The following is a 57,671-nucleotide window of genomic DNA, read 5'->3' as shown; positions in this document are numbered from 1 at the left end:
TGGTACCTCCTAGAACCGTGCCATCCCCTTGAGTAAAGGTACGCATTTGCCTCAGCTTATCACTATAAGCAGCTTGCCACTGCGATAAGAAGCTCAAAGCTTGGGACTGGGCGGCCGCTACATTTTGTATGGTCCCGAGCATGCTGATAAGAGCTAGTAAAACTTCATTTAAGATAAAGGTGCTATTGGAATCCCTAGTTAACGCATTGGGGCTAAATTGAGGATTGTAGTAAAGGTTTTGGGTATAAGTGTACCAATCCCCCAAGTCTTGGCTTGCTTCGAAAGAGCCAGAAGGTTGGCTGCTAGTAGCGGTTTTAGCTAGCTCGCTGGTATAAAAAGCAGAAAGGCGTTGCACAAAAACTCTCTGCGCGACAGTCCAGTTAGCAGAGTTTTGGGATAAAGTTCCTACCGGACCATTAAAAGATTCATAGATAGCTTGATAGGATTGTACATAAGTAACGCCGGTGCTATTTTGGCTATTCAATAAATTTAACACACTAGATTTGTTAGAGGTTTGAATAACTGTCGTGGTGCTTAAATAGTTGAGGAAAGCTTTAGTAAAATTTCCATAATTATTGCTAAGGGTAGCTGTATAGGTAGTGCCGTTAAGAGTGAGAGTTTCAGCGCTACTGCTACTAGATAAGATAGAGAAATTAAAATTTTTAATGAAATCAGAGAAGGCTGCTTTAAATTGTCCAGGCAGATTGGAAACATTGATAATGCTACTAAGATCTGTATTTCCTATATCCGGATTGGCACCCACTGAGGCGGTATAAATATTATATAATCCATTCAAAGGGCTAGCTGCATTGGAAGGATCATAAGCTGCAGAAGGGATAGAGCTGGTGCTAGGATAGCCTAAGACTTTAGTATAAAATTGGTTGATAAAACTTGTAATGTCGGTCGTATCTATGGAATTAAAATTAGTGGGAGTTAAATGGCTATTAATGGTCGCTGCACTCGTGGTAGAAGTATTATATAATTTTTGAGTCGGCATCACAGCTATTTGGCCACTCACATAGGAAAGATTTGTATCTAGCACATATGAGCCAGCAATACTGCTAAGATCTTCTAAGAAATTTTGTGAATTAGTACTTGAGGTCATAGGGCTCCTCCTGAAAATGCCGAAGTTATTTATTAAGACCTTAAAGTCATATGTAGAAATAAAAGAGGTTATCTTTAAGATCCACTAAAGGCTTCGTGTTTATATTGTAAATTTTTTTATTTATCTTTTACTGTTAATAAGTTTACCTAGCGATATTCTGGGCCATTTTTTGGATAATTTGTGAAATCGCTTGTAGAGCTGCAGAAGCGGATTTATAATATTCTTCAAAGATATAAAGATAATTTCTTACCGTCTCTTTTTGAGTATCGTTTAAGTTTTCACTAGCTGTAATAGCAAAGGTAATATTTTGTTGAAACTTTCCTGCTGCATTGGCATCGCTACTATTGAAAGCACTATAATTATCCAACATCCATTTCCTAAAGCCTGCTGAAGCTAGCCCTGGTGGAGTGGTAGAGAGAACAGGTTGGCCACTTACACTGAATGTGGTATTTAAATCCGTTAGAACTTGTTTAAGCCTTGAATATAAGCTAGTGACATTGCTCCTATCGCTTGCGGAAGTAATCGCTGAAAGTGTTTTTAGCTGTTCGGTTAATTGAGTACGGATGTTTACTAGTCTCTTATAGGCCGAGACAAATCCTGAAGATCCAGGAGCAATAGAAGGAAGAATAACGGGGGTAATAGGCTTGTTATAGAAGGCACTTGCCGCTTGTTGATAACCAGGGCTCCAAGCAGAAGGCCCATCTTTACCTCTACCATCCCCATAGTTAAAGTTAAAAGCACTAGATTTGGTAGTAACCTGGTTATGCAAGTTTTGAAGTTCGGCCAAATTATCTAAGATTTGTTGGGTCATGTTTAAAGCACTTTTTAGCTGAGCCATATTTTTGGAAATGATCTGGTTACCTGTCTGAACGTAGTCAATTTCAATAATGCTTTGTAAGCCGCGTGCTCCTCCATAGCCCTCTAACTGTGCTGCCTGGACAGCATTAGCGACTGCGGAGACTTGAATAGCTAGGTCTAACCATTGTTTTAGCTGGTTAGCATTTAGCTGAGGAATATTGCTGCCAGCAGCATTGGTATTCACGCCAATAGCTGCTAGAGAGCGTAAAATGGCATCATAATCTTGGGCCATACTCATCGTCATGAGATGTTGATTATAAGAAGACTTACCTGCTGAGGGAGGGACTTTAGAGGATAAGCCATGGGCAGCCAAAAAGCCAGCGCTTACGATTGAGCTAGGGTAGATGATCTGCCCTGAGCTTGTTACAATGACTCCATATTTGGCCAGATTAGTCAGTTGATTAAGAGCTGCATTGACTTCTGAAACGTTTAGGGCAGAAATAAGTGATGCCGGGTAGGGATTGGCTGAGGTCGTAGAGCCTTGAAGTTGCAACACTCTTACAAATGCCAGAATAGCATTATAGTAAGCGGAGGCTACTTTAGCATTAGTATATTCTAGCCGTGTAGGAATAGCACTAGGTATTCCACTTATATTTACATATGGTGTTGTAAAGGTCATAACCTACCCCTTCTTATAGCCAATGAAGGACTTAATGTTTAATATTAGACATTCTTACTTAGTTTTTTAATAAGCTTTTGAGATTAAGTAAGTTAAATTTTCTCTTCTCAACTGCTCTTTTCTTTATAAAATATAAATCTTTATTTTAAAAATTATTTTTAATATTTTTATACGGCCACTTCTAAAGCTGGATTGGTTCCTCCCATTTTGATGGTACCCGTATTGACAGCAGGAGCAAGCATTAAATCGTTGGCATAGACTAGCTTATTGGCAGGGTCCATCAATCGCTGGGTGAAGGTATATAGATCTAAAGAAGGCTTAATGTAGTCTTTAAAACTTTCTACGGTTGCTTCAAAAAGAGCCTCATTTTCTGTCTTTTTTATGCTGTCTAAATGGTCAGCAATGCTTCTGACTAATGAATAAGGTTGTGCGGCATCATGGATATCTTTAGCATTAGCATTTGCCGGTCCCACCAGGAGATCGGCGAGTTGCTGAGCTTGCTCTTGAGCTTTCTTTAAGCCTAATACGGGTAGATATACAGCAGTAATACTGCTTAAAAGCTCTTGGTGTAGGTTAGCTTGGGAAAGAGGATTGTTCTCAAGGGTGGCAGAGAAGGAAATGCCAGTAGCTACTCGGCGAGCTTCGTCTTTAGCCAACCCTTGTAGTCCCAGTTGATATTGCAAGTGGTCTCTTAAAGTAGCTTGAGAGATTTGTTCGGTGTTTGCTAATAAAGCAGAGGCAACTTTGTTGGCAATTTCAGAAGGCGTAGAGATTCCAGCAAGCGTTAAATTGCTGGCTAAATTACTAATGAACCGATTGGTATCTAAATCATTAGGAGTAAAGAAAGGATCGCTTGTAGCAGTAGGAGCAACACCTGCTATTGAACTGGCTATTTGTAAGGCGTCATTCGAAGAAAAACCTTGAGATTCCAAAGATTTTTTTAAGCCATCTCTAAAATCAACCTGAGAGGTAAAAAGCGGATCATAAAAGGCGGTAGAAGCAGCAGAAAGTGCATCAGCGGCCTGCTGACCTGTAATTCCGTTTTTAGTTAAGTTTTGGGCTAGGTTATTAAAAAATTGATTAGAAGCTGCTACAGAAGAAGTTTGCTGAAAAGAGGCTAAAACAGCATTTTGAAGCATTTGTTGAAGAGCACCTACGCCACTTGAGGGTAAACCTGCTTGTAATCCTAGAGCATTAGCAATTTGAGTAGATAACTGCTGGGCGGCATAGGCCTGGACAAAAGGATTAGAAGCAAAATCATTGATGCCTACCCCTTGTCCAGTTAAGCTAGCAATGGTGGATGAGCTGAGACCAGTCAAGCCTAATAATTGGGCGCCTAAACCAGATTGCCCTAAGGAAGAGGACAGTAAACTTAAAGCTACTCCTGCCGATGAGAGATTGATGAGCGCGCTTAAAGTGTTTAAAGCCTGGCTAGCGGCAGGGTTATCATTAAGGTCTTGTAAAGCAGAGGATAAGCTATTTTGAGCGATAAGATGCGTAACATTGCTAATAAAGCCTAAGGCTAAAGCTTTGCTTATATTGACACCATCAATAGTCCGGCCAGCTGCATCATTTTTTAGTAGATCAATCATCTGCTGGCCACTCACCAGGGAAGCACTGGCCAATATATTGGCAGTGGCTACTAAGGATACATCAATCGTTCCTGATTTTAGCACAGCACTAAATTTTTGATAATAAGCATTTTGATTTCCTTGGTTATGAAGCCTTGCGACGATGGAAGGCTCTAGAGAGGCTGCAATAGAAGCTAAGCCTGCAGTGTTGCTGTTGCCTGCTGCTGAATTGTTATTTGTCATCATTTGAGAAGCAAAGGAAGCAGGAAGACCCATTAAAGATGTTTTAACGGGTAAGTAATAATCAAGAAAGTCTCGCATATCTAGATTTAACTTTAAGCCCTTGTTGATTTGCCCTACGATAGCAAAGGTGAGCTGAAAAAGAGGTAAATAGATCGATTCAATTAAATCGGTAGGAGTGGCAGTGGGATAAGGAGTAAGCAACGGGATGGGCGAGGCATTAATGACGGCAGGGACATCTACGGGAGCTGGAGGTGCAGAAGAGGCTACAGGTAAAAGAGGAGCATAGGTAGAGAGTAATTCTTGTGGGGGAAGAGGCTCTAACCCATATCTTGCTCTTTTTTCGTTAATCTCGGCTAGCTTTTGATTGTTTGCGGTTGCTTGATTGTTATAAGCGTTGACAGCGTCATTGTAAGCATTAATTGTCTGATTACGGGAAGTGACATAGTTATTATAAGTATTAACAGCCTGATTATATGCCGCTTGTGCAGCATTGTAAGTAGCAGTGTTTTGGGCATATTCTTCAGCAGAAATATTACCGGCTAGAAAAGCTTGCGTTTGAGCTTGATAAAGGGTGTAGGCATTATTAAAGTTAATAGCTGCGTTATGGATACTCGTGGTGCTGCTATTATCTTGGGAAACGCCACTATTGTAGTCAGAAATTGGTATGTTTACTGAATTAATCCCATCATTAGCTGCTTGATTGAATTTTTGAGTTTCAGCTTGTAGAGCTAGAAGTTCGTTAAGGATTTGCAAGAGATTATTCGCATTATCGATAGAATTTTTGTAAAAATTGGATCGAAGCAGATTAATGAGGGCACTTTCGTCGTATGAGCTTTGCTTATTCATGCGCGTGGCAAGAGAAATTACTTGCAGATAAGAGAGAAGGGAGGGCTTGGGAATTTGAGGATTATCAGGATTAAAAATAACTAATCCTGGGTCAGCTAAAGCTCTACTAGCTAAGGTATCACCGGAAACTTGCGTAGAGGATGGGGAGGAAACCGAGGGGGAAGCATTGGAATTGGCTTTCAGCCCAGGGTCAGCGGCTGAGATGTTTTCAGTCGAAGGGTCTTGCTGGCTATTATTTGATACAGGGCTAACCATATTAACATCTCCTGTCTTTAAGGCTTGGGTATTAGAAACGAAAAATTCTTAAGCATTATTTTCTTTGTAGGGAATGTAAATGCAATGTGTATGCCTAATAGATTTTTTAGAAAGAAATTTTCTAAACCTTATAGTTTAATTATATTAAAAAATAAATTTACCATCAATTGTTTTTAAAAAAAATATTTATATTTTCTTTTTTTATGAGTAAATTAAGGTTTAAGAGGCTTACTTCATAAGTTTTAAGCTCGGCATTAATAAAAAAGATCACTTTATAATTTTTATTAAGCTTATGTGGCCGATCCACTGGCTTGCTATTCAGCGTAGCTTTTTTTCACTTTTTGAGTCCCTTTATGCCAACTAGGGCAGCACAAACCCTCCTTTAAAAAGGAGGGTGTAAAAGGTAAAGTCTTCGCAGAAATCAGGCCAATAAATTTACATTTAAGCTACAAAAGTTTTTTAGAAAAGCTGTTTTTTATTGGAAAGTCTATTTAAGCTGTCCCTGCTGATGCAGATACTTAATAAAAAACATTTTAGAAATTTGTCTGTCATCAATTTTTTTTATTCTTTATCTTTGAAGCCTAGCAGGATGATCAAATGGCTGGGTTAGCAAAGCTTATTTTTTTGATATAAGCCAATAGAGAAGAGGGAGGAGCGAGCTAATGATTATTAAAATCTTTCCAAAAAGAGTGGTGATGGAAAATTTGGCTAGCTTGAGGAAATAGCCTTCTTTCAATAAATTTACGCCAGGACCTAGAAATCTGGTCTAGGTTAATTTCCAAAGCTCCATAATGGGCATTGGGCATGGTGTTATGGATGTTTAAAGCGTCTATAAGCAATTTAAGCCAATATCTAGTATGCGAGAAATCATCTTCCAAATACAAGGCCGAATAGCGTATGACTTCAGGAGCCGTACGGTGGGTAATCATCCATCCTATGATGCGTTGTTTATAACGTAACGCTAAGCTATTTTCATATTCTATTAAGTTTTTTTCTCTTCCTAAAGGAAAAATGTAGTCGGGAATGCTCATCTGTTCCTGACGATGCATAAGATCTTGTCGTTCTTTATGAGTGATCTTCTTAAAAAGAAGTTCTTCAAAGCCAGCTTCTAAGGTAATATTTTTGTTCTGCCACCAGTGGAGATTAAAATCAGAGCGTTTAAAAAGACATTCGACAATTAAAGGCCTAGGGCCTTGCCACTTTTGCTCTAAAAACACCTTTTCCCATATAGAAGCCATAGGGCTTTCTTGAATGTAAGAAAAGGTTACTAAGGTGATAGAGAGCGAAGCTAGAAGCCTGGACATTTCCTCTAGAAGAAGCCGTGCCAGACGAGGATTAACATGGTGCTTGTCCAAATTTAACGCATGGATGTGAGCAGTATGCAACTGCAGGTGTGCTGTCGCTAAGATAATCCCTACCGGTTGCTCTTGCTCAACCAAGCCAATCCCATAGACAGGCGATTGGATTTCATAAGGATCTTGGCCCTTTAAGCAGCTATGCAGGGAGGAAGGTAGAAGTTGAGCGTAGCTTTCGCGAAGGCTTGCCTCTTGCAAGGGAAAGGTAAGAGGCGTAGCTTTCATGATAAATCCTGTAGGACAAGCCAACCAACGCGGTGGCTTTTAAAAAATTGAAAAGACTTTAATCCTCCTCCTTGCCAAGGAGTTGCGCCTGAGTAAAAGATTTGCCTTCTAACCCATTAGTTGCCTAAGGAGTGTTTTAACAGTTATTATGCATTTTCAAACACTCTTCAAGCAATCTTTTCAGTGTTTCTCTTAATCAGAGGCGCCTTTAAATCGGTAATGGTTTCTTTATCGATGATAATTTCTTCGATGCTGCTGTCAGAGGGAACTTCATACATTAGCTCTTTCATGCTACTTTCCAAAATCATCCGTAAAGCCCTTGCGCCTGTGCCAGCTTCCATTGCTTTATGAGCAATGGCATGGAGAGCTTCGTCTGTAAAGGTAAGCTTTACTCCCTCAAGTTCAAACATAGCCGCAAATTGCTTGGCAACAGCGTTTTTAGGCTTAATTAAAATATCTTTTAGATCTTCTAGTTTAAGTTCATTACAGTTGGCGATACTATTGAAGCGACCAATAAACTCAGGAATCATCCCAAATTGAACAAAATCTTCAGGCTCAGCTTTCGATAAGAGCATGCTCTTTTGGTTAGGATCGATACTTTCTTTAGATTCATTAGTAAATCCGATCGTGCTTCTTCCCAAACGCTTAGCTACCATTTTTTCAAGGTTTACGAAAGCTCCTCCTACAATAAATAGAATATTTTCTGTGTTAACTTTTATATATTCTTGGTTAGGATGCTTACGTCCTCCTTTGGGAGGTACATTAGCTATTGTGCCTTCAACTATTTTTAGAAGAGCTTGTTGCACGCCTTCACCAGAAACATCGCGGGTGATAGAAACATTCGCGGTGGTGCGGTTAATCTTATCAATTTCATCCACATAGATAATTCCCTGCTCAGCTTTAGCTACATCATAGTCAGCCGCTTGTAATAGACGCAGGATGATATTTTCAACATCCTCTCCCACATAGCCAGCCTCGGTAAGTGTCGTAGCATCAGCAATAGTAAAAGGGACATCGAGTATAGTTGCTAGTGTTTTAGCTATTAACGTTTTTCCTGAGCCGGTAGGACCAAAAAGAAGAACGTTAGATTTGCTAAAATCAATTTTATTTTCCGCATCTTCTTTATTTTTATTTAGCGCTTGTAAACGCTTGTAATGATTATAGACTGCCACAGAAATTGTTCGCTTGGCACTTTCCTGGCCAATAATATATTCATCCAACCGCTCTTTAATTTCTTTAGGTTTTAATAGCTTTAGCTCATGATTGGGTGTCTTTTTTTTGTCTAAAATTCCTGCACAAAGGCGAACACATTTATCACAAATATAGACGTTGGGTCCTGAAATAAGCTTTTCCACAGCTTCTTCTGAACGGCCACAGAAAGAGCAGGAAACTACTTCTTTAAGAGGCGTAGGTTTTTTTGACATCTTGACCTTTAAATAAATTATTTTTTAGGTGTAACAACTTCATCAATTAAGCCATACTCTTTTGCTTCAAGAGGACTCATATAAAAATCTCTTTCCGAATCTTGAGCAATTCTTTCTACTTTTTGTCCTGTAGCTTCAGCCATAATTTCATGAATGCGCTTTTTTAAATAAAGAATCTCTTTAGCTTGCAAGGCAATATCAGCAGAAGATCCGCCGACACCTCCAATAGGCTGATGAATCATAATCCGGCTATTAGGTAAGGCGTAGCGGTGGCCTTTTGTGCCTGCGGCTAGTAAAAGAGCTCCCATGGAAGATGCTTGGCCTATACAGTAAGTATTGATGCGGCAGCCCATCCATTGTAGGACATCGTAGATAGCTAAACCAGCAGTAATGTAACCCCCCATAGAGTTGATGTAAAGATTGACATCTTTTTTAGGATCTTCCATCTTTAAAAATAGAAGTTGAGCTACAACTACATTGGCTACATGATCAGTGATATCGGTTCCAATAAAAACGATGCGGTCTTTAAGTAAGCGGGAAAAAATATCCATCGATCGCTCGCCGCGCCCAGTATCTTCAATCACATAAGGGGTCAATGAGCTTTTTGGTCTTTCTTCATTCATAACAATCCTTCTTTCTTGTAGCTTCTTCAAACTTATAAGATGAAATATTCAGCAAGTCAAGTATTAATCTATATGCTGGGCTTGTTGGACAAGAAGGTCCTTAGTTTTTTGAGTGATTAAAAAACTATGCAGTCTTGCTCGCATATCTTCTGGTTTCATCGATTCGTTAATAAGAGAAGTGTCTTGGCTGAGCATTTGTTTCATAAACTCTTGCATGATTTCTTCTTGGGAAACCTCTATTTGATGATCGTCGGCTACCTCGCGTAGAAGATAGAATAGGCGATAAGTATTTTCAATGTTTTGAGTGATCTGCTGTCTGGCTTCTTCAGATTTTTTTTCAAGCTCCTCGGGGCTTAAGTTTGCTGCCCGAATATTTTTAAGCGCTTGCATGATTTGCAATTCTTTATCTTCTTTTGTCAATGAATAGGGAATATCAAACGGATATTTTTCTGCTAGCTGTTTTTCAATTTGGCGTCGTTGCTCCAGCTGGGCATACTCATCTGCACGCTTCTCTAAGTTTTTTTCAATACGGGCCTTTAATTCTTCTACGGTAGGAGCTCCGACTTTGGCAGCTAGCTCATCATTGAGTTCAGGAAGAAGGGCTTGTTGATGAGCTGTGATGGTAATTTTGCAGCGGGTAGGCTTGAAATTTGTAGGCTCAGAATGATCATGCGTAGGATCTTCACAAGTCTGTGCATGGGTAGAGTCTTGCTCACTCATGCCCTCTACGACGTCGTTAACATTTTTGCCAATAAGAAGATTGTATAACCATGCTCCTATCTTGCTCTTTTCTACCTGAAAGCGGGAGTCTTTACAGATTTCAAAGCCTTCATCCATATTTTCAATAGTTAAGTTAACGTAATCCCCTTCAATAATAGGATGATCTGCCTTATCTTCCCAAGTCGCATGCGAAAGTTGAATTTGCTGCAAAATTTCTTGGATCTGAGCAGGGCTAACAGGTTCCTTTTGGACTTTTTTAACGGTCAGTTCATCTGGCTTGACTTTTGGCACCCGTGGCTCTGCTTCATATTCGATGACTAAGTGGGCCCCTTTTTCAAGAGAAATTTCTTTAATTTGTGGGCGTTGGATGGCATCCCTACTAAAAGGGTAAGCGTGGGTAAGTTCAAGAGCTTCCTGGAAAGCAGTGTTGACAAGAAGATCGTTCCATTCTTGGTCGACAGGAGCTTTATAATTTTGCACGATAAAATTTTCAGGAGCCTTTCCTTTACGGAAGCCAGGCAAGGTCACTTCTTTATTAACATTTTTAATAGCTTTCTTGTAGGCCGCCTGAGTTGCTAGAGGAGAGACAGTAATCTCGAGTTTTATTTTACATCCTGGTGCACGTGAAAAAATAACATGAAGGTTATCATTTTTATATTCGTTTTGTTGAGCTGACACAAAAATACCTCATAATAAAAGATGGGGAGGAAAATAGAAAAAACTACTTATTTCAAAGGAGCAAAATTTTAAATTATCATAATCGGAAATTAAGAAGATATTGCTAAAGTAGCGGGTGATGAGATTTGAACTCACGACACTCACGTTGGCAACGTGATGCTCTACCCCTGAGCTACACCCGCAGTCTATTTCCTATGCATAAAAAGTTTGTCAATAGCGGGTGATGAGATTTGAACTCACGACACTCACGTTGGCAACGTGATGCTCTACCCCTGAGCTACACCCGCACGATTTTTAAGCGCAGAAGTGGAAGTATAAAAATATAAAGCTTTTCTAACAAGAAAAAAAGAGAGGTCACTAAAGGCTGTACGAAGAGGGTCTTTTTAAAATTTAAAGGCCCCTTAAGAAAAAAGTTTGGATGGAGACGCTTTAAGGATTATTTAGCTTCCACAAAAGTTGTATAATTTAAAAGATTAACAGGAGATATTTCGTGTTGCATTCATACTGAATGTTTTTGGCTGCCAGAAAATAAGATTTCTTTGTTTTCATAAAAATAAAAAGAAAAAAAATAGAGGTGCTCTATGAAGTTTAAGGCAAAAAGGCTAAGAAATAGAGCGATTCATGGTAAGCTTAGAGCCGATTATTGAGGGGGATTTTAAGCTTTAAGGAACATTAGATAAAAAAAGCTAAAAAATTTTTAAAAAGAGAGGTGGCAAAGGCAAAAAATGCTAGCCAAATCTACAAAATGGGCAACTAAATCTTTAAGGAGTAAAGAGGAAAAGACTTTAAATAGTTAAAAAATACCATGAGTGAGGATTTAAGCTATACAGGGATAAATATAAATTACAAGGAAGGTAAGGCAAAAGATAGGGAATAGGGGCCTTTTTTAGCTCTACTTTTTCTTAAAAATGTAGAGGATAGGGCAAAAAAAAATATAATAATACTTGAATTTATTTACGAATTTTAGTTTGTTTTGACAACATGATCTTAACTTTATATACTGCGCCGATGTGGACAGTAGCTCTTACCCTTCATTAAATATAAATTTTTAAGAATATAACATGCTAAACTTTCGAAAGCTTAAGCAAGATTACTCGTCTGCTTTATTAAAAGATGGAAAAGCTCTCTATGAAAAGGGGACAGTTTCGTCGGCAAAAATCGTCACTTTAGACGCTCAGCGTGTCCGTTTGAGTTGTAAAGTACAAGGGGCCTTTGAAAAAACTTACAATTGTGAAATAGAAATCGATCGGCGTGAATCAACTACCATAGATTCAGATTGCGATTGCCCTCATCAATATGACTGTCAGCATTTATCTGCTGTTTTGTTTTATTTAGAAGCGCATCTAGATGAAACTATTGTAAAATACTCTAAAGAGACCGATCTAGGCAAAAATCCAGCTATTGATGAATCTGAAAAGGAGACCCTACGTGAAACCTTTAAAGAAGCGGAAACTAAAGAAACGGTTCGCCGCAACAAAAAGCAGCAAAAAGAGCTGCTTATAGAATATGTAGGTGCCTCGGATGTCTTAGGAAAATCTCCTTTTTTTCTTCCCGAAGAAGAGCTAATACAAGATAAAGCAGAATTGGCTATCATCTTTTCCAATATAGCTCCTACCTCCACGCAATCTTATGTGGAAGTGCAGCTAGCTTTAAGGTTGCCCTTTCGTTCTAAGCCTTTAAATATCGCCAATGCTCGAGAGTTTTTGGATTCTTTGTGTTATCAAGAGCCTTTTTACATTGGAAATAAACGTTATTATTTCACTCTGCAATCTTTTGATGAAGATAGTGCCCAAACTCTTAAAATGCTGATGGATTTTGCGCGTTTCCCTGAAATAAAAGAAGATCGCAATTTACGCCTTATATACATTGATTTAGAAGCTTTTGGAAACCTTCTTGCTCAGGCTTATGAGGGAGCTATTGCTCGTCCTAAAGCTTTAAATACCTCCTATGAAGCAGAGGCTGAACATCCCTTGCTGCCTTGCTTTTATTGTGGTACTATGGAAGAGCCTTTACGCTATTCAGGCCAGTTTGGGAAGCTGCGTTTTGAATTAGAATATATAAAAGCAGATAGCCCTAAAATCTTGGTTAATCCCACTTTAATGATTGATGTTGATCAGCGAGTAACTTTACCTGAAGTGCGCCTCTTTGAATGTGCCAAGCCTGGCTTGTTGTATCAGAACAACTATTATAGATTTCAACCACGTATTCGACGAAAACATCTCCGTAATTTGCCAGCTATTCGTGATGTAACCATCCCTGAAGCTCTTTTTGGAACTTTTGTAGAAAATTCTTTACCTGAGCTTATGCGTTATGCAGATATTTATAATCGTGAGATTATCGATCGCTTTGTAACCCTGCCTTTTGTGGGTAAACTACGTGCTATTTGCGATATAAATTATTTAAATGGTGAGCTAGAAGCAGCTTTACAATTTATTTATGATGATATTGTTGTACCAGCGGCTCCCTCGCAAATTAATCCTAATCACATCTTACCCTTTGTCACCAAAGAAGGAATTTTAGCACGTAATTTGACTGAAGAGCAAAAAATCTTACGAGAACTCTTTCAAGATTTTATTTATGATCCCTCGACCGGTTTTTTTATTGCTAAAACAGATAAAAAAATTATTGAATTTATGACCGATACTATTCCTCATAATCAAGATCGTATTAAATTTAATTGCCCTGAAAATCTTTTAGATCAATTCATTTATGAAGAGACTCAATTCAAAATTCACCTTAAAGAAACCGAGCGTATTGATCAGTATGAAGTGCACATTAAGGTGAATGGGTATTTAAACGGCTTTACTTTAGATATGTTGTGGGAATGTTTATCGACAAAGCGTGCTTTTGTAGAGCTAGCACGAAAAAAGAGCACTAAAAAGAAAAATTCAGCTTCTAAATCGCATAAAATTCTCGTTTTAGAGCTTGATAAGCTGGCGCCGATTATCCAATTACTAGATGACATAGGGGTTAAACAGCTAGCAGACCATGTACAGGTTTGCCCTTTGTGGAGCTTATCAAGTATCGATGTCAAGGCTTACCAAGGTTTACCGCTAGATATTACCATGAGCCCTAAGCTAAAACTCATTCAAGAGCAGATGTTAGGCATGGCTATTCCTTGCACAAGTGTTATTCCTAAAAATATTCAAGCCTCGCTTAGATCCTATCAAAATGAAGGGGTAAGCTGGCTTAATCGTTTACGTGACATGCATTTGAACGGTATCCTAGCTGACGATATGGGCCTAGGAAAAACTTTGCAATCGATTATTGCAATTACGCAGCATAAACTTGAGCATCCAAAAGCTATTTCTCTCGTTGTTTGCCCTACTTCTTTGGTTTATAATTGGAAAGAAGAGATTGGTAAGTTTAACCCTCAGCTTAAAGTATTAGCTGTAGATGGCACTCCTACGCAACGTAAAAAATTATTAACCTCTATTCGAGACTTCGATGTCATTATTACCTCTTATAGCCTTTTACAAAAGGATGTAGATTTCTATATTACTATTAAGTTCGGTTATTGCATTCTAGATGAGGCCCAGCATATTAAGAATCGTGGAACCCGCAATGCCAAATCAGTAAAAATGATACAGGCCGCTCATCGTCTAATTCTCACAGGTACACCTATAGAAAATTCATTAGATGAGCTATGGAGCTTGTTTGACTTTTTAATGCCTGGCTTGCTCAGCAGTTATGAAAGGTTTGTGGAAAAATATATTCGGCATCCTTCCCAGCCAGCCGGCTCCCAACTGGAAATTTTACGCCACAAAGTTTCTCCTTTCATTTTACGGCGCATGAAGCAAGACGTACTTTCCGAACTACCGCCTGTCTCTGAAATTGTCTATCATTGCCATCTTTCAGAGGCTCAGCGCGAGCTTTATCATTCTTATGCCGCCTCGGCAAGGGAAGAACTCTCTAAGCTAGTCAAGCGGGAGGGCTTTGAAAAAATTCAGATTCATGTGTTGGCTACCCTGACTCGTTTGAAACAGATTTGTTGCCATCCAGCAATCTTTGCTAAAGACAAAGCGGAAATGGGGGATTCTTCTAAATACGATATGTTGATGGAGTTGCTACAAACTCTTATAGAGGGAAAGCATAAAACTGTCATTTTCAGCCAATATACGCGCATGCTTAATATCATGCGTGAAGATTTACAAAGGCAAGGTATACCTTTTGAATATCTTGATGGAGCGAGTAAGAATCGTTTAAATATTGTAAAAAAATTTAACGAAGATCAAAATATCCCTGTTTTTCTAGTATCTTTAAAGGCCGGAGGTACTGGACTAAATCTTGTCGGAGCTGATACAGTCATTCATTATGATATGTGGTGGAATCCGGCCGTAGAAAATCAGGCAACAGATCGTGTGCATAGAATTGGGCAAAAAAATGCCGTTTCAGCATATAAATTGGTGACACTCAATACCATCGAAGAAAAAATCATGGAGCTGCAGAATCGTAAAAAAGGTCTTGTGAAAAAAGTCGTAAGCTCAGATGACGAAGCTATCTCGAAATTGACTTGGGAAGAGGTGTTGGAGTTGTTGCAAACATAAAAGGTACAATAGAGGCCCTATGAGTAAGAAAAATCAATTAGGAATCAAAGATAACTTCAGTAAAATGGCCCGTTCTGCTTTTGGGCAGCTTACTAAGTTCCGTGGCGTCTTCTCAAATGATATTGGTATCGATCTTGGAACAGCTAACACCTTAGTTTTTGTTAGAGGAAAAGGCATCGTTTTAGCAGAGCCCTCCGTTGTGGCGGTTGATTCTACTACTAATGAAGTTCTGGCTGTCGGCCAAAAAGCAAAAGCGATGTTAGGCAAGACTCCTCGTAAGATACATGCCGTCAGGCCGATGAAAGACGGGGTTATTGCGGACTTTGAAATTGCCGAAGGTATGCTTAAAGCTTTAATTAAACGTGTGACACCTTCACGTAGCTTATTTCGACCTAAAATTCTTATCGCTGTTCCTTCAGGTATCACAGGAGTAGAGAAGCGTGCAGTAGAGGATTCTGCCCTGCATGCTGGTGCTCAAGAGGTCATCCTTATAGAGGAGCCTATGGCTGCAGCCATTGGGGTCGATTTGCCTGTCCATGAAGCTTCTGCTAATATGATTATTGACATTGGAGGAGGGACGACAGAAATTGCTATTATCTCTTTAGGGGGCATTGTAGAATCCCGTTCTTTAAGGATTGCAGGTGATGAGTTTGACGAGTGCATTGTCAATTATATGCGCCGCACTTACAATTTGATGATCGGTCCTCGAACTGCGGAAGAAATTAAGATGACCATTGGGTCAGCTTATCCCTTGGGAGGCAACGAGCTAGAGATGGAGGTCCGCGGACGCGATCAAGTGGCAGGGCTGCCTGTAACCAAAAGAATCAATTCCGTAGAAATTAGAGAATGCTTAGCTGAACCTATTCAACAAATTATTGAGAGCGTTAAGCTGACGTTAGAAAAGTGTCCTCCTGAATTAGCGGCCGATTTGGTGGAAAGAGGCATGGTTTTAGCCGGAGGGGGGGCTTTGATTAAAGGAATTGACAAAGCCTTGATTAAAGAGACTGGCTTACCAGTCATCATCGCTCAAAATCCTTTACTTGCCGTATGTTTGGGCACAGGAAAAGCCCTAGAATATTTGGATAAATTTAAAAGACGTAAACAACTGTAAATGATAGGTAAATAGGTAAGCATTAGCAGGCAGAGTTTAAAGCTAACCAAGCTAATCTTAAGATCTCAAGAGACCCAACATTTAAAAAAATCTTAGATGCTTTTAAGAGAATGCTAAAAATGAGATAAATGGTTATCAAGCAATCGTGTCGTGTTAGAATTCATATTTTTCATTTTCTCCTACCTTACTTATTAAGCTTGTTTAGATAAAAGATAAATCCATACTCATCCTTAGTGATACCTATTAAATTTGTTAGGCTTAGCTAGATGAGGATAAGGGTGCTTAAAGGGTGGGAATATGAAAATTCAAAATCCGCGTCTTAACGAATGGATTGAAGAGATGCGGCAATTAACGCAACCTGATCGCCTTATTTTATGCGACGGTTCTTTAGCTGAGTATGACCAGCTATGTGAGCAAATGTTAAAAGCTGGCTCTTTTCTTAAACTTAATCCTAGTAAGCGTCCCCATAGTTTTCTTTGCCGTTCCGATCCCCGCGATGTCGCGCGTGTAGAAGAAAGTACTTTTATTTGTTCAAAAAATAAGGAAGATGCTGGGCCTACCAATAATTGGCGCGATCCTCAGGACATGAAAAAAACTTTGAAAGCTCTTTTTAAAGGATGTATGCGAGGACGCTCCATGTATGTTATTCCTTATAGCATGGGTCCTTTAGAATCTGATATCTCCCATATAGGAGTAGAGCTTACAGACTCGCCCTATGTCGTCGTCAGTATGCACCTTATGACTCGTATGGGTCAAAAAGTGTTGGATGTGTTAGGGGAGAGTGGCTCTTTTATACCCTGTATTCATTCTGTAGGAAAGCCTTTGGTTAAGGGGGAGAAAGACACCCCTTGGCCTTGTAATCCTGATCATCGATATATTGTACATTTTCCTGAAGAGCGTACCATTTGGTCTTTCGGGAGTGGCTATGGAGGGAATGCTCTTTTAGGTAAAAAATGTTTTGCTTTACGTATTGCTTCAGTTATGGCAAGGGATGAAGGATGGCTAGCAGAACACATGCTTATCCTAGGGATTACTAACCCTCATGGAGAGAAAAAATATATAGCCGCAGCTTTTCCTAGTGCCTGTGGAAAAACAAATTTAGCCATGTTGACCTCTACCCTCCCCGGCTGGAAGGTGGAAGCCATTGGTGATGATATTGCCTGGATGAAATTTGACACCGATGGGCATTTATATGCTATTAATCCGGAAGCAGGCTTTTTTGGCGTGGCACCAGGCACCTCGCTGAAATCTAATTCTCAGGCTATGCGGAGCATTGAACGCAATAGCATTTTTACCAACGTGGCCTTGACAGAGGAAGGCGATGTGTGGTGGGAAGGAATGACAGAACAGATACCTAAGCATTTAAAGGATTGGTTAGGCCAGGATTGGACTCCTACCTCTAAAGCTGCAGCTGCACATCCAAACTCTCGTTTTACCGTGCCAGCTTCTCAGTGCCCAGCTATGGACCCAGCTTGGCAAGATCCAAAAGGGGTGCCCATTTCCGCCATTGTATTTGGTGGTAGACGTTCCTCTCTGCAACCTCTGTGTTTGGAATCATTTAGCTGGCAGCATGGTGTTTTTTTTGGTGCGACTGTCTCATCAGAGATGACTGCCGCTGCTACAGGAACGGTAGGTAAGTTACGGCGCGATCCCTTTGCTATGCTGCCATTTTGCGGATATAATATGGGAGACTATTTTGCTCATTGGCTTTCTATGGAAAAACAGACTCATTCTGGAAAATTACCCAAAATTTTTTACGTTAATTGGTTTAGAAAAGGAGAGAAGGGTGAGTGGCTTTGGCCAGGCTATGGTGAAAATATTCGTGTGTTGAAATGGATTTTTGAACGTTGCGCTGGCGTAAACCATGCAATTGAATCACCTTTAGGCTATGTTCCTAGCCCTGGAGCTCTTGACTTAAGTAATTTGCCTATCACAGAAGATGCCCTGGCAAACCTTTTTCATATAGATAAAGAACAATGGAAAAAAGAGGTGCAGGAAACTAAAGCTTACTTCAAAATGTTGGGTGACCGATTACCCAAAAGTCTGCTGCAAGAAATTCTTTCCCTTGAGTCACGATTGCAATGAATCTCGATAATCTTCATTTAAAGTATATACGCAGGCTTATCCTAGTTTTAACCGCTAGTGGAGCTTTAAATATTATTCTCCTTTCCCTCTGCTTTTATTGGTTTATTAAAGATGCTCCGCCTCCCCTTTATTTTGAGCAAAAGCCTGCCTTAAAACAAGAACAACAAGCTCCTTTAGCTAGCACAAAAGGAAATATTGAATTAATCCATTATTTTCGTTCTTTGTCTTTCGATCAATTGATAACTAGGCTTTCAAATCATCAGCTGATAGAAAATGGTTATACTCAAAGGGATATTGCGCTAGCTTGCTTGGTTGCATTTCATCATTTCGATTTATCGCGTGCTTTATTGGGCCATCAACCTTTGGCTCAGCAACGTTCGATTATCTATGGCCAGCTTAGAAGTGGGCAACCAGCTATCATTACTGTATATCCAGGATTATCGGACGAAAATTTTCAAGCGGTTATCCAATTTGCTAACACTGAAAGATGGCCTTTAACCAGCAAAGGGCTATTTTTGCAGCTTAAAAAATTTAAAGATCGGGAGGATGCTAGTTTATCCGATGCTTTTTTTATGACTTCAGAGTTTCTTGCTGTAGAATGGCTTTTTAATCGAGCTGAAGTGCCAATAAGTAAAATAGAGCTGCAAAATATGCTATTGGATGGTACATGGGGCATGCTGTCAGGCTTTGCCGAGCAGCAAAAAATTGTCCAAGATCTTTCAGCTGCTAGAAGGCAACGTTTTTTATTAGAATATATAGATTGTCAGTCCAAACATGCGGCTTATCTACTATTGAAAGTAGATGGAGAGTTTGCTTTGAATAAACTGGATGATTATCATGTAGTGGCTTTATTAGCACTATTAGAAGATAAAACTTCTGAGAGTGAAAAGTATGCTTTAGACCTGCTGGACAGGCCACGCAGTGATAACGTATGGAAAGCTGCAGGAGCTAAGTTATACCAGTATGCAGGCGATCTGATTCCTGAAAACAATTTACCTCATGGCGCCATGAAGCGCTTTGTCTTAGGGCCTTCTCCCGCCGAAACGCCTCTTAAGCGGCCTATAATCCGAGAAAATCCCTCTAAGCCTCTTGCCCCTCTATCATCTCCTAGTCCAACCCCATTTAATTCTTCTCCTAAAAAGCCTGCTAGCCAAACGTTAGCACCTAAAGCCTCTAAGTCACCTACTTCTTCTCCTTCAGATCGTTTATATATTGTTCAAGAAGGAGATTCTCTATGGAAAATTTCTCGGCGCTTTAAGGTCGATATTGAGGTTTTGCGCAACTACAATAAACTTAAAACAGATGATCTGAAACCCGGCACACCTTTAAGAATTCCTTCTTAAGGTGTAAAAACTTTAGAAATTTAGCCCTTTTTCATTCAACTGAACGCTTTTTTTCGATTTTTAAAACTTAATTAAGCGCTTTCTTTGCCTATAGCGTTTTTTTTAGCCTTTAATTTATCATCCTTAAAATAGGCCCGACTATCGATAATTACTTCGTTAGCAAGACCTGCAATGCCTATCAGATTAACAACTAGCATACAAGTAATGCATAGATCAGCAAGATCCCATACTAAATTTATCTGAATTAAAGTTCCTAGGGGAATCAGTAAAATATAAAGATAGGTAAAGGGGCGTGCAAAACGATGCCCTCCTAGATAGGTGATCGCTTGTGTGGCACAGTAAGCCCAGGCAAGAATGGTAGTGAACCCAAACATAATTAGGGCAATGATGACCACATATTCACCGATTTGATGTCCCAGGCCTATACGAAAAGCATAAGTGACCATATTGGTGCTTTGTAGATCACCGTGCTGCCAAGCACCCGTAGTCAATAAAACAAGGCCTGTCATCGTGCATACAATCAAAACCATACAAGGAGCCACAAGAGATACAAGCCCATCGATTACAGGATGTTCTGTACGTGCACTTGCTTGTAAAATGGGTACAATTCCGGTACCTGCATCTGTAGCAAAAATTGCTCGGTTAAAGCCAGTAGTAATGGCTTTTAAGGTGCTAATTCCTATGATACCCCCCGCTGCTGCTTGAAAGTTGAAAGCAGAGGTGAACATTAATTGCAAAGCAGGCCAGACTTTCTCACGATTTAAGTAGAGGATAATCAAAGTAAAAGTAAGATATAAAAAAGCTTTTAAGGGCACAATGATGGAGGCAAAGCGCGCGATTCTTTGAATGCCGCCTAATAAGACGAGTCCAATAAAGAAAGCAAATATAAAGCCGCACAATAAAGGGGGAAAGCCCATCTTTTGGATAGGAAGCGTCATGGAATTGATCTGAGCAAAATTACCTACCGCTAGGGCAGCAAATAGGGTGAAAACGCAAAATATTTTAGCTAGACTGTTTAAGCCAAGCCCTTTACTTAGATAGTACATAGGGCCGCTTACATACTCTCCACCTTCATCTTTCTGGCGATATTTGACGCCCAAAATACAGCTCGAATATTGGATAGCTGAGCCAAAAAAAGCAATGATCCACATCCATATCAAAGCCCCTGGTCCACCTGTTGAGAGGGCTATAGCCATACCGGAGATATTGCCGGTGCCAAAATTTCCTGCCAATACGGTAGAAATGGCTTCAAAATAGCTAATATTTCCTTGTGCGTTTTTTTGTTGTTTAAGTAAATAACCAAAGCTGTTTTTGAGCCTAGCAATTTGAAAGCCACGAAGTTTTATAGTGAAATAGAGGCCTAAAAGTATGATAAAGGGAAATACAACATACAAGGTGAAAATTTGATTGGTCCTTTCTAAACTTGGCATGATGTAAAGGTCCATTAAATTCTCAATTTTATTAGTTAATAGTTCTTTAGAAAAAAATAGTAAAAAATGAAAGAATTCCTTTAGAGATAGGGAAAAGGGTAAAAAAGTTAGCAGAAAAATTAATTTCTGCATCCAGGCAAAATATCACAAAATAAGCTGGCTTTCAAGAAGATTATTTGAAAGCTAGTGGCTGCATTCTTGATTTAAAGCTTGGCATATTGTATTATTTTTTAGTAATTTACAATTTTTTTATCTATGGATTTTATACATCAACCTTATGTACCTGGCGAGACAATTGCTGCTATAGCCACCCCCCCGGGAGAAGGAGGAGTGGCGATTGTCCGGATATCGGGCAATCAAGCTTTTGACGTAGCAAAGAAAGTTTTTTCCGGTCCTGTGCATAGCTATAAGTCCCATACGGCTCATTATGGTCAAATACGCGACTTGAATAATCAGTTTATCGATGATGTGTTGCTCTTGGTCATGCGTGGACGCCGCTCTTATACAGGAGAAGATACTGTGGAAGTGCAATGCCATGGGGGTAGCTTGATTACTCGCCATGTATTAGAAGTTATATTAAAAGCAGGTGCAAGAGCCGCTCGTCCGGGCGAATTTACTTTTAAAGCATTTATGAATGGTAAGCTAGATCTGGCGCAAGCTGAGGCAGTACAATCTTTGATTGGTGCTAAGAATGAATATGCCCTTCAGGCAGCAGAAAGTCAGCTAAAAGGCTCCCTATCCGCGAAAGTGCTAGGCTTTCAAGAACGTCTCACCTTGATCGCCGCTATTTTAGAGGCCTGGGTTGATTTTCCCGAAGAAGGGCTTGAATTTACTACACTAGAAGAGATTTACCAGGATTTGGAGGCTGTTGTTGTAGATATGCAATCTCTTTTTAACACATTTCGCGACGGAAAAATATTACAGGAAGGAATTTCACTTTGTTTGGTAGGTTGTCCCAATGTAGGCAAATCTTCTTTAATGAATGCACTCCTCGATAAAGAGCGGGCGATTGTCTCTCATTTTCCTGGAACAACACGCGATATTGTCGAAGATGAAATACGTTTAAATGGGCTTAATTTGCGCTTGCTAGATACAGCAGGGATTCGGGTGACAGATGAGCTGGTTGAGCAAGAGGGCATTCGTCGCTCCAAAGAAGCTATGGGGCAAGCTGATCTTATTCTTCTTGTGTTAGATGCTACAAAAGGGATCGAGGAACAGGATCACTTTTTGCTTAAGGAAGTCCCTGCTGCTAAGACGATTGTGATATGGAATAAGATCGATTTGCCACATGTATCTTTACCTGTTATCGCTCATCTACCCTATGTAGTGCCCTTATCGGCAAAACAAAAAACGGGACTCGATAGATTACGGCAGGTGATCGACTCTGTCATCTGGAAAGAAGGACCTCCTTCTAAAGAGGAGGTGTTGATTACTAATGTCCGCCATCGAGAAGCCCTACACCTCTCTATTCAAGCAGGCCAAAATGTCTTATCAGGTTTAAAGGAGAATATCTCTCCAGAGTTTTTATCGCTGGACATGCGGCAATGCTTAACTGAACTGGGGAAAATTATTGGAACAAACATTTCGGAAGATATATTATCCGCCATATTTTCGACATTTTGCATCGGTAAATGATTAGATGGATAGAAAAGAAAAAGCAGCCAAAATTTTTACAATATTAAACAAGCTTTATCCTAATCCTCCTATTCCTCTTATACATAAAGATCCTTATACCCTCCTCATAGCTGTGCTATTGTCTGCTCAATGTACCGATAAATGCGTTAATCAAGTGACCCCTAAGCTTTTTGCTAAAGCCGATACGCCCGAGAAGATGGCACAGTTAGACATAGAAGATATTCAAAAGATTGTCCGTCCTTGTGGGCTTTCTGCACGTAAGGCTGCTGCTATCCATCGTCTTTCAGCAATCCTTGCAGAGAAATATCAAGGCAAGGTGCCTGATACTTTTGAGGAATTAGAAGCCTTGCCAGGCATTGGCCATAAGTCTGCCTCTGTGGTCTTAAGTCAATCTTTTGGCAAACCTGCTTTCCCAGTAGATACTCATATCTATCGATGCGCCCTACGTTGGGGGCTAAGCAAGGGAAAAACAATTGCAGCAGTAGAAAAAGATCTTAAGCTCCTTTTCCCTCCAAAAACTTGGAATAAATTACATCTCCAAATCATTTATTTTGCGCGTGAATACTGTTCTGCTCGTCATCCTCATGCGGATAAATGTCCTATCTGCAGGATGATAACCCCAACGTAAGGGAGATTATAGTTTATATAGGTTTGTAAGGCAGACAAGTTAACAAAAAGCATTCTTTAAAATGTTTTAGAAGAATAGTTTGTAAAGAAGCTGCTTTAAAAGCCTATGTTTTCGTAAATTTCGAAAACTTTAAGATGAATAAAATGTTCTTTTTCTTAAAATAAATTTTAAGACAAAGGCTTTGAAGAATCAAAGTGGAAAATTTTAAAAACAACCTCTTATCTATCTATCTATCTATCCTCTTAAAAGGAAAATTTAGGATTTGATTACCTTGCTTTGTTTCTTTGGCAAAGCAAGCAAAGCTAATTTTTATAAAAATTAAAGAGTGGGGGTTACCTAGGCATTCCTTGGCCTAAGAAGATAAAGATGCTTAAAAAAATTTAATTTTAGCATCTTATTTGCATGGAGAACGGTTTGCGTAGTTGGTGTCTATCCATTTTAAATAAGCGCCCGATTGAACATTTTCAATCCAAAGAGGATGATTGATGTACCATAGGATAGTTTCCTTAATGCCTTGGAAGAAGTTATGATCAGGATGCCAGCCGATTTCTTTCTTAATTTTGGAGCAATCAATGGCATAGCGGAAGTCATGCCCGGGGCGATCTTGCACGTATTCAATGAGTTCAATATAAGGCTCTTTATTAATCTGCTTAATCTCGGCAAAAATTTTGATGATTTCATGGATGAGATCGATGTTGCGCCACTCCTCTTCCCCTCCGATATTGTAAGTTTCTCCTGAATTCCCTTTCTCCAGTAACATCCAAAGCGCTTTGGCATGATCTTCCACATACAACCAGTCACGTACATTAGTACCTTGCCCATAAACAGGTATTGTTTTTTTTCTTAGACAATTAATGATAGTCAAAGGAATAAGCTTTTCAGGGAAATGATAAGGACCATAATTATTGCTGCAGTTGGAGATGCAAGTAGAGAGGTGGTAAGTTTTTCCATAAGCTCGTACGAGATGATCAGAGGAAGCTTTTGAAGCAGAATAAGGGGAATTGGGTGCATAGGGGGTTGATTCTGTAAAAAAGCCTGTACTTCCTAAGCATCCATAGACCTCGTCGGTAGAAACATGATGAAAATGGATGTGAGGGAGCTTGCGGATCACTTCTAAAAGATGAAAGGTACCTAGTACATTGGTCTCAATAAACTCTTTAGGTCCATGAATACTACGATCGACATGACTTTCGGCTGCAAAATGAATGATAGTATTAATCGCATATTTACGGCACAGATGCTCAATAAACACTTCGTCCTTTATGTCACCTTGATAGAAAAGATAGCGTGGATCATTTTCTACTTCTTTTAGGTTTTGAGGATTGCCAGCATAGGTTAATAGATCAAGATTAAGACATAAGCCTTTAAAGTGAGGGACATTTCTAAGAAGATAGCGGATAAAGGCTGAGCCAATAAAACCTGAACCTCCGGTAACCAGAATATTGCTAATCTCTCTTTTTATCTTCATACATGACCCTTTAAAATATTATTTTCTTTTTCAGCAATATCTAACAGATATTGGCCATATCCACTTTTACCTAATTTTTCTCCCAAAGCATAAAGTTGTTCTAGGGAAATAAATTTTTGATGGTAAGCAATTTCCTCAAGTGCCGCAATACAGTAGCCCTGCCGCTCTTCGATCACTTGTACAAATTGGCTTGCTTGCATCAAGCTTTCATAAGTTCCTGCATCTAACCAAGCGAAGCCTCTGCCCATGATATTTAGGGAAACTTGACCTTTTTCCATATAGATACGATTAATATCGGTAATTTCTAATTCGCCTCTTGCCGAGGGTTTTAAACTTTGAGCAATTTCTACCACTTGATTGTCATAAAAATAGAGGCCGGTGACAGCAATATTGGATTTTGGCTGGGCAGGTTTTTCTTCTAAAGAGATTACTAGGCCTTTTTCATTTACTTCCGCGACACCATAACGTTCGGGCGATTTGACTTCATACCCAAAGAGAGTAGCGCCAATTGCTTTTGAAAGAGCTTTCTCTAGCAAAGGCTCTAGATGGTTGCCGTAGAAGATATTATCCCCTAAGATTAAGCAAACAGCATCGTTGCCAATGAAATCTTGGCCAATAATAAATGCTTCAGCAAGGCCGTTTGGTTTAGCTTGTACGGCGTAACTTAGCGATAAGCCATATTGCGAGCCATCACCCAAAAGTCTTTTAAATAAAAATTGTTCTTCAGCTGTCGTGATGATAAGAATATCTTGGATATGAGCTAACATCAGAATAGAGAGGGGATAATAGATCATGGGTTTGTTATAGACAGGAAGTAGCTGTTTAGAAACTCCTATGGTTAGGGGATGCAAACGCGTGCCGCTGCCACCTGCTAAAATAATACCTTTCATTGTTTTATGCCTTGTAAGGTAAGAATTTATGAAAATATCTTAAGATTTTAAAGGATGTTATGAATGTTGCAGGAATTTGTCAATTTTTTTGAACAGCGGTTTTTTTTCAAGATCTAAACATCAAGAGGGGTAGCCAAAAATGCTCCCGCTTATCAGTTGATAAACGATTTTACATTTAAATTATTAAAGGTTAACCTATTGCTAATTAATTATAGTGGTTTTTCCAGGTTAATCTTGCAAGAGAATTCGGTTTGCACAATAATTTTGCCATCCAGCAAAATCTATTCATGGGTAAAGTATGTTATTAGATGACTATGAAGAATTCTCAGAAAGCCAACGTAAAATTTTGGAACGTTATGTAACCAACACAAGTGGTCATATTTTCGTTCTTCGTAATCTTCCTGAGGTTATCAAGGGAGCTTTGTTTTCACGCTACTCGCGTTCTACTTTAGGCCTGCGTTCGCTATTACTTAAAGAATTTATCTCCAATGAAGAAGAATCGGGATTTTTAACTATTGCTGGGGCAGATAAGGAGCACTCAGAGCAGGATAACGACCAGTCTTTAGCTATCAAAAAAGCGCAAAATTTCTATGATCGCATTTTGGATGGATATGGAGATGACTCTATAGGAGAGCTAGGAGGAGCTCACATAGCCATTGAAAATGTTTCTATGCTATCGGCTAAGTTTATTGAAGACTGTCGCATAGGAGGCTCGCCTTTGGAGAAATCTACACGCTATATTTATTTTGATCAAAAAGTTAAGGGAGAGTACCTTTTTTATCGCGAGCCCATCTTAATGACTTCTGCTTATCGAGATATCTATGTAAACACTTGCAATATGCTTTTTGAAACTTACTCTAAGCTTATCCCGCCTTTAACTCAATTGTTTGAAGAAAAGTTTCCTTATCATCCCACTGCTTCAAAGACGGCTTATACAGCGGCTTTAAGAGCGAAGGTATTAGATTGCTTGAGAGGCTTGTTGCCTGCAGGAACCTTGACTAATATGGGGATTTTTGGCAATGGACGTTTTTATGAGCAGATGATCCATAAGCTCCATTGTAACAATCTAGCGGAAATGCAAGGTATTGGAAAAAGAATGTGCGATGAATTATCTAAAGTAATTCCTTCTTTTGTGCGTAGGGCTGAATCTACCCACAAGACCCATGAAAACTTTTGTAGATTTTTTGAAGCTATGCAAACAGATCTTCAGGTGGTCGCTAATCTTAACGTAGGATATCCTGAAAAAAGTAGTGAGCCAGGTGTTCGTTTAATAGGCGATGATCAGGATGCCGTAATTAAAGTAGCTGCTGCCTTATTATTTTCGCATAGCAATAAAAGTTTAGTGGATCTGTGGCAGCATTGCCTGGGATTACCAGAAGAAGAGTTAATTCGCATCCTAGATGCGGGCTGTAACGCGCGCGAAAATCGACGACATAAATCTCCCCGTGCTCTTGAACATGCTAATTTTACTTTCGAATTTATTACCGATTTTGGTGCTTATCGTGACCTCCATCGTCATCGTCTACTTACGCAAGAACGCCAGTTACTAGGCTGTGATTATGGCTACTACATCCCTCCTGAAATTTCGGGTACTTCTCTGGAAGAAGATTACACAATGGCCATGCATAAAGCTAAAGAGGCTTACCAGGCAATCGCGACGGAATTTCCTGAAGAAGCCCAGTATGTAGTTCCTATGGCTTATAATGTAAGATGGTATTTTCAGATTAACTTGCGCGCCCTCCAGTGGATGTGTGAGTTGCGTTCTGCTGCTGCAGGCCATCCTACCTATCGTTTTATTGCCCAAAGTATGGCTCGCCAAGTTTGTGAAAAATTTCCTGCTTTTGAGCGTTTCTTTAAGTTTGTCGATTTTGAAGGATATGACATGGGAAGAATGGGCCAGGAACAACGGCGGGTGGAAAAGCATCATTTCAAGCAAAGAGTTTAGAAAAATTTTCTGAGCATCTGAAAACCAGATAATTAAGTGAAAGCGATTTCCACTTTAGAGCTTGTTTTTAGGTTAAAGCGTTTCCCTTACCTGCTTTTATTATTAATAAGCATTTGCATAAAATGTAAATAACAAGGGGGCTATCTTTACGCTATACTTTATCATTTTGAAGAGGTTGTTAAAATCCTCTATAGCCTCTTACTTATTAAAAACTTTTTTATAAGAATTCTAAGCTTTTTAATTTCAAGGGAGTGCTATATTTTCCTAAGCTGGAGCTTCATTTTTATCTTCTCAATAATAAAACTAGAGTGGTAGCATACTAAAAATTTACTACGCTAAGCCTTATGAGTACTCGATTTTATTTTTCTAGATTTTTACCCTTCTTTTGGTGACAATAAATCACCTACATAATTTTTTTCTAACTATTTGTCTTTTTATTAATCACCAAGCTTTTAATTTGTTTTTTGGAAAAAACATGAATAATCAAACGTTTGCTTCTCAAGGGAGTATTTTAGGTGCTATTTTATTAGTGGCCGGTTGTTGTATTGGTGCTGGGATGTTAGGCTTGCCTGTCTTATCCGCGCAAGCGGGTTTTAAGCCCTCAGTCATCATGTTTATCATCTGTTGGATCTTTATGCTGTCTACAGGGTTATTGTTGTTAGAGGCCAACCTTTGGTTTAAAGAAGATATTAATGTGGTATCTTTAGCTGATCGAACGCTAGGAAAGATGGGTAAAGCGGTGGGTTGGATAGTTTTTCTTTTTCTTTTTTACTCTCTGATGGTAGCTTATGTAACAGGCAGTGGCGCACTATTTGCCGATTTTTTTGATCTGTTTTTTGCCATTCATCTTCCAAGGTGGGTAGGGGGGCTTGTAATGAGCGCTCTATTCGGTCTTATGATTTACAATGGAACAGGGACAGTTGACAAATTTAATCGTTTGCTTATGATCGGACTGATTCTTACCTATCTTTTAATCGTCTTTATGGGCAGTTCCCATGTAGATCAAAAGCTTTTAAAACACTGCGATTGGTCAGCAGCTTTTTTCATTATCCCTGCTATAATTGTCTCTTTTGGATTTCATAATCTGGTACCCAGTTTAACTCAGTATTTAGGAAGGGATAGCCGACGCTTGTGCATAGCATTGGCAATCGGTAGCTTTATTCCTTTGATTATTTATCTAGCATGGCAGAGGCTTATTTTAGGTATTGTACCTTTAGAAGGTAGAGATAGCTTAAGAGTAGCCTGCAACGAAGGGCAGATGGCGACTCAAGCTTTAAAACTAGTAATAGGGGCTTCATGGGTGGGAGATATTGCTCAATTTTTTGCTTTCTTTGCTATTGTTACTTCGTTTCTGGGAGTGGCGTTAAGCTTTGTCGATTTTTTAGCGGATGGTTTTAAAATTCCAAAAAAAAGGGGCGGGAAAATCACTTTATGTAGTCTAGCACTGCTGCCACCTTATCTTTTCTCACTTATTCATCCTGGCGTATTTTTAACAGCCCTCAATTATGCAGGCGGATTTGGGGCTGTCATTATCTTTGGCATCTTACCAGCGTTGATGGTGTGGTCAGGACGTTATCATAAAAACTTTAAAGGACCTCAATTCATCGCTGGAGGTAAGCCTATGCTTTTGCTGATCATTTTGTCTTCGGTAAGCATTATTATTTTACAATTATATCAGACGATAACCTCTTAACGATGGAAAAGTAGGATGCTTAAAAGCCAGTATAAGCTTATGGGAGGAATACTTCTCGTAACGGGAACAACTATAGGAGCAGGAATGCTAGCCCTTCCTGTGATTACAGGTTTTGCAGGTTTTTTTCCCTCAATTTTTCTCCTCGCGCTTTTTTGGATTTACATGACCTATACAGCGCTTTTGCTACTCGAAGTTAACCTGGCGATGGGGAGCCAGGTAAATATCATTTCTATGGCAAAGCAAACTTTAGGACGGCCAGGAGAATGGATTGGATGGGTGACTTACCTGTTTTTGCTCTATTCATTAACTACAGCTTATCTTGCAGGAAGCGGCCCTATCATTATTGATTGCATAAAACTGCTAACAGGTTATTCTTTACCTGCCTGGCTAGGAGCGGTCTGCTTATTGATCATTTTTAGCTGCTTTTTACATCAAGGCACCCGTTCGGTAGATTATCTTAATCGCTTATTGATGGCAGGGCTAGCCATGGCGTATGTGATAATGGTTCTATTTCTCGCTCCCTGTGTAGATATCAGCTTATTAAAACATGTGGATCCCAAGTACTTACTAATTTCGGTAGCTATCGTGGCTACCTCTTTTGGTTTTCACATTATTATTCCTAGTCTTATCCACTATTTGGAAAGGAATATTACGCACGTAAAAACGGCTATTTGGGTAGGAGGGTTGATTCCTTTTATTGTTTATCTTCTATGGGAACTGCTAACATTAGGGATCATTCCTTTAAAAGGAGCTCATGGGCTAAAAGATGGCTATGAAAATGGCTCTAACGGGGCCTATCTGCTATCGATAGTTTTAGGAAACACTCACCTTGCCTTAGTGGCACGTTGTTTTTCTTTCTTTGCCATACTCACCAGCTTCTTAGGGGTTTCTTTAAGCCTCTTTGATTGCCTTAAAGATGCTTTAAAGATAGAAAAAACACATAAAGGGCAGGCAGTTTTATTTGCCTGTACATTTATTCCGCCGTTAGTTTTTGCTTTATCTGGTCCTCGTATCTTTTTAGTCGCTTTAGAATATGCCGGTGCTTTTGGTGTTGTAATTTTATTAGGATTATTTCCGCCCCTGATGGCATGGTCTAAGCGCTATAGGCTGTTTTGGCCTTCTTCTTATCAAGTGGGTGGGGGAAAAGAAGGGTTAATAGGGGCCATAATTTTTTCTTTGCTAGTCATTTTAGTAGAGCTTGCTAATCAAATAGGATTAATAAAAATCGAAATGAATTTTTAAAGGATAATAGATATGTCTCAAAACGCTAAGAAAAGAATTCTTACTGGCGATCGTCCGACAGGTCTTCTACATTTAGGCCATTATGTAGGTTCATTAAAAAACCGAGTAGCTTATCAAGAGCACTATGAGTGTTACCTGATTATCGCCGATCTCCATATGTTAACGACTAAGCCAACCAAAGAAGATATTCTAAAGATGCGTGAGCATCTTAAAGAGATGGTCTTAGATTACTTAGCTTGTGGTATCGATCCTGCTAAAACCACTATTTATCTTCAATCAGCTACACCGGCCGTTTATGAAATGAATCTTATCTTTGAAATGATGATTTCTTTAAATCGTCTAACAGGCTTACCTAGCTTGAAGGAAATGGCCCGCAATGCCCATATGGATCCTGAGAGTGTGCCCTTTGGTTTGGTAGGATATCCTGTTCTGCAAACGGCCGATATTCTCATGCCCCGTGCCCATGTAGTGCCCGTGGGGAAAGATAATGAAGCCCATGTTGAGCTGGCAAGAGACATAGCTCGTAGATTTAATCAATTGTATGGTGAAGTTTTTCCTATGCCTGAAGCCTCTATCAGCGATGTACCTACCTTAGTAGGCATTGATAATAAAGGAAAGATGAGCAAATCTGCAGGCAACTGTATCTTTTTGTCAGATGATAAAAAGGCCGTAGAAAAAAAGGTAAAAAGCATGTATACCGATCCTAATAGAATTCATGCTCATCAACCAGGGACAGTGGAAGGAAATCCTGTGTTTACTTTTCATGCAATTTTCAATCAGGATAAAAGCGAAGTTGAAGATTTAAAAAAACGCTATCGTGAGGGCAAGGTGGGGGACGTAGAAGTAAAAGAAAAATTAGCTGTAGCTTTAAATCTTTTCTTAGAGCCTCTGCGGGAGCGACGCCAATATTTTGCTGAAGAGAAGGGCTTGGTCGAAGAAATTATTTATGAAGGGACTCAGAAAATGATCGAGGTTTCTAATGCCACTGTAAAAGAAATGCGCAGTGCGATGGGATTAATGGGCAATTGGAATAAAATTTCTCGGATAGCTCGCGAACGTCGTGAAAAAATTGCCTCTCAATCATTATATTCTTAAAATCTTCTGTTTTTGCAGGTTTTAAAAGCTAAAGCTGTAATTTCAAGAAGAAATTTATGTCTCTCTCAGCTGTCTCTCTTACTGAAGGGCCTGGTTTTTTAAGAGTATGATTGCCTAAAGGGCGCCTTAAAAGCTTATTATCAGTTTTTTACTTTGCCGAATCAGTTAATAAAGCCACAAGCTTTTGCAGTAAGAGCCTAAAATGCTTTTCAGCCTATTTTTCTTTAACTTAAGATTTAATCTGATTAGATAGCCATCATTTTGCTGAAGGAAGGCTACTGAGTTGCTGATTGTCAAGGTTTGCAGCTTGATAGGCTATGCTCTAGCTCTGTAGATAGAGGGGGCTGATTTTTACTAAATATAAGTTCGTAATATAATATCTTTACCGTTTAATATCTTTAATGCCTATGAAGTGACTCTCTTGAGCAAAAGTGCTTTTTTCAAATACGGAGGGAGGAGGGGTTATTATCTTTTACCAACCCTTTAAAGCTTAAAATAAGGCTTCAAAGCAAATTCAGCCAGAAATGAAAATATGCTTTGTGGCATTCAGAAAAAATGTTATACTTAATTTTTCCTTAAACTTTCTACCTACAATTATTTATGTTTAAGTTAGTAACTGATTATAAGCCTTGTGGAGATCAACCTCAAGCTATAGAAAAGCTTAGTGAAGGCGTTCTGCAGGATCGTAAAACGCAAGTTTTATTAGGCATCACCGGATCGGGTAAAACCTTTACGATTGCTAATGTAATTGCTAGGACCCAGCGACCTGCTTTAATTATTGCTCATAATAAAACTTTAGCAGCGCAGCTTTATCAAGAGTTTAAGACATTTTTCCCTCATAATGCTGTAGAATATTTTGTCTCCTACTATGATTACTATCAGCCCGAAGCTTACATCGCTCGTACAGATACTTATATTGAAAAAGATATGGCTATTAACGATCGCATAGATAAATTGCGGTTAAGTGCTACACGTTCTCTTTTAGAAAGGCGCGATGTTATCATTGTTGCCTCTGTTTCTTGCATTTATGGCTTAGGGTCTCCTGAGTATTATCGCGAAATGAATCTTACCTTAGAAACAGGTCAGACGCGGCGTCGTGATGAGATTCTTCTACATCTGGTAGAAATGCAATATAAACGCAATGACATGGACTTTTCGCGGGCGACTTTTCGTGTTAGAGGAGATGTATTGGATATTTTTCCTGCCTACGAAGAGGAGCGGGCAGTACGTATAGAGTTTTTTGGGGATGAGATCGAACAGATTAGCGAGATAGATCCTTTATTAGGTAAAGTACGGCATCGTCTAGAAAATATCACTATTTATCCTAGTTCCCACCACGTCACTCCCGAAGAAGTTCGTTTGCATGCTCTTGAAACGATTAAGGCCGAATTAGAAGAACGTGCCAGCTATTATGAAAAAGAAAAAAGATATATTGAGCATCAAAGGATTGTAGAGCGTACACGTTATGATCTAGAAATGATTAAAGAAATAGGCTTTTGTAAGGGTATCGAAAATTATTCACGCCATTTTAGTAAGCGTAATCCTGGTGATCCGCCTCCATGTCTCATCGATTATTTTCCAGGTGATTATCTAATGATCATTGATGAATCCCATCAAACGGTGCCGCAGCTACGTGCCATGTGTAATGGAGATCGTGCGCGTAAAGAAACACTGGTTAACTTTGGCTTTCGACTTCCTTCTGCTTTTGACAACAGACCTTTGCAATTTGAAGAAACTTACAAGCGTATTCATCAGGTGATCTATGTTTCCGCGACCCCTAGTCCTTGGGAAGTTGCTGAGGCTAGCGGCGAAGTGATTGAGCAAGTGATCCGCCCCACTGGCTTACTTGATCCAGAAATTGAAGTGCGCCCTGCTGAAGGACAAGTTGATGATTGCTTAGCAGAGATTCATCAGCATACGAGCAAGGGGGGCCGCGTACTTGTTACCACTTTGACTAAACGTCTATCTGAGGAACTAAGTAAATATCTTAACGAACTGGGCGTACATACTAAATACTTACACTCTGATATTGATACGATTGAGCGAATGCAGATTATCCGCGATTTACGGGCTGGAGTATTTGATGTGTTAGTCGGGATTAACTTATTGCGGGAAGGTCTAGATATCCCAGAGGTTTCCTTAGTGTGCATATTGGATGCCGATAAAGAAGGCTTCCTACGCAGCGAAACGGCGCTAATTCAAACTTGTGGCAGAGCAGCTCGTAATAGTGAAGGGCGCGTCATTATGTATGCTGACAAGAAAACCAAAGCGATTCAAGACGCGCTAAGAATCACTCAAGAACGTCGCGCTATCCAACAAAAATATAATGCAGAACATGGGATTACTCCCCGAACTGTCCATCGAGAAATTTCTCCTTTGGTAGAAGAGGTAGAGGAAGAGTCTAAAAAAAGGAAAAAAACTTTAAAAGTGGCCGAATCCCAGCATGAGTATCTTACCTTAGAAGAAGTTCGCACTAAAATCAAAACGTTAGAAGTAGCTATGAAACGCGCAGCTAAAACTATGCAGTTTGAAGAAGCTGCAGAGCTACGTGACCAAATGCGTAGATATCAGCAGATGGAAATAGATCTTGCCTAAACTTCTTTTTGATTCTATTGCTTGAAGGAATGATATTATTTATCAAGTCTAACCTTAGGTTCTATCGTTTCTAAAACTGAACATACAAGAATCTGGCCTTCTTTCCGCAGCAAATTGGCCTCCTAAAAATATTAAAAAATAAAACTACTTTATAAGATGAGAGGCTTGTTGGCATCTATAGCTCATGCTATGCAGCCTCCTTATAAACATCAAATTTATAACCTTGCTTTAATACGTACCAAATAAGGTACATGCAGGCTTAAAAGATAAAATCCATGCTAAAGCCTAAGCCCACCCTCTAAGTTGTCTTTTATGCTGGATGCTGGATCAAGTGGTAATGAACCTGTTAGGAAACGGTTAAAATCCTTAGATGAAGAGAGCCGTTTCATGATTGGAACTGACTTTAAAAAGTTCAATTTGGTTTGGCTAAAAGAATGAGATGGATTCTTTGCCTTATTTGAGAAAAACGGCTCTTTTTGGCGCAATCTTTCAATTCTTCTACCGCTTCTACAGACAGACTGGCGAGCTGGTTTTGATTTAAGTGCGGATTACTCGTTTAAAGATAAGATGGCTAAAAGTTTTTTATTTCATTTTAACTCACCCTAATTTAAAAAGTATTTAAGTTCATTCTATAATTGAAAACGCTGCCTTATTTTTTGACGATTTTTTTCAAAGGATTTTCCGCTAATTCAAGCTTGATAAGCTGAGACAACCGCCTGATTTCTGCAGGAAGTCTGGTGAGCTGGTTTTGATTTAAGTAAAGCCATCGCAGCCGAGACAGCCGTCCTATGTTTGCAGGCAGTCTGGTGAGCTGATTTTGGCTTAAGTCAAGCACTCGCAGCTGAGACAGTTGCCCCACTCCTTTAGGCAGAGCGGTGAGCTGGTTTTGACTTAAGATAAGCTCTTGCAGCTGAGACAATTGCCCGATTTCTGCAGGCAGAGCGGTGAGTTGGTTTTGATTTAATTCAAGCGTTTGCAGCTGAGACAGCCGCCCAATTTCTATAGGCAGAGCGGTGAGCTGGTTTTGATTTAAGTAAAGCCATTGCAGCTGAGACAATTGTCCGATTTCTGCAGGCAGAGCGGTGAGCTGGTTTTGATGTAAGTTAAGATTTAGCAGTTGAGACAGCTGCCCAATTTCTGCAGGCAGACTGATGAGTTGGTTTTGATTTAAGTAAAGCCTTTGCAGCTTAAGCAGCTGCCCGATTTCTATAGGCAGTGCGGTGAGCTGGTTTTGATTTAAGTCAAGCGCTCGTAGCTGAGACAGTTGTCCGATTCCTGCAGGAAGGTTGGTGAGCTGGCTTTGATCTAAGTAAAGCGCTTGGAGCTCAGACAACTGCCCGATTTCTTCAGGCAGGCTGGTGAGTTGGTTTTGATTTAAGTTAAGACTTTGTAGCTGAGATAGATGTCCGATTTCTGCAGGTAGAACGATGAGCTGGTTTTCTCTTAAGTCAAGCGCTTGGAGCTGAGATAGATGCCCGATTTCTGCAGGTAGAACGATGAGCTGGTTTTCACTTAAGTAAAGCTCTTGCAGTTGAGACAATTGACCTATTTCTGCGGGCAGGCTGGTGAGCTGGTTTTCTCTTAAGCCAAGCCATTGCAGCTGAGACAGCTGCCCGATTTCTGCAGGAAGACTGGTAAGCTGGTTTTGATTTAAGTCAAGCACTCGTAGCTTAGACAGCTGGCATATTTCTGGGGGTAAATAAGTCAAGCCTACTCCAGATAAATCTAAAGACGTGATGCTTTTACAATTTTCTTCAATCCAACCTCTAAGAAGCTCTCCTTTTTTCTCTAGAGGCAAGTGCTTAATTTCTTCTTGGCTCAAGTATTCTTCCCCACCAGGAAGTTTTTTCCAAAGTAAAAGACGATTAATATTTAAGAGATAAGAAAAGTAATTAGCTAGCGTTAAGCCTCTTTTTTCTTCTGTTTTCCATTTAAACTCTAGAGCAGAAAGAGAACTAGCTAAAGTAAAGATTTGCCTAAAGATTGCATTTACCTTTGCTGTTTCAGAAAGCTTTTCTTCTAGCTTATAAATCCTATCTACAATAAGAGCCTGCTCCTTAACATTTCCTTGAGGAACATGCACTTTACCTATTTTTTTATAAAGCGAAGGCATGACTTCAGAATCCAGCAGATGATGCCATCTTTTACAGACGCTAAATAAGGAAGGAACTACGCAAGTCTCTAAGATAGGGAGTAGCAATTCATTGGGCAAGCTTTCCATAGATGTCGAAGAGATGGGATGCATTTTGTTTCCTTGGGTAGGGATAACCCTTTTCAGCATTTTTATTTTTTAAAGGCAATATAAAAAAGTTAAAAAAGCAAGTCAAAACAATTCGTATCCTTATCAATGAAAACAAATCACAGATAATCTACCTCGCTTTTTTTCCAGATAGATTCACGGAAAGGGGGTAGACCTTCCAAGCATTTAGGAGCAGCCACAGCTTATGGGGATTAAGTGACGCGGCAATTTTGGTTTAGTTAAAAGAATGAGATTGATTCTGTGCCTTATTTAAGAAAAACGGCTCTTTTTGGCGTCTTGTTTTAATTCTTCTACCGTATGATGGAATACAATATGCCTAGCTTTTTCCTTTCAAGAAAGGTTGCCCTCCTAGCCGTAACACCCTGCAGAAAAAGAGAAAAGCTTTTTGTCGTTATAATGTGTAGGCTAATTTAAGCTTGCTTAGTTGCCGGAAGGAAAGCGGATTAATTTTTAAAGATAGGATGGCTAAAATTTTTTATTTCATTTTAGCTCACCCTAATTTAAAAAGTATTTAAGTTCATTCTATAATTGAAAACACTGCCTTATTTTTTGACGATTTTTTTCAAAGGATTTTCCGCTAATTCAAGCTTGATAAGCTGAGACAACCGCCTGATTTCTGTAGGAAGTCTGGTGAGCTGGTTTTGATTTAAGTAAAGCCATAGCAGGCGAGACAGCCATCCTATGCTTGCAGGCAGGCTAATGAGCTGATTTTGGCTTAAGTCAAGCACTCGTAGTTGAGACAAGTGCCCCACTCCTTTAGGCAGAGCGGTGAGCTGGTTTTGATTTAAGTAAAGGGTTTGCATCTGAGATAGCTGACCGATTTCTGCAGGCAGGCTGGTAAGCTGGTTTTGATTTAAGTAAAGGGTTTGTAGCTGAGACAGTTGACCGATTTCTGCAGGCAGGCTGGTAAGCTGGTTTTGATTTAATTCAAGCGTTTGCAGCTGAGACAATTGCCCGATTTCTGCAGGCAGAGCGGTGAGCTGGTTTTCTCTTAAGTCAAGCGTTTGCAGCTGAGACAGCCGCCCAATTTCTATAGGCAGAGCGGTGAGCTGGTTTTGATTTAAGTAAAGCCATTGCAGCTTAGACAACTGCCCGATTTCCGTAGGCAGAGCGGTGAGCTGGTTTTGATTTAAGTAAAGCCATTGCAGCTGAGACAGCCGCTCTATTTCTGCAGGCAGACTGGTGAGCTGGTTTTGGTTTAAGGAGATGTATTGCAGCTGAGACAACTGCCCGATTTCTGCGTGAAGGCTGGTAAGCTGGTTCTGATTTAAGTCAAGCCATTGCAGCTGAGACAACTGCCCGATTTCTGCAGGCAGGCTGGTAAGCTGGTTCTGACTTAAGTCAAGCCATTGCAGCTGAGACAACTGGCATATTTCTGGGGGTAAATAAATCAAGCCTGCTCCAGATAAATTTAGCAAAGTTAAGTCTTTACAATTTTCTTCAATCCAATCTCTAAGTAGCTCTCCTTTTTTTTCTAAAGGCAAGTGCTTAATTTCTTCTCGGCTCAAGTATTCTCCCCCACCAGGAAGCTTTTTCCAAAGTAAAAGGCGATTAATATTTACAAGATAAGAAAAGTAATTAGCCAGCGTTAAGCCTGCTTTTTCTTCTGTTTTCCATTTAAATTCCAAAGGAGAAAACGGCTTGGCTAAAATAAAGATTTGCCTAAAGATTGCATTTACCTTTGCTGTTTCAGAAAGCTTTTCTTCTAGCTTATAAATCCTATCTATAATAAGAGCCTGCTCCTTAACATTTCCTTGAGGAACATGCACGTTACCTATTTGCTTATAAAGAGGGGGCATGACTTCAGAAGCCAGCAGATGATGCCATCTTTTACAGACGCTAAATAAGGAAGGAACTACGCAAGCCTCTAAGATAGGGAGCAACAATTCATTGGGCAAGCATTCTATAGATGTCGAAGAGATAGGATGCATTTTATTTCCTTGGGTAATAATAACTTTCTCAGCATTTTCATTTTTAAAACAAAATAAAAAAATTAAAAAAGCAAGTCAAACGAATTCGTATCCTTTCAATGAAAATAAATCACCGATAATCTACCAGCGCTTCTTTTTCAGATAGATTCACGGAAAGGGGGGAGGCCTTCTAAGCATTCAGGAGCAACCACAGGTCTTGGCGATTAAGTGACGCGGCAATTTTGGCTTGGCTAAAAGAATGAGATGGATTTTTTGCTTTATTTGAGAAAAACAGCTCTTTTTGGCGCCTTGTTTTAATTCTTCTACCAACTGATAAAATACACTACGCCTAGCTTCTTCCTGTCAAAAAAAGTTGTCCTCCCAGCCTAGCAGTCTGCAGAAAAAGAGAGAAGCTCCTTGTCGTTATAAATGTGTAGGTTAGTTTAAGCTTGCTTAGTTGCCGGAAGGAAAGCGGATTACTTGTTTAAAGATAGGATGGCTAAAAGTTTTTTATTTCATTTTAGCTCACCCCAATTTAAAAAGTAGTTAAGGCCATTCTACAATTGAAAACGCTGCCTTATTTTTTCGTCGATATCTTTTAAAGGATTTTCCGCTAATTCAAGCTCGGTAAGCTGAGGCAATTGCCCGATTTCTGCAGGTAAGCTGGTGAGCTGGTTTTCTCTTAAAGCAAGCACTCGCAGCTTAGACAATTGCCCAATTTCTGGAGGTAGAGAGGTAAGCTGGTTTTGATTTAAATCAAGCCATCGCAGCTGAGACAATTGTCCGATTTCTGCAGGAAGGCTGGTGAGCTGGTTTTGACTTAAATTAAGCGCTTGCAGCTGAGACAGCCGTCCGATTTCTGCAGGAAGGCTGGTGAACTGGTTTTGATATAACATAAGATATTGCAGCTGAGACAATTGCCCGATTTCCATAGGTAAGGCGGCGAGCTGGCTTTGACTTAAGTGAAGCACTTGCAGCTGAGACAATTGCCCAATTTCTGCAGGCAGAGCGGTGAGCTGGTTTTGATTTAATTCAAGCGATTGCAGCTGAGACAACTGACCTGTTCCTGCGGGCAGAGCGATGAACTGGTTTTGATTTAAGTCAAGCTGTTGTAGCTGAGACAACTGCCTGATTTCTGCGGGCAGAGCGATGAGCTGGTTCTGGCTTAAGTTAAGCTGCAGCAGATTAGACAGCCGTCCGATTTCTACAGGTAGGCTGGTGAGCTGGTTTTGGCTTAAGTTAAGCTGCAGCAGATTAGGCAACCGTCCGATTTCTATAGGTAGGCTGGTGAGCTGGTTTTGACTTAAGTCAAGAGCTTGTAGCTGAGACAATTGCCCAATTTCTGCAGGAAGGCTATTGAGCTGGCTTCGGCTTAAATCAAGCCGTTGCAGCTGAGACAACTGCCAGAGTTCTCCAGGAAGGCTGGTGAGCTGGTTTTGGCCTAAGTAAAGCTCTTGCAGCTGAGATAACTGGCTTATTCCTGCAGGAAGACTGGTAAGCTGGTTTTGGTTTAAGTTAAGATATTGCAGCTGAGACAACTGACAGATTTCTGTAGGCAGAGAGGTGAGCTGGTTTTCTCTTAAGCTAAGCTCTTGCAGCTGAGATAACTGACCTATTCCTGCAGGAAGACTGGTAAGTTGGTTTTGGCTTAAGCCAAGCCATTGCAGCTGAGACAACTGGCAGATTTCTGTAGGCAGAGAGGTGAGCTGGTTGAATCTTAACCTAAGCTCTTGCAGCTGAGATAACTGGCATATTTCTGGGGGTAAATAAGTCAGGCCTGCGTTAGATAAATCTAAAGCCGTGATGTTTTTACAATTTTCTGCAATCCAATCTCTAAGAAGCTCTCCTTTTTTATGTAAAGGCAAATACTTGATGTTTTCTTGCTTTAAGTATTCTCCTCCACCAGGTAGTTTTTTCCACACTAACAAGCGATTAATATTTATAAGATAAGAGGCATAGTTAGCCAGGGTAAAATATCTTTTCTCCTCAGTTTTCCATTTAAATTCTAACTCCATAGGAGAAAGTGAGCTAGCCAAAGCAAAGGTTTGCTTAAAGATTGCCTTGACTTTTTCCACTTCAGAAAGCCTATCTTCTAGCTTATAAATTTTGTCTAAAGTAAGAGCCTGCTTGTTAATACCTACTTGAGGAAAGTGTATTTTACCTATTTGTTTATAAAGAGAGGGCATTACTTCCATGTTCAATAGATGTCGCCATCTTGTACAAACGCTAAAGAAGGCAGGCGAGGTGTTGTGCTCTAAAATGAGGGTTAGTATTTCATTAGGTAGGTGTCCAAGGGTGATAGAAGAACTAAGATTCATGATAGGGGACTACTTTAAGATATGTACATGTTTTTAATTGTTTTTTAATGACCTGCTTATACAGGGAAGAAGCGCAATAGGCAAGAAAATATGAGAAACAAACTCTTAATCTTCAAGCTTGAAAATAGAGGAATATAAGAAGTATTTATAATTTTTTACCTTCCTTAGTTTAAAAACAGCACTTAAGAGGAGTTATCTCACCAATTGATCCATCCAAATTTCTATCAAGCTAAAAGCAAGCCAACCTAAGCTCTATTTTATTCTACTCATAATTCATCTAAAGTTTTCTTTGCAGCCAAGCCCTCGCTCGCCCTACTTGCCATCCCACTTCTTTAGATTAAAAATAACTCTCTCAGCGGTTTTCCCGGCATTCTTTCATCCATAAGCTTACGAAAGGGCTTTTGTATTAATAATTAATTCCTTAAATATTCAGCCTCATCCTCTCCTATTTGTATCAAATATAAAAAACTTTAATTAACTTTTTTCCTGTTTTAGCCAATTTTAAGCTTGTTTGGTTTAAAACTTGAGCCATTCGATGCTTGGCTTGAAGTTATCTGTTGCATTCTTAAAAGCTACAAGCAAGCCCTTTTCATTTATGTGATGGATGCATGATTATTCCTTTTTCTTCTAAACCCATACTCAATCTTCTGTTTTCCTCCTTTCTGTGCTGAAAGAAGCATCCGTTGCTAAAGGCTATCAATCTAATATTTCAGCAAGATTAGGCTGTATCAATTAAGGCTTGCATCCTTTTATCTAAGGTGCCATCCATCTAATCATCCCACGGCTTAGAAGAGTCTACAATATAAATTTTTAGGATAAGAAAAAAACTGAGTGCTTAGATAGCTTTTAAGGAAGCCCCCTTGGGGGTAAGCCTGATTTTACCTGTTTTTGATAAAGAGAAAGAGAGTAGCAATCATTATGCATTAATAATGGTTTTTAGGAGAGGAACTTGCTACTAGACCCCTGCAAAGAAAAGATGGCAAGCATTTTTCATTGAACAAACTTATTAGAAATTATCAAAGCATCCATAAAAATTTAACGGAAAATGAAAAGTAATCAATATTTAATCGATTTGATAAAAAGGGAGAGAGGTAATTTTTTTTAAGTTCCTCTTAGAAAGATACTTAGCATAATTGCATTTTGTTTTATTCTTAGAAAGCCTACCAAGCAAGAAAAGGGAGGCGGGGTATTTGAGGCTTTTGCACCCCTTTGATTTCACGCTTGTAGTCCCTTATTCTTAGATATTTGAAGCTAAAAATTTTGAGGGAATGCAGCTGGATAGAGTTTTCAAAGCATTGGTGACATCTTTTTCCTAAATTCTCGTAAGATTGTTTTTAGCCTAAGTTTTTCTTAAATTATGCTAGGATTAAAATGAAAACAAAGCTTAAGATACTCCTACAGCTGCCTTTTTTGCTTGGGCGCTCGTTTTGTAATAGGCTTGCCATCAAACGCAAAAGTAAGATTATTTTTCGCTAAACGAAGAAAAATGTTGCACAATATATCCAAAGTTAATATTTATTACTTCGTCATGAAACTCAAAAAATCAGGAGGCAAATCACCATGGCATTAAAAGATACGGTCAAAAATTTAAGAGACCTGCTTCAGAACATTACTAATGATTTAGAAAAAGCTGAGAAAGGCAACAAAGCAGCTTCTCAACGTGTTCGTACAGGAACCGTTAAGCTTGAAAAAGTTTCTAAGCTTTATCGTAAAGAATCTATCAAATCTGAAAAAACGACGAAAGGTACAAAAAAAACAGCTAAAAAAGTAACTGCTCCTAAAAAAGCTTCCAAGCCAGCTGCAAAACCAATCGCTACAAAGCCAGCTGCAAAACCTGCAGCTAAGCCAAAAGCTAAAACACATAAAGCTAAGGCACGTCCTTTTTCCTTAAAAAGACCTACCGCAAAACTTCCTACGAAGCAAGTGGGCTGGAGATAATTGATAGTTTTTTAGGGGGGTTTATTACCTCCCCTTTACCTCACTTTCCTTATCGAATTCGAAAAATTTATCTGACCAGGTGAATAAAAAAATCCACCTAATAGAGGCGCTTATATTTTTTAAGTTGTTTACCTTGTTGTACAAAGCTTCTAACTGTTCCTAAATCACCTTGCTTTTATATAGCTGCTTATTTAACCTTATTATTTGACCAAAATTTAATAATCTAGCGATATGCCTTATTCTAAACAAACTCGTTTTGCGAATGTTAAAATAAATGAATTTTCCAAGAGAGGACATGGCTTAGGTCGCATCGAACGTTCAGAAGAGGAAATTAAAGAAGCTGAGATAGCGTTTGCAATCCCTGGAGATGCAGTCCATTCTGTGCTACATAGCAGAAATAAAGCGCACTGGGTAGGAGGAATACAAAGAATTATTGAGCCTTCCAAAGACCGAATCATTCCTAAATGTATACATTTTGGCTCCTGTGGTGGGTGTCAGTGGCAACAAATGTCTTACGATACTCAACTGCGTTACAAAGAATCTTTAGCTAAAGATATTTTCCGCAGTGTAATCACGCCAGAGACCCATCTGTTTCCTATTATGCCCTCAGAATCCGAATGGAATTACAGAAACAAAATGGATTTTACCTTTTCAAGAGATTTAAATAAAACTAAGTACTTAGGCTTGATTCTTGACTCTACAAAAGGAAAAGTTTTTAATCTTGTGGAATGCCATCTTCCCAACTCCTGGTTTACTCAAGCTGTCCATGCGGTAAAGTCTTGGTGGGAAGAATCAAATTTAGAAGCCTATTACCCTATTAAGAATACCGGCTCATTAAGGTCCTTGACGCTACGTGAAGGAATGAAGACAGGAGATCGCATGGTAATGTTGACGGTCTCTGGTAACCCTGATTATGCTTTGCAAAATTGCCATCTTGAAAGCTTTGTTCATGCTTTACATACTGCTATTGAACCTCAACAGTCAGATGCTAAGTTAAGTATATTTGTTAGGATTCAACAGATAAGTCCTGGTATGGCCACTAACTTTTATGAAATGTTACTTTATGGACCTCAATATATTGAAGAAGAACTGGACATTCAGGCAGATGTTGAAAAGCCTGCAGTAACCTATAAGTTTAGAATTAGCCCTTCTTCTTTTTTCCAGCCTAATATAAGGCAAATAGAAAAGGTTTATTCTTTAGCCCTGCAGTTAGCAAAGGTAAACAAAGAAGATATCATCTATGATCTTTTTTGCGGCTCAGGAGTGTTAGGTATTTGCGCTTCAAAAAACGTTAAACAGGTAATAGGTATAGAGATCTCTCCGGAAACAGCTTTTGATGCGCGTCAAAATGCTGCTTTGAATAATAGGCAGAATGTCACTATTATTTCAGGAGCGGTGCGCTATGCTTTGGGCCAAATTCAAGATGAAAATTTATTTCCTTTACCTGATTTAGTCTTATTAAATCCTCCACGCGCAGGTCTTGATCCTCTCACGATGAAACATTTACTTCGTCTCAATGCTCCCAAAATCCTCTATATTTCTGGCAATCCTCAGGCCCATGTAGCTAATATTGCTGAGCTATCGCAGAATGGTTATACAGTAAAATATATTCAACCTTATGACCAATTTCCTCAAACTATCCATGTCGACAGTTTGATTCTCCTAGAAAAAACTCCATCAAACATATAGGCTCTTCTTGAAATTTACGATTTGTAAGGCCGATACTTGCTCCCGTGCAAGAGTAGGGCGCATAGAGACTGCCCATGGGGCGATAGAAACGCCTGTTTTTATGCCTGTAGGTACTCGGGCAGCTGTTAAAACCTTGACTAATCAGCATCTGTTAGATATGAAAGCTCAAATTATCTTGGGTAATACTTATCATCTGATGCTTCGTCCAGGGGTAGAGATCTTGGCTAAAGCTGGTGGCTTGCATGCTTTTATGAATTGGCAAGGCCCTCTACTTACTGATTCAGGAGGATTTCAAGTTTTTTCTTTGTCTGCTCTTAACAAAGTCACCGATAAAGGAGTCCATTTTCAATCGCATATTGATGGCTCGCGTCACTTTTTGGGACCCGATGAGAGCATGTTCATTCAAAAAACTATAGGCTCTGACATTGTGATGGCCTTTGATGAATGTACACCTTATCCTTGTGAAAAAAAAACTGTGGAAAAAAGCTTAGAAAGAACCCATCGTTGGGCGGAGCGTTGTAGAAATTATGACTTGCAGCCTCATCAAAATCTTTTTGGAATCGTACAAGGCGGAGTGCATGCTGATTTGCGTCAGCAGTCTGCCCAGTTTTTAGCTAATCTAGATTTTCAAGGATATGCTATCGGCGGCCTTTCTGTCGGCGAGCCTGCTTCGATTATGTATGAGGTGCTCGATCACACCGTGCCCTTCATGCCGGTAGAAAAACCACGCTATTTGATGGGAGTAGGAACGCCGCGTAATCTAGTGGAGAGTGTAATGCGGGGAGTCGATATGTTCGATTGTGTGATGCCTACGCGAAATGCACGCAATGGCACGGCTTTTACTTGGGCCGGAAAAGTGCAGATAAAAGCTGCTCGTTATGCTGAAGATTTCTCGCCTCTCGATCCTTCTACCCCCTCCTATACTTCTCAGTTCTCTAAAGCTTACTTACGTCATCTCCTCAATGTGGATGAAATGACCGGCCTAACATTAGTTACGTTACAAAATCTAGCCTTTTATCTAGATTTTATGCAAAAATTAAGGGAAGCAATAAAAAATGATACTCTAGCCGATTTTTATCAAAAAGTTTGTGCGTTGTATCCGCATTAAAAGGATGAAATATGATTATGAAAATGACTTGCTTTTCTACACTTGGCTTTACTATGTTGAATAATACGATAGCTTTTGCGCAAGAAAACACTAATCTTGAAATTGTTCCTCGCGATCAAGGAATGACTCAAACTTTTGTAATGATTGCGATCGCTCTGATTTTCTTCTATTTGATCTTATGGAGGCCTGAACAAAAACGTCGTAAAGCCATAGAAGAGCAGCGTAATGCCTTAAAAAAAGGTGATCGAGTAACCGCTATGGGAATTGTCGGAACGATCGTGCGTATAGAAGACAATACTGTTATACTCAAAATGTATGATGGCTCAAAGATCGAGATGCTTAAAGCAGCTATTACTGATGTAGTAGCAGCCACAGAGGAAGAAGCTAAAAAAGCTGATAAAGAAGAGCGAAAAGTTGAGGAAAAAAGCTCTTAAGGAAGATAGTTATGTCACTTGATGATGATTATTCTCACAAAAGGCAAGAGATGGTAAGGACACAGCTTCTTGCCCGAGGAATTACTGATCCAGCTACCTTGGAAGCTATGCGGCATGTCCCTCGTCACTTATTTGTTCCTGCTTCTATGCAAGAAGATGCCTATGAAGATAGGCCTTTACCTATAGGGGAGGGGCAAACTATTAGCCAGCCTTTCATAGTGGCTTTAATGAATCAACTAGCTGAAATTACACCTGATTCAATTGTATTAGATATTGGCACTGGCTCAGGGTATGCAGCAGCTGTAGCTGCTTATACAGCGCAAGAAGTCTACACTGTTGAATTTTTGCCTAACTTAGCGCATGCGGCTCAAGAATGCTTTAAGCAGCTAGCCTATCTTTCTATCCATTGCAAGGTGGCAGATGGCTCCTTAGGCTGGCCTGAACATGCCCCTTATGATGCTATCATTGTGGCAGCAGGTGCTCCTGCTATTCCTCAAACTCTTATCAAACAACTAAAGATTGGCGGTCGCCTGATTATTCCTGTGGGCGATAGTTTTAGCCAACTTTTACTGCGCCTGCGTAAAACCTCTGAGGAAACATACGCTCAAGAGACCTTTGAACCTGTCCGTTTTGTTCCTTTAATAGGTAAAGAAGGGTGGGAAAGTTAGGAGAAAAATGGCCAGCAAACTAAGGCAAATAATGAAAGGTTATTTCATCTTACGCCATCAAGGGCGCGTTTGGCTAGCTTTGATAGGGAATTTTTTCTTGTTAGTTGTTGCCTTCCTATTCTCGATGCCACTTTCAGCAAAAGTTGTAGAAACGCATCGTTTTGCTGATATCCTGCAAGAGGTAGATCCACATTCTATAATTTTTTTTGACATTGATGATACTCTGATTAATACGACGAGTATATTGGGCAATACCCCATGGTGGAGTTATTTTGTATCTAAAATGGCTACTGCTAATTTGTCTAAGGAGGAAGCTCGTTTAGAAGTTAATAAAATCATTCAAAAGATTATGCTTCAAGTTCCGATGAGGCTGATAGATCCTTCTGCTGCTGAAATTATCAAAAAACTTCAGCAACAGGGAATTCTTACTTTTGCTTTAACAGCTCGTTGTTTAAATCCTGATTACATGCAAGAGGCTGACCTTTGTGCCTATAAACATCTAAAAAGTGTGGGCATTGATTTTTCTCTTAATCGACTGCCAAAATTGATTGATTCTAACGCCTACAAATGCTTTTCTCAAGGCATTATTTTTACCGATTATCAAGATAAAGGCCCCTTCTTAAAAAACTTTTTAAACCATCATTCTCTTCGTCCTAGTAAAGTTATATTTATCGACGATAGTCCCCGCCATATGAAGTCTGTAGAAAGTATGGTGGAAGCTATGGGTATACCATTTTGCGGTTTTAGATACAGCCAACTAGATCATTTCCATAAACAATTTGATCCTTTACTAGCAAACATTCAACTAGAAGCCTTTCTTCAAAATGATCGCCTACTATCAGATGAGGAAGCATTAAAAATAGCTCAAGCAGAACCTGACAAAAATCCAGACTATTTTATTAATGAGCTTATAAGGAAGTGGCAAAATTAAAACTTTTAACACGCTTACCTAATTTTTTATACAAGTTTTACATCTATCTTCTGCCCGGCAGCTTTTCACCACATCGGCTTCCTTGCCCTATTTTAGCGCATCGCTTTTGACCTTCTCTTTTGGATAGCCTTGACTTACCCATGCTTTTTCTACTGATTCCCAGCAATTATGCTCGAGGAGTTGCCTTAAGCCTTCCTTATCAGAGATAAGGCCTCCTAAGCTTTTTACAACCATGATAATCGGCTCGGCCTAAAGATCCACAAGGTAGGAGAAGATAAGATAAAAATTGAAAAAGGAATAAGACAAACTGCTCAAGCTTTTATAAAACATAGACGACTCTCCCTTCTTTCTTAAAATAAAAATTGCTTAATAAAGAAAAGAAAGGGTAATTTTCTGGCAAAAAGGTAAGGGCTAGTTCTTTAAAAAGCAGGCTAGATCTGCCCCATAAGGTAATAGCTTACCATACAATCTTAAGGAGCTTTTATATGATGCCGTCAGATTCTACTTCTAGCACCCAGGTAACTTTTCGTACTACAGTTTCAGAGAATATAGAAGATCCCGTCTCAGGAGAGTTGATGACTCGAGCGGTTACTTTGTTTCCTTGTGGTCATACCTTTAACGAAGATACCGTCATCCAATGCTTAGCACGCAATAAACTTTGTCCTCTAGATAGAACGCTTATTGAAAGGCATGCACCCAACTACACGGTCAGGCACCTGGCTGAAACGGCTGAATCCCACCCTTTAGAGGAAATTAAGCATGAGCCTAGTGAAGAAGCTGTAGGACATTTCTTACGAGGTAAAGAACTTGCTGAAAAAGGAGACCATGCAAATGCTATAGAAGCTTTACTGCAAGCTTTGCAATTAACTCCTACGTATGAAAAAGCCCAGGCTTATCTTGAATTTTGCCTTAAGCGCTCCTCAGAGGCTTCTTTATCTTCCCAGCCCTTTCCTCTCGCTTTTTCTGATAAAGGTAAAGAAAAAAGCCTTCCTTCTGCAGACTCTTCTAAAGAGCGTTATACTGAGCTCTTATTCAATCTTTTAGAAGAACCTTCCATTCAAGAGCATTCAACCTTAAAGAAAATGCTAGAGAATCAATTGGAAGAGTTGATGAGCCAAGACAGTGAAGAACTGAACCAGAAAGATAAGCTAAGTTATAAATGGACGGAAAAATTATTAGGAGAAAATAAAAAGATTAGGCAATTTGCCCTCGAAAAACTACGCCAAATCCACCAAAGTTCTTCCTCTCTTGCCCCAACCGCTTCTCAATCTTCTATTTCCACCTCTTCTACAACCTCCTCTAAAGAAATCCCACCTCTTTCTCCTCTATCTGTAACACCTCTTTCCATGGCCTCTCTTTACAACGCAATCATCCAAGTTCATTTTCCTAAAGGGAATGGGGATTTTATAAAACAAGCGCGCATTTTAGATAAGATTTATAAAATTAAGCCTAATCTTTCTATTGAAGAAAAAGTTCCCTACATCTTTCAAAAACTTTTTAACTTGGCCGCTTCTCTTTCTCCTTCAGAATTTGAAGGAAATGCTAAGGAAAGCAAGGCCTTCACTCTTTCTAATTACTCCTCCTATCTGCTGAATATTAACCGCCTCTTACTTTGGCAAAATTTACCAGATGGAACAGAATATTTAGATCAACCACAGATTCAAGCTTTACCTTTAAAGAAAAAAGGACCGCTGTTAACACGATGGATAGAAGAGTACGGTAAAACTATTACTTACTTATATTTTTCAGGCTTATATTTTTCAGGGTTAACCTTTTTGCCGCCAGAAATTGGACAGCTTACTAAGCTTGACACGCTTTGCTTAAGCAGCAACCAGCTAACTGCTCTTCCTGCAGAGATCGGGCAGCTTTCTCAGCTGACAACGCTTGACTTAAGTTGCAACCAGCTAACCGCTCTTCCTGTAGAAATCGGGCAGCTTACTAAGCTTGACACGCTTTGCTTAAGCGGCAACCAGCTAACTGCTCTACCTGCAGAGACCGGGCAGCTTGCTAAGCTGGAAATGCTTAACTTAAATCAAAACCAACTCACCAGCCTGCCTGAAGAAATCGGGCAGTTGTCTCAGCTGCAATACATCTCCTTAAACCAAAACCAGCTCACCAGTTTGCCTCCAGAAATCGGACAATTGTCTGAACTGCAAACGCTTATCTTAAGTTACAACCAGCTAACCGCTCTACCTGCAGAAATCGGGCAATTGTCTCAGCTGAAATGGCTTGAGTTAAATTACAACCGGCTAACCGCTCTTCCTGCAAAAATTGGGCAGCTTTCTCAGCTGGTAATGCTTGACTTAAGCAACAACCAGCTAGCTTGCCTCCATGTGGAAATTGGGCAGCTTTCTCAGTTGGAAATACTTGACTTAAGGGGCAACCAGCTAACTGCTATTCCTGCGGAGATTCGGCGGCTTCCTCAACTTATTGAGCTTAGGGTTGAGGAAAATCGCTTTTTAGGAAATAAATGCTACCTCTGTTAGTTCATCATAATTTGATAGACGCGATTGGACTGAAAATGGCTGCGGATATGATAATCTATGCTTTTTAAGTAAGTTATGACTGTAAAGTGAGTAGGAAGAGAAAGCGAGCCTTTGTAGGCCTCCTAAGCCTTTTACAACCATGATAATCGGCTCGGTCTAAAAATCTACAAGGCATGAGAAGATAGGATAAAAATTGAGAAAGAAATACGAGAAACTGCTAAAGCTTCTATAAAAGATAAACGCCCCTCTCTTTTTTCTTAAAATAAAAATTGCTTAATAAAGAAGAAAAAGAGTAATTTTCTGGCAAAAAGGTAAGGACTAATTCTTTGAAAAGCAGTCTACAGCTGCTCCATAAGGTCATAGCTTACCATAAAACTTTAAGGAGCTTTTATATGATGCCGTCAGATTCTACTTCTAGCATCCAGATAACTTTTCGTACTACAGTTTCAGAAAATATAGAAGATCCCGTCTCAGGAGAGCTGATGACTCGGGCGGTTACTTTGTTTCCTTGTGGCCATACCTTTAACGAAGATACCGTCATCCAATGCTTAGCACGCAATAAACTTTGTCCTCTAGATAGAACGCTTATTGAAAGGCATGCACCTAACTACACGGTCAGGCACCTGGCCGAAACGGCTGAGTCTCATCCATTAGAAGAAATTAAACGTGAGCCTAGTGAGGAAGCTGTAGGACATTTCTTACGTGGTAAAGAACTTGCTGAGAAAGGAGACCATGCAACTGCCATAGAAGCTTTACTACAAGCTTTGCAATTAACTCCTACGTATGAAAAAGCCCAAGCCTATCTTGAATTTTGCCTTAAACGCTCTTCAGAAGCTTCTTTACCTTCCCAGCTCCTCCCTCTCGCTTTTTCTGATAAAGGTAAAGAAAAAAGCCTTCCTTCTTCAGATTCTTATAAAGAGCTCTATACTGAGCTCTTATTCAATCTTTTAGAAGAACCTTCCATTCAAAAGCATTCAACCTTAAAGAAAATGCTAGAGAATCAATTGGAAGAGTTAATGAGCCAGGACAGCGAAGAACTGACCGAGAAAGATAAGCTAAGCTATAAATGGACGGAAAAATTATTAGGAGAAAATAAAAAGATTAGACAATTTGCCCTCAAAAAATTGCGCCAAATCCACCAAAGTTCTTCCTCCCTTGCCCCAACCGCTCCTCAATCTTCTATTTCTACTGCTTCTTCAACCTCCTCTAAAGAAATTCAACCTCTCTCTCCTCTGTGCATTACACCTATTTCTATGGCCTCTCTTTACAACGCAATCATCCAAATTCATTTTCCTGAAGGGAATCGGGATTTTATAGAACAAGCGCGTATTTTGGATAAGATTTATGAAATTGAGCCTAATCTTAATCTTTTGGTTGAAGAAAAAGTGCCCTATATCTTTCAAAAGCTCTTTACCTTAGCCGTCTCTCTTTCTCCTACAGAATTTGAAGGAAATGCTAAGGAAAGCAGGGTCTTTACCCTTTCTAATTACTCCTCCTATCTATTAAATATTAACCGCCTCTTACTCTGGCAAAAGCTACCAAGAGGAACAGAGTTCTTAAACCAACCACATATTAAAGCTCTACCTTTAAAGAAAAAAGGAGAGCTGTTAGCGCAGTGGATAGAAGAGCATGGTAAGGATATCGCTTTCCTGCATCTAAATAGGTTAGGCTTGACCTTTTTACCACCAGAACTCTGTCAGCTTACTAAGCTGCAAGTTCTTAGCTTAAACAACAACCAGCTAACCGCTCTTCCTGCGGAGATTGGGCAGCTTACTAAGCTGCAAATTCTTAGCTTAAGCTGCAACCAGCTAATCTCTATTCCTGATGAAATAAGGCAGCTTACTAAGCTGGAAATGCTTGACTTAGGATACAACCATCTAACCTCTATTCCTGCGGAAATCGGTCAGCTTACTAAGCTGGAAATCCTTTTGTTAGCCGACAACCATCTAACCTCTATTCCTACGGAAATCGGGCAGCTTACTAAGATGGAAAACATTGACTTAAGTTGCAACCAGCTCATCGTTATTCCTGCGGAAATCCGGCAGCTTACTAAGCTGAGAAGCCTTGTCTTAAACAACAACCAGCTAACCGGTATTCCTGCGGAAATCCGGCAGCTTCCTCAACTTCGTAGGCTTACAACTTGGGGAAATCGCTTTTAAGGGGTGTTTCTTAAAGTGAATAAAGGTGTTTTCTTAAGAAAGAGCCGCGGCAAGCATAAGATAATTTTTAGGCTGGAAAATAAGCTGCTTATTAAAGATTATTTTTATGCTTACCCCTCTTTCTAGACAAACTTTTTTCTAAGAACTAAATGATACCTCTGGTAGTTCACTATAAACTGATAGAGGTGATTAGACCGAAAATGGCTGCGGATATGACACCCTAGGTTTTTTAAGTAAGTTAAGTTAGGATTTGTAAGGTGATAGGAAGAGAAAGCGAGCCTTTGTAGGCCTCCTAAGCTTTCTACAACCATGATAATCAGTTCGGTCTAAACTCACCAACGTATGAGAAGATAAGATAAAAATTGAAAAAGGAATAAGACAAACTGCTCAAGCTTTTATAAAACATAGACGGCTCTCCCTTTTTTCTTAAAATAAAAATTGCTTAATAAAGAAGAAAAAGAGTAGTTTTCTGGCAAAAGGTAAGGATTAGTTCTTTAAAAAGCAGGCTACAGCTGGCCTCATAAGGTAATAGCTTACCATAAAATCTTAAGGAGCTTTTATATGATGCCGTCAGATTCTACTTCTAGCATCCCAATAACTTTTCGTACTACAGTCTCAGAAAATATAGAAGATCCCGTCTCAGGAGAGCTGATGACTCGGGCGGTTACTTTGTTTCCCTGTGGCCATACCTTTAACGAAGATACCCTCATCCAATGCTTAGCACGCAATAAACTTTGTCCTCTAGATAGAACGCTTATTGAAAGGCATGCACCTAACTACATAGTCAGGCACCTGGCTGAAACAGCTGAATCCCATCCATTAGAAGAAATTAAGCATGAGCCTAGTGAGGAAGCTGTAAACCATTTCTTACGCGGTAAAGAGCTTGCTGAAAAAGGAGAGCATGCCACTGCCATAGAAGCTTTACTACAAGCTTTGCAATTAACTCCTACGTATGAAAAAGCCCAAGCCTATCTTGAATTTTGCCTCAAACGCTCCTCAGAGGCTTCTTCATCATCACAACCGCTTCCTCTTGCTTTTTCAGATAAAGGGAAAGAAAAAAGCCTTCCTTCTTCAGACTCTTATAAAGAGCGTTATACTGAGCTCTTATTCAATCTTTTAGAAGAACCTTCCACTCGAGAGCATTCAACTTTAAAGAAAATGCTAGAGAATCAATTGGAAGAGTTGATGAACCAGGGCAGTGAAGAACTGACCCAGAAAGATAAGCTAAGCTATAAATGGACGGAAAAATTACTCGGAGAGAATAAAAAGATTAGGCAATTTGCTGTCGAAAAATTGAGCCAAATCTACCAAAGTTCTTCCTCTCTTTCCCCAACCGCTCCTCAATCTTCTATTTCTACTGCTTCTTCAACCTCCTCTAAAGAAATCCCACCTCTCTCTCCTCCATCTATAATACCTATTTCTATGGCCTCTCTTTACAACGCAATCATTCAAGTTCATTTTCCTGAAGGGAATCGGGATTTTATAGAACAAGCGCGTATTTTGGATAAGATTTATGAAATTGAGCCTACTCTTCCTATTGAAGAAAAAGTGCCCTATATCTTTCAAAAGCTCTTTACCTTAGCCGTCTCTCTTTCTCCTACAGAATTTGAAGGAAATGCTAAGGAAAGCAGGGTCTTTACCCTTTCTAATTACTCCTCCTATCTGCTAAATATTAACCGCCTCTTACTCTGGCAAAAGTTACCAGGAGGAACAGAGTTCTTAAACCAATCACAAATTCAAACTCTACCTTTAAAGAAAAAAGGAGAGTTGTTAATGCAGTGGATAGAAGAGCATGGTAATGGTATTACTTTCCTGAACCTAAATAGGTTAGGTTTGACCTTTTTACCGCCAGAAATCGGACAGCTTTCTCAGCTGCGAGAGCTTTGGCTAAGCAACAACCAGCTAGCCACTATTCCTGCGGAAATTGGGCAGCTGTCTGAGCTGCAATGGCTTGACTTAAACGACAACCAGCTAACCACTATTCCTGCGGAAATCGGGCAGCTCTCTCAGCTGCGAATGCTTTACTTAAGCGGCAACCAGCTAACCTCTATTCCTGCGGAAATCTGGCAGCTTGCTAGGTTACAAGAGCTTGATTTGAGCCACAACCAGCTAACCGTTATTCCTGCGGAAATTGGGCAGCTTACTAAGCTGCTAGAGCTTAATTTAAGCGACAACCAGCTAACCTCTATTCCTGCGGAAATTGGACAGCTTTCTCAGCTGCAAGAGCTTAATTTAAGCAACAACCAGCTAGCCTCTATTCCTGCGGAAATCTGGCAGCTTACTCAGCTGAAAAGAGTTGGCTTAAGAGGAACCCAGCTCACCAGTCTTCCTGCGGAAATCCGGCAGCTGTCTGAGCTACAAACGCTTGATTTAAACAACAACCAGCTTACTACCCTTCCTGCAGAGATAGGGCAGCTTTCTCAGCTGAAAATGCTTTTCTTAAGCTACAACCAGCTAACTACTATTCCTGCGGAAATTGGGCAGCTTTCTCAGCTGCACACCCTTTGGTTAAAGAACAACCAGCTAACCACTATTCCTAGGGAAATCCGGCAGCTTTCTCAGCTGCAAATGCTTTTCTTAAACTACAACCAGCTAACTACTATTCCTGCGGAAATTGGGCAGCTTTCTCAGCTGCACACCCTTTGGTTAAGCAGCAACCAGCTAACCACTATTCCTAGGGAAATCCGGCAGCTTCCTCAACTTGGTGATCTTAGAACTGAGGGAAATTGCTTTTAGGAGCTACCTCTTAAAGGGAATAAAAGTGTTTTCTTAAGAAAGAGCCGTGGCAAGCATAAGATATTTTTAGGCTGGAAAATAAGCTGCTTATTAAAAATTATTTTCATGCTTACCCCTCTTTTTAGGTAAACTTTTTTCTAAGAACTAAATGCGCCCTTTTGTAGTTTATCGATAGATGCAATTAGACCGAAAATGGCTGCGGATATGATACTCTAAGCTTTCAAGTGGCTTAAGCGTTGGGATTATAAGGGGTAGGAAGAGAAAGTGAACCTTTGTAGACCTCCTAAGCTTTTTACAACCATGATAATCAGCTCGGTCTAAACTCACCAACGTATGGGAAGATAAGATAAAATTGAAAAATGAATAAGACAAACTGCTCAAGCTTCTATAAAAAATAAGTGTCTCTCCTTTTTTTCTTAAAATAAAAATTGCTTAATAAAGAAGAAAAAGATTAATTTTCTGGCAAAAAGGTAGGGACTAGTTCCTTAAAAAAGCAGGCTACAGCTGCTCCATAAGGTCATAGCTTACCATAAAACTTTAAGGAGCTTTTATATGATGCCGTCAGATTCTATCTCTAGCACCCCAATAACTTTTCGTACTACAGTTTCAGAGAATATAGAAGATCCCGTCTCAGGAGAGCTGATGACTCGGGCGGTTACTTTGTTTCCTTGTGGCCATACCTTTAACGAAGATACCGTCATCCAATGCTTAGCACGCAATAAACTTTGTCCTCTAGATAGAACGCTTATTGAAAGGCATGCACCTAACTACACGGTCAGGCACCTGGCCGAAACGGCTGAGTCTCATCCATTAGAAGAAATTAAACGTGAGCCTAGTGAGGAAGCTGTAGGACATTTCTTACGTGGTAAAGAACTTGCTGAGAAAGGAGACCATGCAACTGCTATAGAAGCTTTACTACAAGCTTTGCAATTAACTCCTACGTATGAAAAGGCCCAAGCCTATCTTGAATTTTGCCTTAAACGCTCCTCAGAGGCTTCTTCATCTTTACAGTCCCTTCCTCTCGCTTTTTCTGATAAAGAAAAAGGCAAAGAAAAAAGCCTTCCTTCTGCAGACTCTTATAAAGAGCGCTACATTGAGCTCTTATTCAGTCTTTTAGAAGAACCTTCCATTCGAGAGCATTCAACTTTAAAGAAAATGCTAGAGAATCAATTGGAAGAGTTGATGAGCCAGGACAGCGAAGAACTGACCGAGAAAGATAAGACAAGCTATAAATGGACGGAAAAATTATTAGGAGAGAATAAAAGGATTAGGCAATTTGCCCTTGAAAAATTGCACCAAATTCATCAAAGTTCTTCCTCTCTTTCCCCAACCGCTCCTCAATCTTCTATTTCCACCTCTTCTTCAACCTCGTCTAAAGAAATTCAACCTCTCTCTCCTCTATCCGTCAGATCTATTTCCATGGCCTCGCTTTATAACGCAATCATCCAAGTTCATTTTTTTGAAGGGAATGGGGATTTTATAAAACAAGCGCGTATTTTAGATAAGATTTATGAAATTGAGCCTACTCTTCCTATTGAAGAAAAAGTTCCCTATATCTTTCAAAAGCTCTTTACCTTAGCCGTCTCTCTTTCTCCTTTAGAATTTGAAGAGGACTCAAAAGAAAGCAAGGCTTTTACCCTTTCTAATTACTCCTCTTATCTCTTAAATATTAACCGCATCTTGCTCTGGCAAAAGTTACCAGGAGGAACAGAATATTTAAACCAACCGCAGATGCAAGCTTTACCTTTAAAGAAAAAAGCAGAGCTGTTAGCGCAGTGGATAGAAGAGCATGGTAAGGAGATCACTTTCCTGCGCCTAGATGGGTTAGGCTTGACCTCTTTACCACCAGAAATAGGGCAGCTCTCTCAGCTGCAATGGCTTTACTTAAACGACAACCAGCTAACCACTATCCCTGCGGAAATTGGGCAGCTTTCTAAGATGAAATGGCTTTACTTAAACGGCAACCAGCTAACCACTATCCCTGCAGAAATAGGGCAGCTTACTCAGCTGGAAATGCTTAACTTATACAACAACCAGCTAACCGCTCTGCCTGCTGAGATAGGGCAGCTTACTCAGCTGGGAACGCTTGACTTATACAACAACCAGCTAACCGCTCTGCCTGCTGAGATAGGGCAGCTTACTCAGGTGGGAACGCTTAACTTATACAACAACCAGCTAACCGCTCTGCCTGCTGAGATAGGGCAGCTTTCTAAGATGAAATGGCTTTATTTATTCAACAACCAGCTAACCACTCTGCCTGCTGAGATAGGGCAGCTTACTCAGCTGCAAAAACTCTATTTAAACGACAACCAGCTAACCACTATCCCTGCGGAAATTGGGCAGCTTTCTCAGTTGGAAATGCTTGACTTAAGAAGCAACCGGCTAGCCGCTATTCCTGCGGAAATCCGGCAGCTTCCTCAACTTAGTGTTCTTAGAACTGATGGAAATCGCTTTTAATACTACAGTGGTAAATATAAACATAGCTTCCTTTACCTTTGATAATGGTAATAACAAGCACTCGCTTGATGCTTACGACGCCAATTAGACCATTCTAACCAATAGCTCCAGCATTGCTTGATAGAGGTGTCTACATATATCACGCTAGACGCCTAGCTTCTTGTAGGTATATCTAATTAAATTAAATTCCCTACCTTTAGAAATTTCTTCATATGAAGCCGAGGAGCTTTTTTTTTCTTCTCCAGTAGATTGAAAGCATCGCGCAAGCCCGAAAGGAAAGTTAAAGCTAATAAACAAAGCGTCATGTGTCGATACCAGCCTGTGTAGCTTCTCACCTCATAGTGGTCA

Annotated in this window: 35 protein-coding genes and 2 tRNA genes (1 of these 37 running past the window's edge); 21 read left to right on the top strand and 16 right to left on the bottom strand. The window is 39.7% G+C overall.

The annotated features are described in order from the left end of the window. The 9 genes from NEOC65_RS00890 to NEOC65_RS00850 all read right to left on the bottom strand — a co-directional run. A protein-coding gene (locus NEOC65_RS00890) for a hypothetical protein (RefSeq protein WP_166158371.1) crosses the window boundary here: on the bottom strand, nucleotides 1-1,105 show its 5' portion. The gene continues 224 nt to the left of window position 1, outside the view; 1,105 of the gene's 1,329 nt are visible here — the first part of the coding sequence; its start codon is at nucleotides 1,103-1,105; its stop codon lies beyond the left edge, outside the window. Between the two features lie 142 nt (nucleotides 1,106-1,247). Further along, nucleotides 1,248-2,582, bottom strand: a complete 1,335-nt coding sequence (locus NEOC65_RS00885) for a hypothetical protein (protein WP_213151880.1) — start codon at nucleotides 2,580-2,582, stop codon at nucleotides 1,248-1,250. A 167-nt stretch (nucleotides 2,583-2,749) separates the two neighbouring features. Then, nucleotides 2,750-5,497, bottom strand: coding sequence for a hypothetical protein (locus tag NEOC65_RS00880; RefSeq protein WP_213155403.1), 2,748 nt, complete (start codon nucleotides 5,495-5,497; stop codon nucleotides 2,750-2,752). 659 nt (nucleotides 5,498-6,156) lie between these two features. Next, entirely contained in the window at nucleotides 6,157-7,077 is a 921-nt protein-coding gene (locus tag NEOC65_RS00875) for a hypothetical protein (RefSeq protein WP_166158380.1), read from the bottom strand. A 167-nt stretch (nucleotides 7,078-7,244) separates the two neighbouring features. Continuing rightward, nucleotides 7,245-8,501 carry an ATP-dependent Clp protease ATP-binding subunit ClpX gene (clpX, locus tag NEOC65_RS00870; RefSeq protein ID WP_166158384.1) on the bottom strand — a complete coding sequence of 419 codons (1,257 nt, stop codon included), beginning with the start codon at nucleotides 8,499-8,501 and terminating at the stop codon, nucleotides 7,245-7,247. Nucleotides 8,502-8,518: 17 nt separating this feature from the next. Further along, nucleotides 8,519-9,124 carry an ATP-dependent Clp protease proteolytic subunit gene (locus tag NEOC65_RS00865; RefSeq protein WP_166158387.1) on the bottom strand — a complete coding sequence of 202 codons (606 nt, stop codon included), beginning with the start codon at nucleotides 9,122-9,124 and terminating at the stop codon, nucleotides 8,519-8,521. 63 nt (nucleotides 9,125-9,187) lie between these two features. Beyond that, nucleotides 9,188-10,522 carry a trigger factor gene (tig, locus tag NEOC65_RS00860; protein WP_213155402.1) on the bottom strand — a complete coding sequence of 445 codons (1,335 nt, stop codon included), beginning with the start codon at nucleotides 10,520-10,522 and terminating at the stop codon, nucleotides 9,188-9,190. Nucleotides 10,523-10,632: 110 nt separating this feature from the next. Further along, nucleotides 10,633-10,704, bottom strand: a tRNA-Gly gene (locus NEOC65_RS00855). 33 nt (nucleotides 10,705-10,737) lie between these two features. Continuing rightward, nucleotides 10,738-10,809 (bottom strand) — tRNA-Gly (locus NEOC65_RS00850). A 774-nt stretch (nucleotides 10,810-11,583) separates the two neighbouring features. On the opposite strand from NEOC65_RS00850, the gene NEOC65_RS00845 reads away from it, so the two are divergent. The 4 genes from NEOC65_RS00845 to NEOC65_RS00830 all read left to right on the top strand — a co-directional run bounded on the left by NEOC65_RS00845 (nucleotide 11,584) and on the right by NEOC65_RS00830 (nucleotide 19,608). Then, nucleotides 11,584-15,069, top strand: coding sequence for a DEAD/DEAH box helicase (locus NEOC65_RS00845; protein ID WP_213155401.1), 3,486 nt, complete (start codon nucleotides 11,584-11,586; stop codon nucleotides 15,067-15,069). 64 nt (nucleotides 15,070-15,133) lie between these two features. Next, nucleotides 15,134-16,180 carry an MreB/Mrl family cell shape determining protein gene (locus tag NEOC65_RS00840; RefSeq protein WP_174232801.1) on the top strand — a complete coding sequence of 349 codons (1,047 nt, stop codon included), beginning with the start codon at nucleotides 15,134-15,136 and terminating at the stop codon, nucleotides 16,178-16,180. A gap of 297 nt (nucleotides 16,181-16,477) precedes the next feature. Next, complete coding sequence (locus NEOC65_RS00835) at nucleotides 16,478-18,265, top strand: phosphoenolpyruvate carboxykinase (GTP) (protein ID WP_213155400.1); 1,788 nt, start codon at nucleotides 16,478-16,480, stop codon at nucleotides 18,263-18,265. Beyond that, the gene (locus NEOC65_RS00830; RefSeq protein WP_166158399.1) at nucleotides 18,262-19,608 is read left to right on the top strand and encodes a LysM peptidoglycan-binding domain-containing protein; all 1,347 of its coding nucleotides are present in this window, start codon (nucleotides 18,262-18,264) and stop codon (nucleotides 19,606-19,608) included. The genes NEOC65_RS00835 and NEOC65_RS00830 overlap by 4 nt, the downstream gene beginning before the upstream one ends. Before the next feature lie 71 nt (nucleotides 19,609-19,679). Here the strand turns inward: NEOC65_RS00830 and NEOC65_RS00825 are convergent, their stop codons facing one another. Next, complete coding sequence (locus NEOC65_RS00825) at nucleotides 19,680-21,038, bottom strand: alanine/glycine:cation symporter family protein (RefSeq protein WP_242678248.1); 1,359 nt, start codon at nucleotides 21,036-21,038, stop codon at nucleotides 19,680-19,682. 255 nt (nucleotides 21,039-21,293) lie between these two features. Here NEOC65_RS00825 and mnmE point away from each other — a divergent pair, with 255 nt between their 5' ends. Together mnmE and nth are read left to right on the top strand one after the other, a co-directional pair. Continuing rightward, on the top strand, nucleotides 21,294-22,673 hold the full coding sequence (gene mnmE, locus NEOC65_RS00820; protein ID WP_213155399.1) for a tRNA uridine-5-carboxymethylaminomethyl(34) synthesis GTPase MnmE: 1,380 nt from the start codon (nucleotides 21,294-21,296) through the stop codon (nucleotides 22,671-22,673). Between the two features lie 4 nt (nucleotides 22,674-22,677). Next, a complete protein-coding gene (nth, locus tag NEOC65_RS00815) occupies nucleotides 22,678-23,301 on the top strand; it encodes an endonuclease III (RefSeq protein ID WP_166158408.1) in 624 nt (207 codons plus the stop codon). A gap of 394 nt (nucleotides 23,302-23,695) precedes the next feature. On the opposite strand, the gene rfbB is transcribed toward nth, so the two are convergent. Both rfbB and rfbA read right to left on the bottom strand, forming a co-directional pair. Then, the gene (rfbB, locus tag NEOC65_RS00810) at nucleotides 23,696-24,769 is read right to left on the bottom strand and encodes a dTDP-glucose 4,6-dehydratase (RefSeq protein ID WP_249270171.1); all 1,074 of its coding nucleotides are present in this window, start codon (nucleotides 24,767-24,769) and stop codon (nucleotides 23,696-23,698) included. After that, nucleotides 24,766-25,659, bottom strand: a complete 894-nt coding sequence (gene rfbA, locus NEOC65_RS00805; RefSeq protein WP_213151897.1) for a glucose-1-phosphate thymidylyltransferase RfbA — start codon at nucleotides 25,657-25,659, stop codon at nucleotides 24,766-24,768. The genes rfbB and rfbA overlap by 4 nt, the downstream gene beginning before the upstream one ends. 298 nt (nucleotides 25,660-25,957) lie before the next feature. Between rfbA and NEOC65_RS00800 the strand changes: the two genes are divergently transcribed. From NEOC65_RS00800 to uvrB, 5 genes are all read left to right on the top strand, one after another. Then, on the top strand, nucleotides 25,958-27,604 hold the full coding sequence (locus NEOC65_RS00800) for an FAD-dependent thymidylate synthase (protein WP_213155398.1): 1,647 nt from the start codon (nucleotides 25,958-25,960) through the stop codon (nucleotides 27,602-27,604). A 475-nt stretch (nucleotides 27,605-28,079) separates the two neighbouring features. Continuing rightward, a complete protein-coding gene (locus tag NEOC65_RS00795; protein WP_213155397.1) occupies nucleotides 28,080-29,297 on the top strand; it encodes an amino acid permease in 1,218 nt (405 codons plus the stop codon). Nucleotides 29,298-29,312: 15 nt separating this feature from the next. Then, nucleotides 29,313-30,539 (top strand): amino acid permease, encoded by a 1,227-nt coding sequence (locus NEOC65_RS00790; RefSeq protein ID WP_213155396.1) that lies wholly within the window; start codon nucleotides 29,313-29,315, stop codon nucleotides 30,537-30,539. A gap of 12 nt (nucleotides 30,540-30,551) precedes the next feature. After that, nucleotides 30,552-31,634 carry a tryptophan--tRNA ligase gene (gene trpS, locus NEOC65_RS00785; protein ID WP_213155395.1) on the top strand — a complete coding sequence of 361 codons (1,083 nt, stop codon included), beginning with the start codon at nucleotides 30,552-30,554 and terminating at the stop codon, nucleotides 31,632-31,634. Between the two features lie 600 nt (nucleotides 31,635-32,234). Further along, on the top strand, nucleotides 32,235-34,229 hold the full coding sequence (gene uvrB / locus NEOC65_RS00780; protein ID WP_166158438.1) for an excinuclease ABC subunit UvrB: 1,995 nt from the start codon (nucleotides 32,235-32,237) through the stop codon (nucleotides 34,227-34,229). A 649-nt stretch (nucleotides 34,230-34,878) separates the two neighbouring features. Here the strand turns inward: uvrB and NEOC65_RS00775 are convergent. The 3 genes from NEOC65_RS00775 to NEOC65_RS00765 form a co-directional block, all read right to left on the bottom strand. Beyond that, complete coding sequence (locus tag NEOC65_RS00775; protein WP_213155394.1) at nucleotides 34,879-36,474, bottom strand: leucine-rich repeat domain-containing protein; 1,596 nt, start codon at nucleotides 36,472-36,474, stop codon at nucleotides 34,879-34,881. A 557-nt stretch (nucleotides 36,475-37,031) separates the two neighbouring features. Continuing rightward, a complete protein-coding gene (locus NEOC65_RS00770) occupies nucleotides 37,032-38,420 on the bottom strand; it encodes a leucine-rich repeat domain-containing protein (protein ID WP_213152487.1) in 1,389 nt (462 codons plus the stop codon). 536 nt (nucleotides 38,421-38,956) lie between these two features. Continuing rightward, nucleotides 38,957-40,717, bottom strand: a complete 1,761-nt coding sequence (locus NEOC65_RS00765; protein ID WP_166157925.1) for a leucine-rich repeat domain-containing protein — start codon at nucleotides 40,715-40,717, stop codon at nucleotides 38,957-38,959. A gap of 1,560 nt (nucleotides 40,718-42,277) precedes the next feature. On the opposite strand from NEOC65_RS00765, the gene hctA reads away from it, so the two are divergent. The 6 genes from hctA to NEOC65_RS00735 all read left to right on the top strand — a co-directional run bounded on the left by hctA (nucleotide 42,278) and on the right by NEOC65_RS00735 (nucleotide 47,485). Then, entirely contained in the window at nucleotides 42,278-42,655 is a 378-nt protein-coding gene (gene hctA / locus NEOC65_RS00760) for a histone H1-like protein HctA (RefSeq protein WP_166157923.1), read from the top strand. Between the two features lie 231 nt (nucleotides 42,656-42,886). Then, entirely contained in the window at nucleotides 42,887-44,344 is a 1,458-nt protein-coding gene (gene rlmD, locus NEOC65_RS00755) for a 23S rRNA (uracil(1939)-C(5))-methyltransferase RlmD (RefSeq protein ID WP_213155393.1), read from the top strand. A gap of 7 nt (nucleotides 44,345-44,351) precedes the next feature. After that, nucleotides 44,352-45,452, top strand: a complete 1,101-nt coding sequence (tgt, locus tag NEOC65_RS00750) for a tRNA guanosine(34) transglycosylase Tgt (RefSeq protein ID WP_166157917.1) — start codon at nucleotides 44,352-44,354, stop codon at nucleotides 45,450-45,452. 11 nt (nucleotides 45,453-45,463) lie between these two features. Beyond that, nucleotides 45,464-45,886: a preprotein translocase subunit YajC gene (gene yajC, locus NEOC65_RS00745; protein ID WP_242678240.1), complete on the top strand. Its 423-nt coding sequence runs from the start codon at nucleotides 45,464-45,466 to the stop codon at nucleotides 45,884-45,886. 11 nt (nucleotides 45,887-45,897) lie between these two features. Further along, nucleotides 45,898-46,554, top strand: a complete 657-nt coding sequence (locus tag NEOC65_RS00740) for a protein-L-isoaspartate(D-aspartate) O-methyltransferase (RefSeq protein WP_249298940.1) — start codon at nucleotides 45,898-45,900, stop codon at nucleotides 46,552-46,554. A gap of 7 nt (nucleotides 46,555-46,561) precedes the next feature. Beyond that, a complete protein-coding gene (locus NEOC65_RS00735; RefSeq protein WP_213155392.1) occupies nucleotides 46,562-47,485 on the top strand; it encodes a DUF2608 domain-containing protein in 924 nt (307 codons plus the stop codon). Between the two features lie 87 nt (nucleotides 47,486-47,572). Here NEOC65_RS00735 and NEOC65_RS00730 read toward each other — a convergent pair whose 3' ends face one another. Next, nucleotides 47,573-47,719, bottom strand: coding sequence for a hypothetical protein (locus tag NEOC65_RS00730; protein ID WP_166157908.1), 147 nt, complete (start codon nucleotides 47,717-47,719; stop codon nucleotides 47,573-47,575). Between the two features lie 251 nt (nucleotides 47,720-47,970). On the opposite strand from NEOC65_RS00730, the gene NEOC65_RS00725 reads away from it, so the two are divergent. The 4 genes from NEOC65_RS00725 (at nucleotide 47,971) to NEOC65_RS00710 (ending at nucleotide 57,323) form a co-directional block, all read left to right on the top strand. Further along, nucleotides 47,971-49,971, top strand: coding sequence for a leucine-rich repeat domain-containing protein (locus NEOC65_RS00725; RefSeq protein ID WP_213155391.1), 2,001 nt, complete (start codon nucleotides 47,971-47,973; stop codon nucleotides 49,969-49,971). A 392-nt stretch (nucleotides 49,972-50,363) separates the two neighbouring features. Then, the gene (locus NEOC65_RS00720) at nucleotides 50,364-52,130 is read left to right on the top strand and encodes a leucine-rich repeat domain-containing protein (RefSeq protein WP_213155390.1); all 1,767 of its coding nucleotides are present in this window, start codon (nucleotides 50,364-50,366) and stop codon (nucleotides 52,128-52,130) included. A gap of 561 nt (nucleotides 52,131-52,691) precedes the next feature. Continuing rightward, nucleotides 52,692-54,866, top strand: coding sequence for a leucine-rich repeat domain-containing protein (locus NEOC65_RS00715; protein WP_213155389.1), 2,175 nt, complete (start codon nucleotides 52,692-52,694; stop codon nucleotides 54,864-54,866). Between the two features lie 552 nt (nucleotides 54,867-55,418). Continuing rightward, complete coding sequence (locus tag NEOC65_RS00710; RefSeq protein ID WP_213155388.1) at nucleotides 55,419-57,323, top strand: leucine-rich repeat domain-containing protein; 1,905 nt, start codon at nucleotides 55,419-55,421, stop codon at nucleotides 57,321-57,323. The last annotated feature ends 348 nt before the right edge of the window (nucleotides 57,324-57,671 follow it).

The sequence above is a fragment of the Neochlamydia sp. AcF65 genome, assembly GCF_018342435.1.
In the GTDB taxonomy this organism is placed as follows: Bacteria; Chlamydiota; Chlamydiia; order Chlamydiales; family Parachlamydiaceae; genus Neochlamydia.
Note: the sequence above shows the minus strand (reverse complement) of the source record. Positions and strands in the feature narration are given on the sequence as shown.

What these genes read in the sequence shown, in the direction of transcription:
- clpX (WP_166158384.1), bottom strand. Translation starts at nt 8,501, where the DNA reads ATGTCAAAAAAACCTACGCCTCTTAAAGAAGTAGTTTCCTGCTCTTTC.
- NEOC65_RS00795 (WP_213155397.1), top strand. Translation starts at nt 28,080, where the DNA reads ATGAATAATCAAACGTTTGCTTCTCAAGGGAGTATTTTAGGTGCTATT.
- mnmE (WP_213155399.1), top strand. Translation starts at nt 21,294, where the DNA reads ATGGATTTTATACATCAACCTTATGTACCTGGCGAGACAATTGCTGCT.
- NEOC65_RS00875 (WP_166158380.1), bottom strand. Translation starts at nt 7,077, where the DNA reads ATGAAAGCTACGCCTCTTACCTTTCCCTTGCAAGAGGCAAGCCTTCGC.
- NEOC65_RS00865 (WP_166158387.1), bottom strand. Translation starts at nt 9,124, where the DNA reads ATGAATGAAGAAAGACCAAAAAGCTCATTGACCCCTTATGTGATTGAA.
- NEOC65_RS00830 (WP_166158399.1), top strand. Translation starts at nt 18,262, where the DNA reads ATGAATCTCGATAATCTTCATTTAAAGTATATACGCAGGCTTATCCTA.
- NEOC65_RS00885 (WP_213151880.1), bottom strand. Translation starts at nt 2,582, where the DNA reads ATGACCTTTACAACACCATATGTAAATATAAGTGGAATACCTAGTGCT.
- NEOC65_RS00735 (WP_213155392.1), top strand. Translation starts at nt 46,562, where the DNA reads ATGGCCAGCAAACTAAGGCAAATAATGAAAGGTTATTTCATCTTACGC.
- NEOC65_RS00765 (WP_166157925.1), bottom strand. Translation starts at nt 40,717, where the DNA reads ATGAATCTTAGTTCTTCTATCACCCTTGGACACCTACCTAATGAAATA.
- hctA (WP_166157923.1), top strand. Translation starts at nt 42,278, where the DNA reads ATGGCATTAAAAGATACGGTCAAAAATTTAAGAGACCTGCTTCAGAAC.
- NEOC65_RS00730 (WP_166157908.1), bottom strand. Translation starts at nt 47,719, where the DNA reads ATGGTTGTAAAAAGCTTAGGAGGCCTTATCTCTGATAAGGAAGGCTTA.
- NEOC65_RS00845 (WP_213155401.1), top strand. Translation starts at nt 11,584, where the DNA reads ATGCTAAACTTTCGAAAGCTTAAGCAAGATTACTCGTCTGCTTTATTA.
- rfbB (WP_249270171.1), bottom strand. Translation starts at nt 24,769, where the DNA reads ATGAAGATAAAAAGAGAGATTAGCAATATTCTGGTTACCGGAGGTTCA.
- trpS (WP_213155395.1), top strand. Translation starts at nt 30,552, where the DNA reads ATGTCTCAAAACGCTAAGAAAAGAATTCTTACTGGCGATCGTCCGACA.
- rlmD (WP_213155393.1), top strand. Translation starts at nt 42,887, where the DNA reads ATGCCTTATTCTAAACAAACTCGTTTTGCGAATGTTAAAATAAATGAA.
- NEOC65_RS00800 (WP_213155398.1), top strand. Translation starts at nt 25,958, where the DNA reads ATGTTATTAGATGACTATGAAGAATTCTCAGAAAGCCAACGTAAAATT.
- NEOC65_RS00715 (WP_213155389.1), top strand. Translation starts at nt 52,692, where the DNA reads ATGATGCCGTCAGATTCTACTTCTAGCATCCCAATAACTTTTCGTACT.
- NEOC65_RS00840 (WP_174232801.1), top strand. Translation starts at nt 15,134, where the DNA reads ATGGCCCGTTCTGCTTTTGGGCAGCTTACTAAGTTCCGTGGCGTCTTC.
- uvrB (WP_166158438.1), top strand. Translation starts at nt 32,235, where the DNA reads ATGTTTAAGTTAGTAACTGATTATAAGCCTTGTGGAGATCAACCTCAA.
- NEOC65_RS00790 (WP_213155396.1), top strand. Translation starts at nt 29,313, where the DNA reads ATGCTTAAAAGCCAGTATAAGCTTATGGGAGGAATACTTCTCGTAACG.
- rfbA (WP_213151897.1), bottom strand. Translation starts at nt 25,659, where the DNA reads ATGAAAGGTATTATTTTAGCAGGTGGCAGCGGCACGCGTTTGCATCCC.
- NEOC65_RS00725 (WP_213155391.1), top strand. Translation starts at nt 47,971, where the DNA reads ATGATGCCGTCAGATTCTACTTCTAGCACCCAGGTAACTTTTCGTACT.
- NEOC65_RS00720 (WP_213155390.1), top strand. Translation starts at nt 50,364, where the DNA reads ATGATGCCGTCAGATTCTACTTCTAGCATCCAGATAACTTTTCGTACT.
- NEOC65_RS00770 (WP_213152487.1), bottom strand. Translation starts at nt 38,420, where the DNA reads ATGCATCCTATCTCTTCGACATCTATAGAATGCTTGCCCAATGAATTG.
- NEOC65_RS00835 (WP_213155400.1), top strand. Translation starts at nt 16,478, where the DNA reads ATGAAAATTCAAAATCCGCGTCTTAACGAATGGATTGAAGAGATGCGG.
- NEOC65_RS00825 (WP_242678248.1), bottom strand. Translation starts at nt 21,038, where the DNA reads ATGCCAAGTTTAGAAAGGACCAATCAAATTTTCACCTTGTATGTTGTA.
- yajC (WP_242678240.1), top strand. Translation starts at nt 45,464, where the DNA reads ATGATTATGAAAATGACTTGCTTTTCTACACTTGGCTTTACTATGTTG.
- NEOC65_RS00710 (WP_213155388.1), top strand. Translation starts at nt 55,419, where the DNA reads ATGATGCCGTCAGATTCTATCTCTAGCACCCCAATAACTTTTCGTACT.
- NEOC65_RS00880 (WP_213155403.1), bottom strand. Translation starts at nt 5,497, where the DNA reads ATGGTTAGCCCTGTATCAAATAATAGCCAGCAAGACCCTTCGACTGAA.
- nth (WP_166158408.1), top strand. Translation starts at nt 22,678, where the DNA reads ATGGATAGAAAAGAAAAAGCAGCCAAAATTTTTACAATATTAAACAAG.
- NEOC65_RS00775 (WP_213155394.1), bottom strand. Translation starts at nt 36,474, where the DNA reads ATGCATCCCATCTCTTCGACATCTATGGAAAGCTTGCCCAATGAATTG.
- NEOC65_RS00740 (WP_249298940.1), top strand. Translation starts at nt 45,898, where the DNA reads ATGTCACTTGATGATGATTATTCTCACAAAAGGCAAGAGATGGTAAGG.